38 protein-coding genes are annotated in these 50,291 nt (G+C 71.4%); 17 read left to right on the top strand and 21 right to left on the bottom strand.

Translation table 11 applies throughout. The features are described 5' to 3' along the window. The first annotated feature begins 781 nt into the window (after nt 1–781). Nucleotides 782–1,747 carry a co-chaperone YbbN gene (locus VFZ92_RS32345; protein ID WP_414720079.1) on the top strand — a complete coding sequence of 322 codons (966 nt, stop codon included), beginning with the start codon at nt 782–784 and terminating at the stop codon, nt 1,745–1,747. Nucleotides 1,748–1,792: 45 nt separating this feature from the next. On the opposite strand, the gene VFZ92_RS32340 is transcribed toward VFZ92_RS32345, so the two are convergent. Both VFZ92_RS32340 and VFZ92_RS32335 read right to left on the bottom strand, forming a co-directional pair. Further along, nucleotides 1,793–3,229 carry a neutral zinc metallopeptidase gene (locus VFZ92_RS32340; RefSeq protein ID WP_330879942.1) on the bottom strand — a complete coding sequence of 479 codons (1,437 nt, stop codon included), beginning with the start codon at nt 3,227–3,229 and terminating at the stop codon, nt 1,793–1,795. Between the two features lie 137 nt (nt 3,230–3,366). Then, nucleotides 3,367–4,755: a neutral zinc metallopeptidase gene (locus VFZ92_RS32335; RefSeq protein WP_330879940.1), complete on the bottom strand. Its 1,389-nt coding sequence runs from the start codon at nt 4,753–4,755 to the stop codon at nt 3,367–3,369. An 86-nt stretch (nt 4,756–4,841) separates the two neighbouring features. Between VFZ92_RS32335 and VFZ92_RS32330 the strand changes: the two genes are divergently transcribed. Next, nucleotides 4,842–5,351: an N-acetyltransferase gene (locus VFZ92_RS32330; RefSeq protein WP_330879938.1), complete on the top strand. Its 510-nt coding sequence runs from the start codon at nt 4,842–4,844 to the stop codon at nt 5,349–5,351. Here the strand turns inward: VFZ92_RS32330 and cas6e are convergent. After that, nucleotides 5,326–5,979 (bottom strand): type I-E CRISPR-associated protein Cas6/Cse3/CasE, encoded by a 654-nt coding sequence (gene cas6e / locus VFZ92_RS32325; protein ID WP_330879935.1) that lies wholly within the window; start codon nt 5,977–5,979, stop codon nt 5,326–5,328. The genes VFZ92_RS32330 and cas6e overlap by 26 nt on opposite strands. A 525-nt stretch (nt 5,980–6,504) precedes the next feature. On the opposite strand from cas6e, the gene VFZ92_RS32320 reads away from it, so the two are divergent. Continuing rightward, entirely contained in the window at nt 6,505–6,726 is a 222-nt protein-coding gene (locus VFZ92_RS32320) for a hypothetical protein (RefSeq protein ID WP_330879933.1), read from the top strand. 68 nt (nt 6,727–6,794) lie between these two features. Next, nucleotides 6,795–7,712 (top strand): SDR family oxidoreductase, encoded by a 918-nt coding sequence (locus tag VFZ92_RS32315; protein WP_330879931.1) that lies wholly within the window; start codon nt 6,795–6,797, stop codon nt 7,710–7,712. A gap of 211 nt (nt 7,713–7,923) precedes the next feature. Here the strand turns inward: VFZ92_RS32315 and glgB are convergent, their stop codons facing one another. From glgB to VFZ92_RS32295, 4 genes are all read right to left on the bottom strand, one after another. Beyond that, nucleotides 7,924–10,119 (bottom strand): 1,4-alpha-glucan branching protein GlgB, encoded by a 2,196-nt coding sequence (glgB, locus tag VFZ92_RS32310; protein ID WP_330879929.1) that lies wholly within the window; start codon nt 10,117–10,119, stop codon nt 7,924–7,926. A 7-nt stretch (nt 10,120–10,126) separates the two neighbouring features. Continuing rightward, complete coding sequence (locus VFZ92_RS32305; protein WP_330879927.1) at nt 10,127–11,458, bottom strand: maltokinase N-terminal cap-like domain-containing protein; 1,332 nt, start codon at nt 11,456–11,458, stop codon at nt 10,127–10,129. Between the two features lie 5 nt (nt 11,459–11,463). Further along, nucleotides 11,464–13,272 (bottom strand): maltose alpha-D-glucosyltransferase, encoded by a 1,809-nt coding sequence (treS, locus tag VFZ92_RS32300; RefSeq protein WP_330879925.1) that lies wholly within the window; start codon nt 13,270–13,272, stop codon nt 11,464–11,466. Between the two features lie 89 nt (nt 13,273–13,361). Beyond that, a complete protein-coding gene (locus tag VFZ92_RS32295; RefSeq protein ID WP_330879922.1) occupies nt 13,362–15,338 on the bottom strand; it encodes an alpha-1,4-glucan--maltose-1-phosphate maltosyltransferase in 1,977 nt (658 codons plus the stop codon). Between the two features lie 1,248 nt (nt 15,339–16,586). Here VFZ92_RS32295 and glgP point away from each other — a divergent pair. Further along, entirely contained in the window at nt 16,587–19,160 is a 2,574-nt protein-coding gene (glgP, locus tag VFZ92_RS32290; RefSeq protein WP_330879920.1) for an alpha-glucan family phosphorylase, read from the top strand. Between the two features lie 898 nt (nt 19,161–20,058). Here the strand turns inward: glgP and VFZ92_RS32285 are convergent. From VFZ92_RS32285 to glgX, 4 genes are all read right to left on the bottom strand, one after another. Continuing rightward, nucleotides 20,059–21,168, bottom strand: a complete 1,110-nt coding sequence (locus VFZ92_RS32285) for a hypothetical protein (RefSeq protein ID WP_330879918.1) — start codon at nt 21,166–21,168, stop codon at nt 20,059–20,061. A gap of 12 nt (nt 21,169–21,180) precedes the next feature. Beyond that, a complete protein-coding gene (locus VFZ92_RS32280) occupies nt 21,181–21,576 on the bottom strand; it encodes a rhodanese-like domain-containing protein (protein ID WP_330879916.1) in 396 nt (131 codons plus the stop codon). Beyond that, nucleotides 21,573–22,151: a cysteine dioxygenase family protein gene (locus tag VFZ92_RS32275; RefSeq protein ID WP_330879914.1), complete on the bottom strand. Its 579-nt coding sequence runs from the start codon at nt 22,149–22,151 to the stop codon at nt 21,573–21,575. Before VFZ92_RS32275 ends, VFZ92_RS32280 begins: the two co-directional genes overlap by 4 nt. A gap of 735 nt (nt 22,152–22,886) precedes the next feature. Further along, the gene (gene glgX / locus VFZ92_RS32270) at nt 22,887–24,995 is read right to left on the bottom strand and encodes a glycogen debranching protein GlgX (protein WP_330879912.1); all 2,109 of its coding nucleotides are present in this window, start codon (nt 24,993–24,995) and stop codon (nt 22,887–22,889) included. Nucleotides 24,996–25,237: 242 nt separating this feature from the next. Between glgX and VFZ92_RS32265 the strand changes: the two genes are divergently transcribed. From VFZ92_RS32265 to VFZ92_RS32245, 5 genes are read left to right on the top strand one after another with little or no spacing between them, the layout of a single operon-like run. After that, nucleotides 25,238–26,008 (top strand): ABC transporter ATP-binding protein, encoded by a 771-nt coding sequence (locus tag VFZ92_RS32265; RefSeq protein WP_330879946.1) that lies wholly within the window; start codon nt 25,238–25,240, stop codon nt 26,006–26,008. 3 nt (nt 26,009–26,011) lie between these two features. Then, nucleotides 26,012–26,812 carry an SAM-dependent methyltransferase gene (locus VFZ92_RS32260; RefSeq protein ID WP_330879910.1) on the top strand — a complete coding sequence of 267 codons (801 nt, stop codon included), beginning with the start codon at nt 26,012–26,014 and terminating at the stop codon, nt 26,810–26,812. Between the two features lie 60 nt (nt 26,813–26,872). Continuing rightward, entirely contained in the window at nt 26,873–27,652 is a 780-nt protein-coding gene (locus tag VFZ92_RS32255) for an enoyl-CoA hydratase/isomerase family protein (RefSeq protein ID WP_330879908.1), read from the top strand. A gap of 49 nt (nt 27,653–27,701) precedes the next feature. Then, a complete protein-coding gene (locus tag VFZ92_RS32250; RefSeq protein WP_330879906.1) occupies nt 27,702–28,610 on the top strand; it encodes a class I SAM-dependent methyltransferase in 909 nt (302 codons plus the stop codon). Continuing rightward, nucleotides 28,611–29,771 (top strand): THUMP-like domain-containing protein, encoded by a 1,161-nt coding sequence (locus VFZ92_RS32245; protein WP_330879904.1) that lies wholly within the window; start codon nt 28,611–28,613, stop codon nt 29,769–29,771. It abuts the gene before it with no gap. Here VFZ92_RS32245 and VFZ92_RS32240 read toward each other — a convergent pair. The 3 genes from VFZ92_RS32240 to aroB are packed head-to-tail and all read right to left on the bottom strand — an operon-like array spanning nt 29,768 to nt 33,872. Next, nucleotides 29,768–30,841 carry a sugar phosphate nucleotidyltransferase gene (locus VFZ92_RS32240; RefSeq protein WP_330879902.1) on the bottom strand — a complete coding sequence of 358 codons (1,074 nt, stop codon included), beginning with the start codon at nt 30,839–30,841 and terminating at the stop codon, nt 29,768–29,770. The genes VFZ92_RS32245 and VFZ92_RS32240 overlap by 4 nt on opposite strands. Next, on the bottom strand, nt 30,841–32,727 hold the full coding sequence (locus tag VFZ92_RS32235) for a TIM barrel protein (protein WP_330879900.1): 1,887 nt from the start codon (nt 32,725–32,727) through the stop codon (nt 30,841–30,843). Before VFZ92_RS32235 ends, VFZ92_RS32240 begins: the two co-directional genes overlap by 1 nt. Further along, nucleotides 32,724–33,872 carry a 3-dehydroquinate synthase gene (gene aroB / locus VFZ92_RS32230; protein ID WP_330879898.1) on the bottom strand — a complete coding sequence of 383 codons (1,149 nt, stop codon included), beginning with the start codon at nt 33,870–33,872 and terminating at the stop codon, nt 32,724–32,726. Before aroB ends, VFZ92_RS32235 begins: the two co-directional genes overlap by 4 nt. 156 nt (nt 33,873–34,028) lie before the next feature. On the opposite strand from aroB, the gene VFZ92_RS32225 reads away from it, so the two are divergent. The 5 genes from VFZ92_RS32225 to VFZ92_RS32205 are packed head-to-tail and all read left to right on the top strand — an operon-like array spanning nt 34,029 to nt 39,722. Further along, nucleotides 34,029–35,165 (top strand): MFS transporter, encoded by a 1,137-nt coding sequence (locus tag VFZ92_RS32225; RefSeq protein WP_330879896.1) that lies wholly within the window; start codon nt 34,029–34,031, stop codon nt 35,163–35,165. Further along, entirely contained in the window at nt 35,162–36,052 is an 891-nt protein-coding gene (locus tag VFZ92_RS32220) for an SDR family oxidoreductase (RefSeq protein ID WP_330879894.1), read from the top strand. The genes VFZ92_RS32225 and VFZ92_RS32220 overlap by 4 nt, the downstream gene beginning before the upstream one ends. A gap of 6 nt (nt 36,053–36,058) precedes the next feature. Beyond that, on the top strand, nt 36,059–37,483 hold the full coding sequence (locus VFZ92_RS32215) for a trehalose-6-phosphate synthase (protein ID WP_330879892.1): 1,425 nt from the start codon (nt 36,059–36,061) through the stop codon (nt 37,481–37,483). Then, the gene (locus VFZ92_RS32210) at nt 37,483–38,772 is read left to right on the top strand and encodes an aspartate aminotransferase family protein (RefSeq protein WP_330879890.1); all 1,290 of its coding nucleotides are present in this window, start codon (nt 37,483–37,485) and stop codon (nt 38,770–38,772) included. Before VFZ92_RS32215 ends, VFZ92_RS32210 begins: the two co-directional genes overlap by 1 nt. Beyond that, nucleotides 38,748–39,722 (top strand): alcohol dehydrogenase catalytic domain-containing protein, encoded by a 975-nt coding sequence (locus VFZ92_RS32205; RefSeq protein ID WP_330879888.1) that lies wholly within the window; start codon nt 38,748–38,750, stop codon nt 39,720–39,722. Before VFZ92_RS32210 ends, VFZ92_RS32205 begins: the two co-directional genes overlap by 25 nt. On the opposite strand, the gene VFZ92_RS32200 is transcribed toward VFZ92_RS32205, so the two are convergent. The 5 genes from VFZ92_RS32200 to VFZ92_RS32180 all read right to left on the bottom strand — a co-directional run bounded on the left by VFZ92_RS32200 (nt 39,719) and on the right by VFZ92_RS32180 (nt 46,678). Next, nucleotides 39,719–40,474, bottom strand: a complete 756-nt coding sequence (locus VFZ92_RS32200) for a RibD family protein (protein ID WP_330879886.1) — start codon at nt 40,472–40,474, stop codon at nt 39,719–39,721. The genes VFZ92_RS32205 and VFZ92_RS32200 overlap by 4 nt on opposite strands. A gap of 34 nt (nt 40,475–40,508) precedes the next feature. Further along, nucleotides 40,509–41,141: an HAD-IA family hydrolase gene (locus tag VFZ92_RS32195; protein ID WP_330879884.1), complete on the bottom strand. Its 633-nt coding sequence runs from the start codon at nt 41,139–41,141 to the stop codon at nt 40,509–40,511. Nucleotides 41,142–41,242: 101 nt separating this feature from the next. Next, complete coding sequence (locus VFZ92_RS32190; RefSeq protein WP_330879883.1) at nt 41,243–44,533, bottom strand: GH92 family glycosyl hydrolase; 3,291 nt, start codon at nt 44,531–44,533, stop codon at nt 41,243–41,245. Between the two features lie 58 nt (nt 44,534–44,591). Further along, the gene (locus VFZ92_RS32185; protein WP_330879882.1) at nt 44,592–45,572 is read right to left on the bottom strand and encodes a pyridoxal-phosphate dependent enzyme; all 981 of its coding nucleotides are present in this window, start codon (nt 45,570–45,572) and stop codon (nt 44,592–44,594) included. Further along, nucleotides 45,569–46,678 (bottom strand): M20/M25/M40 family metallo-hydrolase, encoded by a 1,110-nt coding sequence (locus VFZ92_RS32180; RefSeq protein ID WP_330879879.1) that lies wholly within the window; start codon nt 46,676–46,678, stop codon nt 45,569–45,571. The genes VFZ92_RS32185 and VFZ92_RS32180 overlap by 4 nt, the downstream gene beginning before the upstream one ends. Before the next feature lie 75 nt (nt 46,679–46,753). On the opposite strand from VFZ92_RS32180, the gene VFZ92_RS32175 reads away from it, so the two are divergent. Both VFZ92_RS32175 and VFZ92_RS32170 read left to right on the top strand, forming a co-directional pair. Continuing rightward, nucleotides 46,754–47,644 carry a LysR family transcriptional regulator gene (locus VFZ92_RS32175; protein WP_330879877.1) on the top strand — a complete coding sequence of 297 codons (891 nt, stop codon included), beginning with the start codon at nt 46,754–46,756 and terminating at the stop codon, nt 47,642–47,644. Next, nucleotides 47,641–48,384, top strand: coding sequence for an acyltransferase (locus VFZ92_RS32170; protein ID WP_330879875.1), 744 nt, complete (start codon nt 47,641–47,643; stop codon nt 48,382–48,384). The genes VFZ92_RS32175 and VFZ92_RS32170 overlap by 4 nt, the downstream gene beginning before the upstream one ends. Before the next feature lie 8 nt (nt 48,385–48,392). Here the strand turns inward: VFZ92_RS32170 and VFZ92_RS32165 are convergent, their stop codons facing one another. Both VFZ92_RS32165 and VFZ92_RS32160 read right to left on the bottom strand, forming a co-directional pair. After that, complete coding sequence (locus VFZ92_RS32165; protein WP_330879873.1) at nt 48,393–49,475, bottom strand: ABC transporter ATP-binding protein; 1,083 nt, start codon at nt 49,473–49,475, stop codon at nt 48,393–48,395. A gap of 6 nt (nt 49,476–49,481) precedes the next feature. Further along, nucleotides 49,482–50,291, bottom strand: an 810-nt coding sequence (locus tag VFZ92_RS32160) for an ABC transporter permease (RefSeq protein WP_330879871.1), incomplete at its 5' end; no start/stop codon positions are given.

The following is a 50,291-nucleotide window of genomic DNA, read 5'->3' as shown; positions in this document are numbered from 1 at the left end:
GCCAGGGGGACGGCGTGGTCGGCGTCGTCCACGACGACTACCGGGATGACGGGGGACAGCGTGAGCAGATCCGCGCTGGTGGTCACCGCGAAAACCTCCTGGTGGGGTGGGGCGTGGTTTGGTTGGCAGCGTAGTCGTGGGCGGTTTGCCCAGGATCTGCTGCGTGTTGCGTGAAGGCGGTGTGGCCGGTGACGTGGTTGGTGCGTGAAAGACGGTTTGGTCGCCAACGTCGTGGTGTGGCCGGTTTGACTTGGGGCCCCTGGATTTGACCCTTTGATTGGGCTGAAGGGCAGGTGGTGCCACCCTGCCCGATCTACCAGGGTAAGGGTCGAATCCCCCAAGTAAAACCGGCCACGCTTCGCATCCGGCCAGGTCGAGCAGGTGGTCATGCGAGTCCGCCTGCCGTGGTGGTTGTTCGAACTCCCGGCTCTCCTGCCGGCTGCCAGCTGTCACGTCCGCTCCTGCTGGCTCCCGGCAGTCACGTCTGCTCCCGCCGTCTTCCGCCGGCTCCCCGTCTCCCGTCAGTCTCGCCGTGCCTCGTCCTGCCTCGCCGTGCCTCGTCCGCCATCTCTCGTCTTCGAAAACTGTCGTACCCCCTCCCTACCCCGTATCTCGGGGGGTCTTCACGTTCAGGGGACCTCCGCTTCGGCGTCTTCTAGCAGAACTCTCGCCTTCGTGGGTGACACGTGGAGGTGAATGGGGGAAGCCGTGTGGCGCAATCCGTCGCGACTCGACCCGGTCCCTGCACCCGGCCGTGGGTACTCGTGCCAGGATGGACGGCGTGACAAGGCCAGACCCTCGTAAAACTGCAGCTCTGTCCGCCGCGCTCTCCGGGGCGGTGGATCTCGGCGCGCTCAAGGCGCGTGCTGACGCGGCTCGTCAGCGTCCCGCGGCTCAGCCCCCCGCTCCTGGTGCTCCCTCCGGCGGGCCCAGTCCGTGGGTTCTCGACGTCACCGAGGCGACGTTCCAGTCGGTGGTCGAGCGGTCCATGGAGATCCCGGTGGTGGTCGAACTGACCGCCACGTGGAGTCCGGAGGCGCAGCAGTTGTCGCCCGTCCTGGAAGCGGCGGCCCGCAACAGCGGCGGTGCGTGGATCCTCGCCAGGGTCGACCTGGACGCGAGTCCGCGCATCGGGCAGGCGTTCGGTGTGCAGTCGGTGCCGACGGTCGTCGCGGTGGCGGCCGGGCAGCCGATCGACGCGTTCGCGGGGCCACTGCCGCAGGCCGAGTTCGACCAGTGGATCGTCCGGTTGCTGGACGCGCTGCGCGACAAGCTGCCCGGCATCGCCGCCGCCGAGAACGGTGCGGGCGCGCAGGCCGCTCCGGTCGAGGAGCCGGAGGACCCGCGGTTCGTCGCGGCCGAGGAGGCGTTCGAGCAGGGCGACTTCGCCGCTGCCGAGTCGGCCTACGAGGCGATCCTGTCGGTCGAGCCCTCCAACGAGGAGGCCAAGGCCGCCCTCGTGCAGGTGCGGTTCACCGCGCGCGCCGAGGCGATCGACCAGGACGCGGTCAGCCGCGCCGACGCCGCTCCGGACGACCTGGACGCCCAGCTCGCCGCCGCCGACCTCCAGATCGTGAACCAGGACGTCGAGGGCGCGTTCAAGCGCCTGGTCGACACCGTGCGCCGCGTGTACGGCGACGACCGCAACAAGGTCCGCGAGCACCTGGTCGGCCTGTTCGAGCTGTTCCCGGTCGACGACCCGAGGGTCGCCGCCGCTCGCCGGAACCTGGCCAGCGCCCTGTTCTAGTGCCGGGCGGGGGGGGGAGCACGTGCTCCCCCCACCGCGTCCGGTTCAGGAGTACTTGCGCGTGCAGATGCCGTTGCCGCCGTCGAAGAACCCGTCGCGGAACGCCTCGACGCGTGCGAACCCGGACGGCACCACGGCCCCGTTCACGTCCGCGGCGATCAGGCTCTTGTCGGCCAGCAGCTCCGCGACGGCCTCGTCCAGGTCGCCCGCGGACAGCCGCAGCTTCGACGTGCTCTTGGTCGTGGTCCCGGCCCACGCCCCGGTCAGGCACGCCGTCCGCAGCCCGGCGGCGGGCCCGTCCAGCGGGTAGCCGGTGGCCTTCTGGATGGACAGCGTGAACCGGGACGCGATCTCGGCGAACGCGGCGAAGTCGCCGATCCCGCCCTTCTGCCCCTTCTTCGGCACCGCCCCGATCTTCGTCAGCTCCGCCAGGTCCAGCGACACCTGGTTCGTGCTCGGGCAGTAGGCGGCGGGTGAGGTGGTCTGCGCGTCGGGGCAGCTCGCCGCGCCCTCCTTGAACGCGGGCGGCGCCGCGCCGGTCTGCTTGTAGGCGTCGCGCAGGCTGCTCTCCAGCAGGTCCAGGTTCTTCCGCTCGGCGACCGCGATCTGCCCCTTCGACTGGTCGTCCGGGCTGAACGTCTGCTGGGTGATGCGCTCCTCGATCTCCGCCTCGTCGATCCTGGCGCACCGCGCGGGGTTGGACGAGAAGCCGAACTGGAACGCCGCCACCCGGTCGAACGCGCTGCCGTGCGCACCCTGCTTCTCAGCGCTCGTCCCGGCGGCGTCGCGGATGAAGAACATGGTGGCCAGCACCTGGTTGAGGCCGGGGCCGGTGGAGATCCGGAAGTGCTCGGACTTGCCCTCGGCGATCCAGCGGAAGAAGTTGCCCGCGTAGCAGTCGGCCTGCTGCTCCTTGATGATGGTCGCCGTGGCCTGGGTGATGCCGCTCTCGGCACCCAGCTTGTACTGCACGGCGTGGCCGGTCTCGTGGGCCAGCACGGTCACCACGGACATCGGGCCGAACGCGTCGTTGAGCATCGGCAGGAGTTCGCCGCGGTCCCAGGCGATGCTGTCGTCGAGCGAGCAGTAGAACGCGTTGGCGACGCCCGCGGTGCTGGTGCGGCAGATCTCGACGCCGTCGCCGGTCGAGTCGTAGGACACCAGGCGTTTGACCGGCTCGAACTTCTTGCCCCCGAAGTTCGCGGGCATCGCCTCGGCCCAGTACGCCTCGACGTCGGCGAGCGCGTTGAGGGCCAGCCGGTCCATCTCGCCGCCGTCGCCGTTCTCCACCGGCAGGGTCGCGTCCGGCACACCGGGTTTCGCGCCGCTCTCGCCGGTGGTGATGTCCAGACCGGCGATCTTCGTGATGTCCGGGCGTTCAGCCTTGGGTGTGCCGCCGACGGTGGTCGCGCAGCCGCCGACCAAGCCCGCCACCGACACCACCGCGACGAGCGCCGCACCTCGCCAAGCCCGCCGCGTCATCCCAGGGTCCCCATTCCGGTCCGCGTTTCGCCTGCTTCGCGCACCCTACTTGGTTCATTCGAGTGACAGCGTGAGGCGGCGAACCCACCGGGGCGACCGCGCGGGACGGCGACCCGCCCGGAGCGCCCCGGAGCCGATCAGCGGATGCCGCACGCCTTGTCGCCCTCGAACACACCGGTGCGGAACACCTCGACTCGCTTGAAGCCCGGTTCCAGCCCGGAGCGACCCTTCGCGTCACGGGTCGGGAAGTTCGCCGCCAGCAGCACCTGCACGGCCTCGTCCATGTCTCCGGGGGAGAGGCCGAAGCCCTGCTTGCGGGCCAGGACGACCCCGGTGTACGCGCCGGCCATGCACAGCGCGTTGCTGCCCGCGGTGGTCCCCTCGGTCTGCTTCCCGGCCTGCGCGAGTGCCGACAGCCCGTACCGGCTGGCCATCAGCAGACCCGTCGCGTAGTCACCGATCTGCTCGTGCAGCTTGAGGAGGTCGCCCTCCACGTCGATCTCGACCGACTTCTCGTCCTTGCAGAACGCCACCGGCCCCTGGTCGCCGGAGCAGTTCGGCTCCGTGCCGACCTTCGTCGACCTGGGCGGCACCCACGTCTTGCCGAGCGAGGTGATCACACCCTGGTAGTAGGCGCTCAGGTCCGGGGTGAGCTGGACGATCATCTCGTCGAACGGCAGGTTGCCGCCGCGGTCGCGGTCCTCGACGTTGGTGAACGTCGACTGCGTGAACACCCGGTTCTGCACGGTCATCGCACCGCAGAACTTCGAGTCCTTCTGGAACCCGTCCTGGAACGCCGACACGCGGTCGAACGCGTTGCCGTGCGCCTGCTGGTCGGTCGGCGACGTCCCGACCGGGTCGCGGAACGTGATCAGCGCGCCGAGCGCGGAGTCCAGCGCGTCCTGCCCGATGTCCAGCGACTTCGACTTGCCGTCGGCGACCCACTTCGTGAACGACCCGGCGAAGCAGTCCGCCATCGCCTCGGTGAGGATCGTCGGGAACCTGCCGGGGTTGGCGCGTTCGGACTCGGGCGTGATGCCCATCCGCTTCTGCACCGCGTGGCCCATCTCGTGCGCCAGCACGATCACCACGGCCGCGTCCCCGAACTTGTCCTGCAACACCGGGAGCAGCGCCGCGCGGTCGTAGGCGACCGCGTCCGCCGACGGGCAGTAGAACGCGTTGCCCTCGACGTCGGACGCCTTCTCCGTGCACGGCGGCGGCTTCGCCGACGCGTCCGCGGTGTCGACGGAGAAGATCCCGCCGCTCAACGGCTCCCACGGCTTGCCGAACGCGGCGGGGAACGCCTCTTCCCAGAACCGGTCGATGTCGGCCAGCGCCGTACCGGCGAGCTGGTCGATCTGCCCGCCGTCGCTGCCCCGGATAACGCCGGTCGACGTCGTGTCGCGCGCGACGACCCGTGCCGCCCTCGGCTGGCCGCTGACCGCGACCGTGCACCCGCTGCCGACCACCGCGACCGCCGTCACCAGCGTCGCGAGCCGAACCAGCCGTCCTGATCGGTGTCGCATCGCACCATTGTGCCCCGATCGGGGGGCGCTCGGCGTCGAACAGCCGATAGCGCGACGTCCACCACGTCCGCTTGTACGCTCCGCGCATGTCCTGGCTGCCCGCTGACTTCGTCCACCCGACCACCGTGCCCGTGACCGCGGACCGGCACCTGCGACCCATCAGGGCCACCGACGTCGACCTGGACCACCCGCTGGTCATGGGTGCGCGGGAGAAGCTCTGGGCCGTCTACGGCGAGGCGTGGGGCTGGCCGCCGGAGACCATGACCTACGAGCAGGACCGCGACGACCTGGCCCGCCACGAGCGCGAGGCCGAGGAGCACGAGTCCTTCAACTACGCGCTCTTCAACTCCGACGAGACCGAGCTGTTCGGCTGCGTCTACGTGGATCCGCCGCGGAAGGTGGGCGGTGACGCGGAAATCTCGTGGTGGACCGAGGACGACACCGACCTCGACTCGTTCGTCCCGGCGTGGATCGCGCGGGCGTGGCCGTTCACCGAGCCCCGCTACGTCGGCCGCGATCTGACGTGGACCGAGTGGATCGCGCTGCCGGACGCCGGGACCGACCGGTCGGTCACGACTCCGCGGGCGCCAGACTGATCAGTCCGCACCCGTAGGCCTTCGCGCGCCCGATCCCCGCGACGACGGCCTCGGTGAACGCGTCCGGGTCGGTGACGACCAGGTGCCCGTCGAACCGCACCGCCTCGACGGTGATCTTCGTGGCGGCGTTCTTGCGACCGACGAGCGTCGGGATCGGCGACGGCGCCACGTCCGGCTCGGCGCCCGCGTTCGGGATCACGAACCCGTGCTGCTCGCCCTTGCGCATCAACCACTCGACCTGCCGCTGGGGCTCGCGGTGCACCAGCCGCTTGCGCGACTTGGCCTCGCACCAGGTCGGGTTGGCGACGATCCGGAACGCCAACCGCCGCCCAGGGGTCACCGCGTCCAGCACCGGTCGCAACGGCCGCACCTCGGCGGGCGCCGTCAGGTGGCCCTCGGGCAGCACGCCCCAGTCCGGTTCCGTGCGACTTTGCACGTACTGGACATATCCGTCGTTCGTGCTGTCCAGCCGCCACAGCACGGCGTGCGCCTGCCGAGCCGGCGTCGCCTCGGTGATGTTCGGGAACGCCGACATGACCGTTCGGTGCATGTCGTGGATGTTGGCGTGGTCGCGGCGGAACTCGCGCGATCCGGTGTTGATGTCGAGCTTGGTCAGGAACACGGTCATCCCGATTCGGTGAGCGGGGCGAATGCGGTTCCGGCAATGGCGCCAGGGTCAAGACCGAGCTGTCTGCCTGCTGCTATGCCTCCGGCACTCGATCCCGACCATGGTGCGATCGTCGAGATCGGCAATGTAATCAGAACTCGTTGGACACGTCTGCACATCAACCGGAACATCGCCCTGAATGACGTTCGACTTCACCCGGTTGATGCAATATCCGCGACGGGGTATTGAATTGGTCTAAAGGTGTTACGGATCTATTCCGCAGTTTTGCGCACAGGCTCGCATACCCCACCACCCCGGATCTGTCGACCGCCGCTCGGCCGGTGGGCGAGAAGTAGACAAATCCTCGTCACGTGGTATTGGTCATCTGTGAACTCGCGAAGACTGAGCGAGCACGTCGACACCACGTGAACCACCGCCGCCCAGCGCGAGTTCCCAACCGGAACGGGCTCCGCCGTGATGCTGACCCTAGGTCAACTGGCCCAGATCGGGCGCCTCCAACACCTCTGCGAGGTGCGCGGGTGGAGGATGCAGCTCAAGCGCTCGCCGGAACCGCCGCACGACGTCGACGAACTCGTGTACTTCGCCGAGAACGGCCTGTGGCTGGACGTCCTGCGCGTCCGCTCGGACACCGACGCCCAGGCGGCGAGGCTGATCCGCCAGTCCGTTGTGGAGAACCGCCCCACCGCGGTGTGGGAAGCCGAAGGCACCCTGGCCGAAGTCCTGGACCGCTTGGCGGAACTGGGCTAGTACCTCCACAGTGGACGGGAGGGGTACCGGTGCCGGCGCGGCGGCGCGACTGACGGCAAGCTGTCCGGATGGACACACCATTGAGGGGAAGGGTGGCCCTGGTCGCGGGCGCCACCAGGGGTGCGGGCAGGGCGATCGCGGTGGAACTGGCCAGGGCCGGAGCGTTCGTCTACGCGACGGGCAGGAGCAGCCGTGCCACGGGCAGATCGGAGATGGACCGCCGGGAAACCATCGACGACACCGGCGACCTCATCAACGAGGTGGGCGAGGGCAAAGCCCTGCGCGTCGACCACGTGGAAGCGGACGAGGTCCGCGCACTGGTGGAGGGGATCGACCGCGAACAGGGCCGCCTGGACGTCCTGGTCAACGACATCTTCGGCGGCGACCCCTACGCGGACTTCGGCAAGACCCTGTGGGAACACCGGCTGGACGCGGGCCTGCACATGCTGCGACTGGGCATCGACACCCACGCCATCACCAGCCACCACGCCATCCCCCTGCTGATCCGCAGGCCAGGAGGCCTCGTCATCGAGATGACCGACGGCACGGCCGAGTACAACAGCGCCTACCGCCACCGAGAAGGCTTCTTCTACGACCTGGTCAAAACGGCCGTGGGCCGCATGGCACTGGCCCAGAGCGTGGAACTACCACCACACGGAGCGACGGCAACGGCGGTAACCCCCGGCTGGCTCCGCTCGGAAATGATGCTGGACGCCTTCGGCGTCACCGAGGAGAACTGGCGAGAAGCAACAAAGGCAGAACCACACTTCTGCATCTCGGAATCCCCGACCTACGTGGGCCGAGTGGTAGCAGCACTAGCAGCAGACCCCGACAGGGGAAGGTGGAACGGCAAGACGGTCTCCAGCGGCCAACTGGCCCCGATCTACAACGTCACCGACACGGACGGCACCCAACCAGACGCCTGGCGCTACGTGGTAGAGGTGCAAGACACCGGAAAACCGGCGAACGACACCGGCTACCGCTAACGAGGCGAAGGCCTGAAAGTCAACCAGCAACCAGCGGCGAGCCACGGCTTTACTGAAACCAAGGCCGATTTCACTCGGGATCTGCTCCTTGCACCGGTTGATCGGGCAGGCCACCGCCTCTGCGCTGGGACCGGCACACCCCGATCCACCACAACCGGTACTCACGAAGGAACGGCCGCCCCACCAGGAGCGGCCGTCCCCAAACCCACGATCAGACCTGCTCCCCCTCGGGGGCCAACCACAACACCCCAGCGGGCGGCAACTGCAACACGGCAGAAAACTCCCTCCCGTGCCAGGGGTGCTCCTCGGCGGTCACGGCCCCGAGATTCCCCACCCCGGACCCACCGTAAACAGCGGAATCCGTGTTCACCACCTCAAGCCACCGCCCAGCGGAAGGCAGTCCCACCCGATAATCGTGGTGCGGCTGCCCGGAGAAGTTGGCCACGCACACCAACTGCGACCCGTCCTCCCCGATGCGGACGAAGCTCAAGACGTTTCCAGCGGAGTCGTTCGCGTCGATCCACGAAAAACCCTCAGGCTTGTTGTCAGCGCTGTACAGGGCGGGCGACGCCCGATAAACCCGGTTCAGATCGCCCAACAACTTCCGCACCCCACCGTGCAGCGGCGAATCCAACAGGTGCCAGTCGAGCGACTTCGACTCGGACCACTCCTCGGGCTGCCCGAACTCCCCACCCATGAACAGCAGCTGCTTACCCGGATGCGCCCACATGAAGGCGAGCAGCGTCCTCAGCCCGGCGGCCTTGTTCCAGTCGTCCCCCGGCATCCGCTGCCACAGGGAGCCCTTCCCGTGCACCACCTCGTCGTGCGACAGCGGCAGCACGAAGTTCTCGCTCCACGCGTACACCAGCGAGAACGTGATCTCGTTGTGGTGGAACGACCGGTGGATGGGCTCGCGGCCCAGGTAGTGGAGCGTGTCGTGCATCCACCCCATGTTCCACTTGAACCCGAACCCCAACCCGCCGAGGTGGGTGGGCCGGGACACCCCCGGCCACGCCGTCGACTCCTCGGCGATCATCATGACGCCGGGGTGCCGCCGGTACACCGTCGCGTTCAGCTCCTGGAGGAACCGCACCGCGTCGAGGTTCTCCCGACCGCCGAACTGGTTGGGCAGCCACTGCCCTTCCTCGCGCGAGTAGTCCAGGTACAGCATCGACGCGACGGCGTCGACCCGCAGCCCGTCGAGGTGGAACTCCTCGATCCAGTACAGCGCGTTCGCGACCAGGAAGTTCCGCACCTCGTTGCGCCCGAAGTCGAAGACGAGCGTGCCCCAGTCGGGCTGCTCGCCGCGCCGGGGGTCGGCGTGCTCGTACAGCGAGGTGCCGTCGAACTTCGCGAGCGCCCAGCTGTCCTTCGGGAAGTGCGCGGGCACCCAGTCGACGATCACGCCGATGCCGCGCTGGTGCAGCACGTCGACGAAGTACCGGAAGTCGTCCGGCGACCCGAAGCGGGACGTGGGCGCGTAGTACGACGTGACCTGGTAGCCCCACGAGCCGCCGAACGGGTGCTCGGCGACGGGCAGCAGCTCGACGTGGGTGAAGCCGGTCTCCACGACGTAGTCGGCCAGCTCCACCGCGAGTTCGCGGTAGCTCAGACCGGGACGCCAGGAACCGAGGTGGACCTCGTAGGTGCTGACCGGCGCGTTGATCCACGTGGTGGCCTCGCGCCTGGTCTCCCACTCCAGGTCGTTCCACTCGTGGTTCGAGACCGTGACGACGGACGCGGTCTGCGGCGGCACCTCGGTGCCGAACGCCATCGGGTCGGCCTTCTCGTGCCACGCGCCGTCGGCGCCGAGGATGCGGAACTTGTACCTGGTGCCGACCGGGATGCCGGGGATGAACACCTCCCACACGCCCGACGAGCCCAGGGAGCGCATCGGGTTCGCGCGGCCGTCCCAGCCGTCGAAGTCGCCGATCACGCGCACGCCGCGGGCGGTCGGCGCCCAGACGGCGAACGACGTTCCCTCGACGCGCCCCAACGGGGTGTCGTAGCCGCGGTGGTGGGCGCCCAGCACGTCCCACAGCCGCTCGTGGCGGCCCTCGCCGATCAGGTGCAGGTCGAGTTCACCGACGGTCGGCAGCCACCGGTACGGGTCGTCGACCGTGACGGTGTCGCCGTCGTAGTCGATCTCCAACCGGTAGTCGCCGGGGTGCTCGGGGAGCCTGCCCGCGAACAGGCTGTCGACCACGCGCGGCAGGTCCCACCTGTTCTCGCCCGCGACGACGGCGACGGACTTGGCGCCCGGCCGCAGCGCGCGGGCCACGACGCCGCCGCCGACCTGGTGCACACCCAGCACCGAGTGCGGATCGTGGTGCGCCCCGGCCAGCAGCCGGTCCACGTCGCTCGGCGGCGGCGCGGCGTCGGGAAGATCGGCCGGTTTGGCGTTCACGATGCCGTCACGCTCCTTCTCCGGTGATCCGGGCGATCGACGACAGGGGAACCGTCAACCACTCCGGCCTGTTCGCGTACTCGTATGCGACCTCGTAGACGGCCTTGTCCAGCTCGAACGCCCTCAGCAGCTCCCCGTGCCGCCGGGGGTCGCCGACCGACTCGGCCGCCGCCTCCGCGTAACCCTCGCAGAAGGCCGCGCGGTTGCGCCGCGACCACTCCAGCGCGCGCTCGGTGAGCAGGGCGTCCTCGTCCTGCCCGACGAGCATCTGGTGCGCCGCGTAGTCGAAGGATCGCAGCATTCCGGCCACGTCGCGCAGCGGCGACTTGAGCGCGGCCCGCTCCTCGGCGGGTGCGGCGGGCTCGCCCTCGAAGTCGATCAGCAGCCAGCCGTGCACGGTGCGCAGGACCTGGCCCAGGTGCAGGTCGCCGTGGATGTTCTGCACGGCGATGGCGCCCCGGCCGTCCAGCGCCTTGTCGAACGCGTCCCGCAGCGCGGGCACGAACGGCTCCAGCGCCGGGACCATCGTGGCCACGGAGTCGAGCCGGGCCTTCATCGCCCGCACGGTCGCGGTGATGTCGTCGTCGTCCGCGTCCTGCTGCCCGAGCGCCCGCTCCAGGTCGGCGTGCACGGTCGCGACCGCCTGCCCGAGCCGGTTGGCCTCGGCGGCGAAGTCGCCGCCCGCCTGGTCGGCGTGCTGGGCCTCGGGGTCGGCCATCAGGTCGCGCACGCTCGTCGTCGCCATCGCCCAGCCGTCGACCGCGTCCGGCAGGAACTGCTGGAGCATGCCGATGGTGACCTGCTCGCCGTTCAGGTCGCCGGTGATCGAGCCGAGCGGCTGCGCGATGTGCTCGCAGCCGACCTTCCGCAGCGCCCGGTGCAGCACCAGGTCCGGGTTCGGCCCGTAGGAGAGCTTCCGGAACAGCTTGAGGATGTACTGGCTGCCGAAGATGATCGACGTGTTGCTCTGCTCCGAGGTGATGGGCCGCCCGCGCAGTCCGCCGGTCAGCTCGGCGTCCGGTTCGTGCGCGAAGCGCAGCCCGTCGACCTCGCGGCCCTCGACGATCAGGTCCAGGAGATGACCGGTCAGCTCGGCGTCGCCCGCCGCCTCGTACGACTCGTCGCGGTCGGTCACCAGCAGCTGGTAGGCCTCGACGCGGTCGGCCTGCTCGACCTCGACGACCACGTGCAGCAGCACCGGGTCGTCGAGCAGCACGGTCGTCCGGAGTGGACGGACCGAGTCCACCGGCCGGTCCTTGCCTGCGAACCAGCGCTGCGCGGGCAACCAGTCCGGCAGCTCCGTCAGCAGTTTCTCGACCAGGTCACGGGGTTCGGTCACGTCGCTCACCTCGATTCGCCGTCGTCGCCCACGGTGGCCAACTGGAACCAGTAGAACCCGTGGCCGGGGAGTGTGAGCAGGTACGGCAGCTCGCCGACCTGCGGGAAGTGGACCCCGCCGGTCAGCTCCACCGGGGTGGTGCCCCGGTGCTCGGACAGGTCAAGTTCGACCGGCTGCGGGAAGCGCGACAGGTTGTTGACGCACAGCACGATGTCCTCGTGCCCGTCCGGTCGCGTCCAGCGCCGCTTGTAGGCGAGGACGCTCGGGTTCGACCCACCGAGGTCGATGAAGGTGCCCTCGGCGAGCGCGTGGTGCTGCTTGCGCACCTCGATCATCCGCCGGGTCCAGTTCAGCAGCGACGGGGCGCTGTTGAGCTGGGACTCGACGTTGAGCGCCTGGTAGCCGTAGATCGGGTCCATGATCACCGGCAGGTAGATCCGGCCCGGATCGCAGCTGGAGAACCCGGCGTTGCGGTCCGGGGTCCACTGCATCGGCGTGCGGACCGCGTCGCGGTCGCCCAGCCAGATGTTGTCGCCCATGCCGATCTCGTCGCCGTAGTAGAGAACGGGCGAACCGGGCAGCGACAGCAGCATCGCGGTGAACAGCTCCTGCTGGTTGCGGTCGTTCTCCAGCAGCGGCGCCAGCCGTCGGCGGATGCCGATGTTGGCCTTCATCCGCGGGTCCTTGGCGTACTCGGTGTACATGTAGTCGCGCTCTTCGTCCGTGACCATCTCGAGCGTCAGCTCGTCGTGGTTGCGCAGGAAGATGCCCCACTGCGTGCCCGTCGGGATCTCCGGCGTCTGAGCCAGGATCTCCGAGATCGGGAAGCGCGACTCGCGCCGGACCGCCATGAAGATGCGCGGCATCAGCGGGAAGTGGAACGCCATGTGGCACTCGTCGCCGCCGACCTCCGGGTCGCCGAAGTACTCGACCACGTCCGACGGCCACTGGTTCGCCTCGGCCAGCAGGATGCGGCCGGGGTACTCGTCGTCGACGACCTTGCGGCAGCGCTTGAGGAAGTCGTGCGTGCGCGGCAGGTTCTCGCAGTTGGTGCCCTCCTCCTCGAAGAGGTAGGGCACCGCGTCGAGCCGGAAGCCGTCGATGCCGAGGTCGAGCCAGAACCGCAGCGTGTCCAGCATCGCTTCCTGGACGTCGTTGTTCTCGAAGTTCAGGTCGGGCTGGTGGGAGAAGAACCGGTGCCAGTAGAACTGCCCGCGCACCGGGTCGTAGGTCCAGTTCGACGTCTCGGTGTCGACGAAGATGATCCGCGCGTCGGCGTAGCGGGAGTCGTCGTCGCTCCACACGTAGTAGTCGCCGTACGGGCCGTCCGGGTCCATGCGCGACTGCTGGAACCACGGGTGGGCGTCGGAGGTGTGGTTGAGCACCAGGTCGGTGATGACCCGGATGCCGCGGCGGTGCGCCTCGTCGAGCAGGTACACGAAGTCCTCGATGTTGCCGAACTCCGGCAGCACAGCGCGGAAGTCGCTGATGTCGTAACCCCCGTCGCGCAACGGGGAGGCGTAGAAGGGCGGCAGCCAGAGGCAGTCGATGCCGAGCCACTCCAGGTAGTCCAGTCTGCTGGCCAGGCCGCGCAGGTCGCCGGTGCCGTCACCGTTCGAGTCGGTGAAGGCGCGCACCAGCACCTCGTAGAACACCGCGCCCTTGAACCAGTCCGGGTTCCTGGGCGCCTGTTTCGCGTGCTGGAAGTCCTCGGCCTGGGGCTCCACGAGCAGCCCGTCTGCGGTGATCGCCTCGCCGGTGTGCGGCACGCCCTCCAGCCCCAGGGCTGCGTCCGGTCGGGAATCTTCCTGCATGATCTCCACCTCGTCCCACCTCATAGCGGGTACGTCAACCATCCCCTGCGTACCTGGTGCACGCAGGGGTCCTCGGGTTCCTGATTGGTTCAGGAGAACCGGCGTTGCAGCCCCACGATGTGCGCGACCGCGCGCCACGGTTCCAGCCGGACGTAGTTCGCCTGGCCCCAGTCCCACGTCTCGCCGGTGACCTCGTCGTGCGCGATCAGGCGCTCGTGCCAGTCGAAGCCGAGCGAGGGCAGGTCGAGCCAGAGAGTGCCCGCCTGCGGGTCGTTCGGGTCCAAGCTCACCACAGTCACGACGGTGTCGCCGGTTGCCGGATCCTGTTTGGAGTAGGCGATGAGGGCTTCGTTGTCGATGTGGTGGAACCTCAGGGTGCGCATCTGCTGCAAGGCCGGGTGTGCCCGGCGGGCCGCGTTCAGCTTGCGCAGCCACGGTTCCAGCGAACGGCCCTCGGTCAGGGCGCCCGCGTAGTCGCGTGGCCGCAACTGGTACTTCTCGGAGTCGAGGTATTCCTCGCTACCGGGCTTCACGGCCTCGTGCTCGAACAGCTCGTAGCCCGAGTACACGCCCCACGTGGGCGCCATCGTGGCGGCCAGTGCCGCGCGGAGCGCGAACATGCCGGGACCGCCGTGCTGGAGCGATTCGTGGAGGATGTCCGGCGTGTTCACGAACAGGTTGGGCCGGGCCTCGTCCCAGTGCTCGACCTGCTCGACGCCGAACTCGGTCAGTTCCTGCTTGCTCGTCCGCCAGGTGAAGTAGGTGTAGGACTGGGTGAAGCCGAGCTTCGCCAGTCCGTAGAGCCGCGCGGGGCGGGTGAACGCCTCGGCGAGGAACAGCACTTCGGGGTGCTTGTCCTTCACGGCCCAGATCAGCCACGCCCAGAAGTCCGGTGGCTTGGTGTGCGGGTTGTCGACCCGGAAGACGCGCACCCCGTGGTCGACCCAGTGCAGCACCACGCGCAGGACCTCGTGGTAGATGCCCTTGGGGTCGTTGTCGAAGTTGACCGGGTAGATGTCCTGGTACTTCTTCGGCGGGTTCTCGGCGTACGCGATCGTGCCGTCCGGCCGGGTGGTGAACCACTCCGGCGACTTGAGCACCCACGGGTGGTCCGGGGCGCACTGGAGCGCCAGGTCGAGGGCGACCTCGATGTTCAGCTCGTTCGCGCGGGCCACGAACCGGTCGAAGTCCTCGATCGTGCCGAGCTGGGGGGCGATGGCGTCGTGCCCGCCCTCGTCGGCGCCGATCGCCCACGGCGAGCCGACGTCGTTCTCGTCGGCGACCAGGGTGTTGTTGGGGCCCTTGCGGTTCACCCGGCCGATCGGGTGGATCGGCGGCAGGTAGGCGACGTCGAAGCCCATCGCGGCGACCCGGTCCAGTTCCCTGGTCGCGGTCTCGAACGTGCCGTGCACCGCGTTCCCGTGCTCGTCCCAGCCGCCGGTCGAGCGCGGGAAGAACTCGTACCAGGAGCCGAACGCGGCCAGCTTCCGGTCGACCCACACCTTGTAGGTCCTGCCCTTGGTGACCAGTTCCCGCACCGGGAACTCGGTCATGATCCGGTGCACGTCGGACGCGAGCGCGGGCGCGACGCGTTCCGACAGCGGCCGGTTCTCGTCGCGCAGCGACGCCGCGGCGTTGGCCAGCAGCGGGCGGTCCTTGCGCCGGTCGGGCCGCCGCGACACCCGGTCCAGCAGCAGCGCGCCGCTCTCCAGGTCGTTCGCCAGCTCGCCCGCTCCCTGCCCCGCGCCGATCTTCGCCTCGACGGCGTGCCGCCACGTCGCCCACGGATCGCTCCAGGCGTCGACGCGGAACGTCCACGAGCCCTCGCAGTCCGGAACGATCACGGAGGCGAACCGGTCGAGCCCGACGCCGTGCGGCACCATCCTGGTCTGGCGCGCGATGCGGTCCTTCGGTCCGCGCCACGCGACGGTGGCCGCGACGGCGTCGTGCCCCTCGCGCCAGACCGTCGCTTCGACCGGAATGTGTTCCCCTGTCACGGCTTTCGCCGGATAACGGCCACCGCTGACCGCCGGGGAAACATCATCGATGCCGAGTCGTCCACTCATCGGCTACGCCCTCTCGCCGTGTTTCGCGCGGCAGAACCGCGGGCCCGTTCAGTCTGCCTTGCTCGATGTGGCAGGTCATCACCGGGGACTACTTCAACTGTCCGTACCCATTCCGGTGGGCTCGCACACCCCGGCGCGTCAACTCTGTGCCCGCGCGGGCGGTGTGTCCATGGCCGTTCGACCTGTCGTCGTGATCATCGGGGACGGGTTCGCCCGAATGCCGCGCGCCACGCCGAGCGTGGTCGTGATGAGACCTGATGTGGTTAACGCGCTGGTTACACGGGGGGTGGGGTTGGGTGGCCGGGGGGCGGCGGGCTCGGTAGAGGGGGTCGGGTTCTTCGGTGTGCCGAAGGGTGGGGTTCTTCCGCGGGCGGGCGGGGGGTGTCGGAGAACACGCTCGTGGGGTGCGGTGGTCCGGTTTGTGAAGGTTGCTCGGTTGTCCGGAATTGTCAGACCCCCGGCCTGGCCTGCGCATCGGGGGGTCCTCACTTTTCGGGGACCCTTGTTCGGCGTTCGGCGTTCGGCGTTCGGCGTTCGGCGTTCGGGGCGGGTGGCCGCACCCCGATTTCGTGATTGTCTCGATGGCCGCCTCCGTTTGTCAAGGCGGGAAAGATGCCTTGACAAACGGAGGCGGCCACGACGTGCTTGGAAAATCGGGGTCCGGCCGGGGGGAAAGGTGTGGAAAAGCGGGAAGGGATGGGTTGGGCACGGGGCCGGGTCGGGGCCGGGGGCCCGCTCGTCCCAGTTCACGCCGGGGTTGAGCTGGGATGGAGAATGGTGTGGTGGTCGCTGCTCGGCGGGGCGGTGTTGTGAACGTGGCCGATTTACTCGGGGGATGCGACCCTTATCCTCATTGATCGGGCAGGTTGTTGCCACCGGCCCTTGAGCCCGATCACAGGGTCGCATCGAGGGGTCCCCGAGTCACATCGGCCACCACCGCTGGGACTGGCGGTCGCCCTGGTTCCCCGGCTGTGAGTCGGAGCCACCCTGTTCCCCCGGCTGGGAGCCGAGCGCGCCGAACCGGCCGTGAGTCCTCCCGCTCAGTCGTGAGAACCCCTCGAATCCTTCCTCGGCCCGTCACCGCTGCTCCAAATGCGACGATCAAGAAGCGGAGGTGTCTAGCGCCTCGAAGCGCAGGTCAACGGCGGCGAGCACCTGTATCGATCCCGGTACCGATTCGGCAAACCCTTGCAGTCTGGGCGAGGAAGCTTGTCGTGTTCCGCCCGCCGGGAGATAAGGTCCGTCGCCATGCGAGCACTTCGCCGGTTCACCGTCCGAGCCAGCCTCCCGGAGCCGTTGTCCTTCCTGGGCACGCTCGCCACCAACCTGCGCTGGACCTGGCACCCGCCGACACAGGACCTCTTCGCGTCGGTCGACCCCCAGGTCTGGTCCGAGGTCGGTGGCGATCCGCTGCGCCTGTTGTCCGTGGTGTCGCCCGAGCGGCTCGACCGGCTCTCCCGGGACGAGCAGTTCCTGTCGCACGCCCGTGCGCTGGCCGACGACCTCGACCGCTACACGCGGGGACCCCGGTGGTTCCAGCGGAGGCAGGAGGAGGTGCAGGCGCGTCGCGAGCACGGGAACTTCGAGTTGTCGCCGCTCCCGTCGGCCATCGCCTACTTCTCGATGGAGTTCGGCGTCACCGAGGCGCTGCCGAACTACTCGGGCGGGCTCGGCGTGCTGGCGGGCGACCACCTGAAGGCGGCGTCCGACCTCGGGGTGCCGCTGATCGCGGTCGGGCTGCTCTACCGCTCCGGCTACTTCCGCCAGTCCCTCTCGCTCGACGGCTGGCAGATCGAGCACTACCCGGTGCTCGACCCGCGCGCGCTGCCGCTCGAACTGCTGACCGAGCCGTCCGGCGCGCCGATCCTGGTGCACGTGGCCATGCCGGGTGACCGGGTGCTGCGCGCCAAGATCTGGAAGGCGCAGGTCGGGCGGATCCCGCTGCTCCTGCTCGACTCCGACGTCGAGGAGAACGACGAGGACCTGCGCGGTGTCACGGACCGGCTCTACGGCGGCGACCAGGACCACCGCATCCGGCAGGAGATCCTCGCGGGCATCGGCGGGGTCAGGGCCGTGCGCACCTACTGCGAGCTGACCGGTCACGCGAAGCCCGAGGTGTTCCACACCAACGAGGGCCACGCGGGTTTCCTCGGGCTGGAGCGCATCCGCGAGCTGACCACGACCGAGGGCCTCGACTTCGACCAGGCGCTCGCCGCGGTGCGCGCGGGCACGGTGTTCACCACGCACACGCCCGTGCCGGCGGGCATCGACCGGTTCCCGGTCGACCTCGTGCAGCACTACTTCGGCTCCGAGACCCTGCTGCCGGGCGTGAGCACGCAGCGGGTCCTCGCGCTGGGCGCCGAGGACAACCCCGGCCTGTTCAACATGGCGCACATGGGTCTGAGGCTGGCTCAGCGCGCGAACGGCGTCTCCAAGCTGCACGGCGAGGTCAGCCGCGACATGTTCCGCGGCCTGTGGCCGGGCTTCGACACGACCGAGGTGCCGATCCGCTCGGTCACCAACGGCGTGCACGGCCCGACGTGGGCGGCGACCGAGATGTCCAAGCTGCTCGGCGAGACCGAGGAGTCGGGCATCGGGATGCGCGGCTTCGAGCCCGTCACCGACACCCGGCTCTGGGAGCTGCGGACGGAACTGCGCGGCAGGCTCGTCGACGAGGTCCGCCGCCGCGTCCGCGCGTCGTGGTTGCAGCGCGGCGCGTCGGAGCTGGAGCTGGGCTGGACCGACTCCGTGTTCGACCCGGACGTGCTGACCGTGGGCTTCGCCCGCCGCGTCCCGACCTACAAGCGGCTCACGCTGATGCTGCGCGACCCGGAGCGGCTGCGCGCGATGCTGCTGCACCCGGAGCGCCCGGTGCAGCTCGTCGTCGCGGGCAAGTCGCACCCGGCCGACGACGGCGGCAAGGCGCTGATCCAGCAGATCGTCCGCTACGCCGACGAGGCCGGCGTGCGGCACCGGATCGTGTTCCTGCCGGACTACGACATGTCGATGGCCCGCTACCTGTACTGGGGCTGCGACGTCTGGCTGAACAACCCGATGCGCCCGCTGGAGGCGTGCGGCACGTCCGGCATGAAGTCCGCGCTGAACGGCGGCCTCAACCTGTCCATCCGCGACGGTTGGTGGGACGAGCTGTACGACGGCAGCAACGGCTGGGCCATCCCGACCGCCGACGGCGTGCACGACCCGACCCGCCGCGACGACCTGGAGGCGACCGCTCTGTACGAGCTGCTCGGCAACCAGGTCGCGCCGCTGTTCTACGACCGCGGCGAGGACGGCACGCCGACGCAGTGGCTCGCGATGGTCCGGCACACGCTGGCGTCGCTCGGCCCGGCCGTGCAGGCGTCGCGGATGGTGCGCGAGTACGTGGAGACGCTCTACGCGCCCGCCGCCGCGTCGGCCGACTCGGTCGTGGGCGAGGGCTTCCGCGGCGCGAAGGAACTGGCGGACTACCGCCAGCGGCTGCGCGAGGCGTGGCCGCGCGTGCGGGTGCTCGACTCGGAGCTGAACGTCAACGGGCACCCGACGCCGGTGCTCGGCAGCCTGGTGACGGTCCGCGCGCTGGTCGAGCTGGCCGGTCTGGAGCCGTCCGAGGCGGACGTCCAGGTCGTGCTCGGCAAGGTCGGCGACGGCGACGAGCTGCACGACCTCGTGACCGCGCCGATGAACTACGCGGGCAACGGCAACTACGAGGTCGAGGTGCCGCTGCCGCACGCGGGCACCCTCGGCTACACCGTGCGGATCCTGCCGCGCCACGACCTGCTCGCCTCGCCCGCCGAGCTGGGCAAGGTCGTCCTCGCGGGCTGACCCGCTCCTCCGGGGTGTCCGGTCGTGGTGGTTCACGACGACCGGACACCCCGATGTGGTCGTTCCTCCGCCGCTGAGTCGTCGGCGAACCCAGGTCGACCCGCCCGCCGCCTGCCCGCGCCTCCCGGCGGTCTGCCGGGTTGTCCACCGCCGAGGTGGGCGTCGCGGTCGCGTGCGGGCCCCGTCGGCTCACTCCGCTCACTCTGCGCTGATCACGATCCGGTCACGCGAATCAGTACAAGCGGTGAACTGGGCCGGCTTCCCGCGTCGCTCCGGCCGGGCGCCTGGCGGAGTGAGGCCCGGCTGTCGCCATGGGTGACGGTGAAGGGGAGTGGTCACCCGGTCGTGCGGTCACGCTGGGGCGATAGGGACATCCGCACGTTCTCACGCCACTCTCCGCAGTGGACCAATCGACTCGCCGCGCGCTGGTCGCCCTCACCCGCCAGTCTGGTGAACTGCTGCTTGCTCCGGTTTCTCGTTCGTGTCCACGCTTTCGTGTCGTGACCACCCGGCACCGTGACCGCTCGATTGTGCGACACATTCTCCACTCGACCGATCCGTGAGTAATCTGCGAGAGGTCCGAGAGGCTGGACGGAAAAGCAACGGCAAGTAATCATCAATGCCCATCCGTTTCCGCGAAGCCCGCAAAAATCATTTCGCAGTGGCGAGGAGTGCCGTTCCATGATCAGAAGAGCCATCGGCGTCGGGAACATCGACCCCGTCCGGTCCCGGCGCCACCTCGTCGACTAGCGAGCGGTCCCGGCCGGAACCGGACCCGTCGGACGACGGGTGCGGGGCACCCGCTGTCGAACGGTTCGGTCGGGCGCGGTCGAACCGCAGGGCCGCGGGAGGTCCCGGCCGGCCGGGGTTCGCCGTCGTTCCCCGACGCCCTCGATGATCATCTGACGTTCAGCCGGGCCGCGGTGCCCACGACCCGCGGCAGCCACCCGGCCAGCGAGGTGGCCTCGGCCAACACCGTTCGGGCGGCGCCGTTGTCGCCGCCCGCCATCAGCGCCCGAGCCACGGTCGCCAGCGAATCGGCCCGTCCGAGAACCTCTTCGGCCCCGTCGGCGCTCTCCCGGCCCAGCCGCGCGGCCTCGGCCGCGTCGCCCCGCAGCAGGGCCAGTTGTGCCAACGTCCCCGCCAGCCGGTACCTGGGCAGGCCGAACCCGATGGCCGCGTCCACGGCACGAGCGGCGGCGGGCACCCCGACGGCGGGCGGCAGCAGTCCGGCCTCGGCCGCCGACGCGGTGGCGCTCGCCATCGACGCCATCAGCTGCGCGCGGTCCCGGTCCTCCAGGTCGTCCCGCCCCACGGCACCGCTGACCACCTGCAACGCCTCCACGTACCGCCCGGCCGCCGTGTGCACGAGCACCTGGGCCGACGTCGTCATCAGCAGGTCCGGGTGCGCCGCGACCACGGTGGACAGCGCGGCGGTTGCCTGGTCGAGGTCGCCCGCGCGCACCGCGTCGGCCACCTCGCTCACCATCGGCGACGCGTCCATCTCCGCCGCCTCCCGCCCCGACAGCCGAGGCAGCGAGAACACGTACCAGCCGGGCGACGTCGTGGCCGCGCTCCGCCGTGGCCACAGTTCGTGCGCGAGGCACGCCGTCGCCCCCACCGCGACCCCGAACGGGCCGATCAACCACGCGCCGACGACCACGCCGACCGCCACCAGTGCCGACGTCAGACCGGTCAGCCACAGCCGCCGCCGCACGGGGCTGCGCACCGACCGCGCCCCGACCCGGACCACGACGGGCAGGGCGCACAGCGCGATCCGCAACCGGGGCGTCGACCACGCGCGCAGCTCACGGCCCACGCCGAAGATCACGTACCGGACGCGCAGCCGCCAGAGCAGCACACCGAGCAACGTCCCGACCTGGAACGCGGCCAGTTCCAGCAGGAGTCCCCCGAGCGCGCCGAGCACCCCGACGACCCCGTCGCCCCGGACGAGAACGACGACGACCACCGCGACCGCGAGCAGCGGTCCGGACCTGAGCAGCTTCACAGCTCCGGGACGCTACGTGACCGCTTGCGTCCCGCCCTCGCGAACGGGCAGGCCCGCGGCCGCCCACGCGCGGAAACCACCGACGAGGTCGGTCGCCTTCGGCAGTCCGATCCGCTGGAGGTCGCGCGCGGCGAGACTGGACGAGTAGCCCTCGTTGCACAGGACGACCACCGTGGTGTCGGCCGTGAAACCGGGCAGCCGGAAGTCGCCCTCCGGGTCGAGCCGCCACTCCAGGACGATCCGCTCCACCGGGATGGAACCGGGGATCTCCCCGTCCGCCACCCGGTTGTGGAGGGGCCGGGTGTCGATGATCAGCGTGTCGCCGTCCTTGATCGCGTCCAGCTCCTGCGGCGTGACCCGGTCCAGGTGCGCTCGCGCCTCGGCCAGGTAGGTGTCGACGGCGCTCACGGGCCCTCCAGGTCTGCCAGTTCGCGCAGCCGTTCCAGCGGGAGCCGGAGCGCGGGGAGCGGGGGGATCACGGTCGGGATGTCGGCCAGGCTCGCGTACTCCCTGGTCGGGACCAACGGCGGCGAGTAGGCGTGCACGCTGGCCGCACCGACGGTCCCGTTGTTGCGCACCTCGTGCGCCCGCCCCGACCCGAACCCGATGGACGCACCCGTGGGCCGCCGAGCGCCACGGATCGGACCGGCCGGGTACCGGTAGTTCTCCTCCAGCTCACCCGTGAGGACGGTGAACGAACCGGAAGCGCCACCGTGGTCGTGCGGCTCGGTCCGCTGTCCGGGCAACCACGACAACAACCACAACTCGACGCCTTCGGTGAGCCCCAGCCGGGCCCACCAACGCTGAGCCGGGTCGAAGTCGAGGATGTCGAGCAGCGGGGACGTCAACTCGCCGGCGACGAACGAGGTCAGGTCGCGCAGTTCGCGCGGCGACCACAGCTCGCGCTCGGGGTGGATGATGTCGCGGAGAAGGCGGACGTCCAGGGCTGGGTGCAGGTCGGCATGGACGAAGGTGGCAGTCAACGTGTGCTCCTGAGGGCTACTGGTGTGAACGGGTAGCGGTCAAGACGCGACACGGACCTAGCGGAGGCCGCGTCGCGTCCCGCTACAGCCGCACGACGCCACCAGCAGGAGGTCGATCGTGCGGTCGCACCAGGTGATGAGGGAGCGCTCCACGCTGTGATGCTGTCACGGATGAGTGGAGGAAGGCTCGGGCGTCCCAGGGGTTGATAATGGCTCTGAGGCCGAGCTAACCACCCGGCGGGAGCAGGTCAGGAGAAGGAGAAGGGCGCGGGAAGGAAAAAGACGGGCGGGATGGAGAGGCCGGAGGAGTGGGCCGGCTGACTGGGCTGGCTGACTGGGGCGGGGAGTTCGGGCTTGCTTGAGTGAGTGAGTGAATTGGGTTGGGACGCAGGTCTCGGGACCACGACACCGCTGAACCTGCGCGAGATGAGCCACTCAGGTGTTGGACCGACCAACGCGCAAGGGGCTCAGCCACGCCTCTCGCGCAAGCCGAACCCACCCAACTCTCGGACCGATCAACGCGCAAGGGACTCAACCCCGGACCCACGAGGGCACCGGCGAAGCGGATCCACCCAACCCGCCCACCACGCCCCCTTGAGCGCCCTCCCCCGACCCCCCCGGCCGCCCGCTCCACCCCAACCCTCATCGTTGATCCCGGTTTGTCAAGGCATCTTTCCCGCCTTGACAAACCGGGATCAACGATCGAGACGATGACAGGAGCGGCGGACCACGCCCCTAGTTGGGCGCCCGAAGCAGCAGCAGCGAATGCCCGGCCACGGTCACCCTCGACCCAGCGGGCAACAAGCCGGGCGTCGCAGGCGACCCGTCGGCGGTGGTCGTGTCCAGCACGGGCTCGAAGTGCGCCCCGTACTCCGCGGGCGGCAGCACCACCTCGATCGAATCCGCCCCGGCGTGCAGCAGCAGCAGCCAGGAGTCGTCCGAGACCAGCTCCCCCTCCCGAGACCGGGACAGCGAGTTCGACCCGTCGATCCACATCCCCAGCGTGCGCCGACCCTCGTCGAACCAGTCCGTCTCCGCCATCTCCTCCCCGTCCGGCCGCAGCCACACCAGGTCGGGCTCGCCGGACGCCGTGGTGCGGCCCTCGAAGAACTCCGGCTGCCGCAGCGCCGGGCTGTCGGCGCGCAGGGTGATCACGCGGCGGGCGAAGGCGAGCATCGACGTGGCGTCGTCCGCGAGCTTCCAGTCGACCCACGAGGTGTCGTCGTCGATGCAGTAGGCGTTGTTGTTGCCGCCCTGGGTGCGCCACAGCTCGTCGCCCGCCACGATCATGGGGGTGCCGGTGGACAGCAGGAGCGTGGCGAACAGGTTGCGGGCCTGCTTGGCGCGGAGCACGAGGATGCCGGGCGCGTCGGTCTCGCCCTCGACGCCGCAGTTCCACGAGCGGTTGTCGTTGGTGCCGTCGCGGTTGTCCTCGCCGTTGGCCTCGTTGTGCTTGCCGTTGTACGAGACGAGGTCGCGGAGCGTGAAGCCGTCGTGCGCCGTGATGAAGTTGATCGACTGCCACGGGCGGCGCAGGTCGTCGGCGTACAGGTCGGAGGAGCCGGACAGGCGGTACGCGAGGTCGCGGACGCCGGTCGCGCCGCGCCAGAAGTCGCGGACGGTGTCCCGGTAGCGGCCGTTCCACTCGGCCCACTGGACGCCGAAGTCGCCCACCCGGTAGCCGTCGCCGGTGGCGTCCCACGGCTCCGCGATGAGCTTGCAGCGGGACAGGATCGGATCGGTGGTGATGGCCGTGAGCAGCGCGGAGTTGCGGTCGAAGTAGCCGCCGCCCGGCCTGCCCAGCGTGCTGGCGAGGTCGAAGCGGAAGCCGTCCACGCCCAGCTCCGTCGCCCAGTACCGGAGCGAGTCCGTGACCAGCCGCACCACCTGCGGCGACGCGGCCTCCAGGGTGTTGCCGCAGCCGGTGATGTCGAGCGTGCCGCCGCCCGCGACGTGCAGGTAGTAGCCGGGCGCGTCCAGGCCGCGGAACGACAGGGTCGGCCCGTCCGGCCCGCCCTCGCAGGTGTGGTTGAACACGACGTCGATCAGGACCTCGATGCCCGCCGCGTGCAGGGCGGCGACCATCGTGCGGAACTCCTCCACCTCGTGGCCCTGCTCGCTCGCGTAGGCCGGGTGGGGGGCGAAGTAGCCGAGCGGCGAGTAGCCCCAGTAGTTGTGCCTGCCCTCGCGCATCAGCGCGGGCTCGTCGATGAAGGCGTGGACGGGGAGGAGTTCGACCGTCGTCACGCCGAGGCGCACCAGGTGCTCGACCACGGCCGGGTGGGCCAGGCCGAGGTAGGTGCCGCGCAGGTGCTCCGGCACGTCCGGGTGCCTGCGGGTGAAGCCGCGGACGTGGAGCTCGTAGATGACGGCTTCCTCGAACGGCACCTCGGGCTTGATGCCGGTGTCCGGACCGCCGGGCGAGGTGACCACCGAGAGCGGCACGTGGCCGAGCGAGTCGACGACCGACGGCGGGCCCGTCATCGGGTCGCCCACGTAGCCGAGAGCGGCGTCCAGGTCGGTGAGCAGGCCCGAGACGCGCTTCGCGTACGGGTCGAGCAGCAGCTTGGCCGGATTGCCCCGCAGACCGCGGGACGGGTCGTACGGGCCGTGGACGCGGTAGCCGTAGCGCTGGCCGGGGGTCACGCCCGCCACCAGGCCGTGCCAGACGCCGAACGTCCGCTCGGTGAGCTCGATCCGGGTTTCCGTCCCGTCGTCGCTGATCAGGCACACCTCGACCGCCTCGGCGGACGGCGCGGACACGGCGAACCGGACGCCCCCCGCCTCGGGGTGGGCGCCCAGTGGGAACGGTCGGCCTGCGAGCACGGGTGAGTGGGCTGCCATACCTAGATCCTGACAGGCCGGACCGACAATCGGCGCGTGAGCGAGGCCTCCTCCGGGCGTGGTCGGCCGAGTTCATCCATGTCGGCTAACCGGCGGCGACCAGGCTCCACCCGTCGTCCAGACGCACCCCGCCGCACCCCCACCGGGGGGCGGTCGGAAACAATGGCCGTGTGACCGACCACGGGGCGAGGCAGGGCACTGTGCAGAGTTCGGAAGTCGACGTGACCGATCTGGTCGTCCACATGGCCGGTGTCGCCGTGCGGCGTGGCAAGACCACGCTGGTGGGCGACATCGACTGGAGTGTCGAGCTGGACGAGCGCTGGGTGGTGCTCGGGCCGAACGGCGCGGGCAAGACCACCCTGTTGCGCCTGGCCAGCGCGGAGCTGCACCCGAGCAAGGGCAAGCTGCACCTGCTGGGTGAGCGGATCGGCAAGACCGACGTGCGCGAGCTGAAGCCGCGCATCGGGCTGTGCTCCGCGGCGCTCAACGGGCGGGTCCCGGCGGACGAGAAGGTCGTCGACGTCGTGGTCAGCGCGGGCTACGCGGTGCTCGGCCGCTGGCGCGAGGAGTACGACGTCACGGACACGACCCGCGCCAAGGAGCTGCTGGGCACGCTCGGCATCGAGCACCTGTCCGACCGCACCTACGGCACGCTGTCGGAGGGCGAGCGGAAGCGGACCCTGATCGCCAGGGCGCTGATGACCGACCCCGAGATGCTGCTGCTGGACGAACCGGCGGCCGGGCTCGACCTGGGCGGTCGCGAGGACCTCGTGGCCCGGCTGTCCGAGCTGGCGATGGACCCGGACGCGCCCGCGATGGTGCTGGTCACCCATCACGTGGAGGAGATCCCGCCGGGCTTCACGCACGTGCTGCTGCTGCGCGAGGGCGGCGTCGTCGCGCAGGGGCTGCTCGACGACGTGCTGACCGAGGAGAACCTGTCGGCGACGTTCGCGCAGCCCCTGGAGCTCCAGCGGTCGGGTGACCGGTACTTCGCGCGCCGCAAGGCGGTGTGACCGGTGGTCGACCCCGAGGTGCGGGTGCCGCCGATCGTCGACCTGACCAAACCGAACGACGCGCGGGTCTACGACTACCTGCTCGGCGGCGCGCACAACTTCGCCGTCGACCGCGAGCTGGCCAAGCAGGCCGTGGCCGCGATGCCGATCATCCGGCAGGTGGCGCTGGCCAACCGCGCGTTCCTGCACCGGGTGGTGCGGGTGTGCGTGCACGCGGGCGTCCGGCAGTTCCTCGACCTCGGGTCGGGCATCCCCGGCGTCGGCAACGTGCACGAGGTCGCGCAGGCCATCGACCCCCGCTGCAAGGTCGCCTACGTCGACCTGGACCCGGTGGTGCACGCCCACGGCCAGCTGATCCTCGCGGACACGCCGAACACGGCGCTGATCAACGCCGACCTGCTGGACGCGCCCGCGGTGCTGGGTCACGGCGCGGTGCGCGGGCTGCTGGACTTCGACGAGCCGATCGCCGTGCTGGCGCTGCTGTCGCTGCACTTCGTGCCGGACGACCGCGACCCGGAGGGCGCGCTGGCCGCGTACCGGGACGCCGTCCCGGTCGGCAGCCTGCTCGCGCTGAGCCACCCGACGCCGGACCCGACGTTCGAGGGTCTGGACGAGGCGGTGGACCTGTTCGAGCAGGAGTACCTGGCGCCCGCGATCCGCGGCTACGACCGGTTCCTGCGGTTCTTCGACGGGTTCGAGCTGCTGGAGCCCGGCATCACGACGCTGACGCACTGGCGGCCCGACCGCGAGGGCGCCGAGGAGGTGCCCGTCCACGGCGGGCTCGGAGTCAAGTCGAGCCGGTGACTACCGGGCGGTAACCTGCCTGCTGTCCGGCAGTGCTGAAGACCTGGTCGAGGAGGACCTGTGGCTGAGTTCGTCACGCTGGAAGTCGACGGCGGCATCGGCACCATCCGGTTGGCCCGCCCGCCGATGAACGCGCTGAACAAGCAGGTCCAGGACGAGGTCCAGGCCGCCGCGCGGGAGGCGACCGAGCGCTCGGACGTGTACTCGGTGATCGTCCACGGCGGCGAGAAGGTGTTCGCCGCGGGCGCGGACGTCAAGGAGTTCGCGACGATGACGCACGCGGAGATCACCGCCCGCGCGTGGTCGCTGTCGTCGGCGCTGGGCTCGGTCGCGGACATCCCGAAGCCGACGGTCGCGGCCATCACCGGCTACGCGCTGGGCGGCGGCTTCGAGATCGCCCTCGGCTGCGACCGGCGGATCGCGGGCGACAACGCGAAGCTCGGCCAGCCCGAGATCCTGCTGGGCATCATCCCCGGCGGTGGCGGCACGCAGCGCCTCGCGCGGCTGATCGGTCCGAGCAGGACGAAGGACCTGATCTACACGGGCCGGTTCGTCACGGCCCAGGAGGCGCTCGCCATCGGCATGGTGGACGAGGTCGTCGCACCCGACGACGTGTACTCGGCGGCGCAGCGGTGGGCGGGCCAGTTCGTCAACGGCCCCGTCCTCGCCTACGCCGCGGCGAAGGCCGCCATCGACGGCGGCCTGGACACCGACCTGACCAGCGGTCTGAAGCTGGAGAGCCACCTGTTCGCCGCGCTGTTCGCCACCGAGGACCGCGCGGTCGGCATGAAGTCGTTCATCGAGAACGGTCCCGGAAAGGCCAACTTCAGTGGCAAGTGACCCCGCTTCCCCCGATCCGACACCACAGCCCCACGCGACCGTCGAGCAGATGGAGGCGGCGTGGAAGGACCCCAAGCTCGCCAACGTGCTCTACCACGACTGGGAAGCCGGTACGTACGACGAGAAGTGGTCCATCTCCTACGACGAGCGCTGCATCACCTACGCCACGGACCGCTTCCGCGCGGTCTCGGGCGGGGTCGGTCCGTACGAGACCGCCCTGGAGCTGGGCTGCGGCACGGGCTTCTTCCTGCTGAACCTGATGCAGGGCGGTGTGATCAAGAAGGGTTCGGTGACGGACCTGTCGCCGGGCATGGTCGAGGTCGCGCTCCGCAACGCCGAGAACCTGGGCCTGCCGGTCGACGGCCGCGTGGCCGACGCCGAGCGGATCCCGTACGACGACAACACGTTCGACCTCGTCATCGGGCACGCGGTGCTGCACCACATCCCGGACGTCGAGGCGGCGATGCGGGAGGTCCAGCGGGTCCTCAAGCCCGGTGGGCGCTTCGTGTTCGCGGGCGACCCGACGAACATCGGCAACTTCTACGCCCGCAAGCTGGGCCAGCTCACCTGGTGGCTCACCACGAACGTCACCAAGGTGCCCGTGCTCACCGACTGGCGCCGCCCGCAGGAGGAGCTGGACGAGTCCTCCCGCGCCGCGGCCCTCGAAGCGGTGGTGGACCTGCACACGTTCGACCCCGGTGACCTGGAGCGCACGGCTCGCGCGGCGGGCGCCCGCGAGGTCAGGGCGGTGACGGAGGAGCTGTCGGCCGCGCTGTTCGGCTGGCCCGTCCGCACCTTCGAGGCCGCCGTGCCGAAGGGCAAGCTGGGCTTCGGCTGGGCGATGTTCGCCTACCGGAGCTGGCAGCGGCTGTCGTGGCTGGACGAGAACGTGCTCGCCAAGGTGCTGCCGCGCGAGGTGTTCTACAACGTCTCGATCACCGGTCGCAAGCCCCTCTAGGTGGGCTACCGGTTCTCCCTCGCCGACGTGGCGCACCTGCGTTCCGACGCCGGGTGCGCCGCGGTGGCCGAGGTGGCGGAACTGCCGCTGACCGACCGGCTGGCCGCCGTGACGGCCGCGCGCCGGATCGCGGGCGACGGGTTCGCGGCGGTGCTGGAAACGGTGCTGCTGCGCCGGAAGGCCGAGGCCAAGATCGACGGCTCGGGCGGCTGGCTGTTCACCGACGACGCCCTCCAGCAGGCCACGGCCTCACCGGTCGGACGGCACCGGGCGGCGCGGTTCGCCGGTCGCGTCGTGCACGACGTGACGTGCTCGATCGGCGCGGACCTCGTGGAGCTGGCGCGCGTGGCCGACCGGTGCGTCGGCTCCGACCTGGACCCCGTGCGGCTGGCGATGGCGCGGAACAACTGCGGGCCGTCCCAGCCGCTGCTGCGGGCGGACGCCCTGACCCGCGTGTCACGGGCCTCCGCCGTCACGGCCGACCCGGCCCGCCGGGACTCGGCCGGGCGGCGGACGTGGAAGCCGTCGGACTTCCTGCCCCCGCTGGACGAACTCGCCGACACCTACGCGGGCGTGGACCTGGCCGTGAAGTGCGCGCCGGGCATCGACTTCGCCGTGGCCCCGTGGGCCGACGAGGTCGAGCTGGTGTCGCTGGACGGCGGGGTGCGCGAGGCGTGCCTGTGGACGCGCGGGCTCGCCACGCCGGGTGTGACCAGGCGGGCGACCGTGCTGCGCCAGGGCAGTCCGGAGTGGACGATCACCGACGCCGAGCCGGACGACTGCCCGGTGCGCGCACCCGGTGAGTGGATCGTCGACCCGGACGGCGCGGTCGTGCGGGCCGGACTGGTCCGGCACTACGCCGCGCGCCACGGGCTCGGCCAGCTCGACGAGCGGATCGCCTACCTGACCGGGGACGAGCCGCCGCCGGGCATCCGGGCGTTCCGCGTCGTCGAGCACGGGCACTACGCGGAGAAGTCGCTGCGCGCCGTGCTGCGCAAGCACGACGTCGGACGGCTGGAGATCCTGGTGCGCGGCCTCGACGTCGACCCGAACGCGCTCCGGCGCAGGCTGAAGCTGTCCGGCGCGGCCGAGGCCACGGTCGTGCTGACCAGGATCGGCAGCGGCCCCGTCGCGATCCTCTGCCGCGCCGAACGGACCTAGGGCTCCAGTTCCCCGATCCCGGACCGGGACGTCGTCAGGTGCTCGTCCGCCTCCACGACGGTGTCGCGCACCTCGACGCCCGCGGCGACAACGGCGCCCGGCAGCACGACCGACCGGTGCACCACCGCTCCCGGCTCGACCACGCAGCCGGGGAACAGCACGCTGCCCCGCACGTCGGCCCCCGCGGGCAGGTCGCCCGCCACGAGGTTGCCGCCGATCCGCCGGGGCGCCGGACCACCGAGGGTGTTGGGTGCCCGCAGCGCCTCCGGGTGGTCGATCAGCCCGAGCTGGCCCGAGTGGTAGCGCTCGACCGTGCCGATGTCGGCCCAGTAGCCGGTGACCGGGTGGGCGAGCACCTTGCGGCCGGTGGCGATCATGGCGGGCAGCACGTCGCGGCTGATGTCGTGCTGCCACCCGTCCACGCCCAGCGCCGCCAGCTCGTCCAGCACCTTCACCAGAGCGTCGACGCGGAACAGGCAGAACGCGGTGAAGACCAGGTCCGACGTGGGGTTCGGCGGCTTCTCCACCAGCCGCCGCACGGTCAGGTCGTCGTTCACCTCGACCATGCCGAACAGCGTGACGTACCGGCGTTCGATGGCCTGCACGCCGATCGTCACGTCGGCGCCGCTCTCGCGGTGCGCGGCCAGCATCGGCCCGTAGTCGTAGGAGTAGACGTGGTCCGCGTGCTGCACCAGCAGGTCGCGGGCGCCCGGCGCGAACAGGTGCTCCGCGTTGGAGATCAGCGCGTCGGCCGTGCCCAGCTCCGGCGCGCGCTCCGGCAGCGGACCGGTGAACGACGGGTCGCGCACGAGGTCGTCGTGCGGTCCGAAGTGGACCTTCAGCGCCGTGCCGTCCCAGCTCCGCAGCAGGTGGTCGATGAGGTCGCGCTCGCGGTGCAGCGACATCAGCACCAGCTCGGGGATGCCGGACCGCAGCGCGTTGTCCACGCTGAAGTCGACCAGCCTGCACGAGGCCGCGTAGGGGACGAGGGGTTTGCACGTCCTCGCGGTGAGCGTCCCCATGCGCTCGCCGAGCCCGCCGGCCAGCAGCGCGGCCCTGACGTCGTCCATCACCACGTCCTCCCCTGCGGTTCGCGTTCCGGGAGCAGCGGGCGCAGCAGCCGCACCGAGTTGGCGACGCTCTGCTGCCTGGGCAGCAGCGCGTCCTCGTGCTCGACGTACAGCACGCCGCGGAAGCCCTCGTCGAGCAGCGCGGCGACCACGCCCGGCCACGGCAGGTCACCGGAACCCAGCGAGCGGAACCGGATCGCCGGACCTGGCCCGTAGCGGGACCAGCCCGCGCCGGTCGGCCGGTCGGTCCCGGTCCAGCGCTGGAGGTCCTTGGCGTGCGCGGCCCCGAGCCGGGTACCCCAGCCGCGCACGACCGACACCGGGTCGTAGCCGACCGCCGCGAGGTTCGCGACGTCCAGGCACAGGTCCACGTCGGCCGCGTCCAGCAGGGCCCGCGTGCTCTCCGGGTCGTAGGCCACCTGCTTCGGGTGCGGTTCCACGAGCACCCGCACCCCGTGCTCCCGCGCCAGCTCCAGCACCGGCTCGGCCGCCTCGACCCACGCCCGCACGTTGTCGGCCCAGGAGACGTCGCTGTGCCACCAGGACAGCCACCGCGACAGGTCGGGGACGCCGAACATCAGCCGCGCCTGGCGCGCGCCGAGGTCGGCGGCGATCCGGATCGCGTGCTCCGCGTGCCGCAGCGCGTGCGCCCGCTTCTCGTCCGGCGGCCCGGTCAGCACCGGATCGGTGTGCGGGCCGTGCGGCCCCAGCAGGAGCTGGGTGTCGCGGCTGTTGCTGACGCACGTCACGGCCAGGCCCGCCACGGCCTCGCGCAGCTCGGACCGGTACTCCGCGTCGGCCGCCCAGCGGTCGGCGTCCACCAGCCCCGACGTGGTGTCGGTGGGCAGGTCGACCGCGTCCACGCCGCTCGTGCGAGCCGCGTCCAGCGCGTCGGACAGGCTCCCGCCGCCCCACGCGGCCAGGCACAGCCCGAGCGCGACGGGCCCGGTGGTCGTGGCGGGCACCGCCACCGCGGAGCGCGGGGGAGCGGCCAGCTCCAGCGTCCACGCGCAGTCGTCCAGCGCCCAGTCCGGCACGCCGGCCGTCAGCGCGGCCTCGATCGTCGCGTTCGGATCGGTCACGGCGACGACCTCGCCCAGCACCTCGCCGCGGAACTCCGTCAGGAACTCCGGGCAGCCGAGGAACACACCGCCCCCGGCCGCCACGGTCCACTCGCCCTCGAGGCCCGCCGCCGCGGCGGCGGCACGAACCCCGAGACCGAGTTCGCCGATCGCGGCGGTGACCAGGTCGCCCGCCACGGCGTCGTCGTCCAGCCACGCCCGGCACACCACGGGTGCCAGCGCGGCCACGGCCGCCTTCGGGAACGCCCGCCGCGCGAGGTCCCGCGCGGTCGCCACCCCGAAGTGCTTCGTCAGCACCGTGTCCGGTCCCCGGCCGTCGAGCGCGCGCACGGCGGCGCGCAGCCCGGACAGGCCGAGGTCGTACGCGCTGCCCTCGTCGCTGCCGAGGTACTCGCAGCTCCCGACCCGCACGGCGGGGGAGCGGCCGTCGCTCGCCAGGAAGCCGGAACCGGTGCCGCACACGACCGCGACACCCCGCCCGGACAGCGGCGGGGCCACCAGCCACGGCAGGGCGTCGTTGGACACGACGAGCCGCCCGCGCAGGCCCGCCCGTTCGGCGGTCCGGCGCAGGCGTTCCAGCTCCGACCCCGGATCACGGGGGTCCACCGTGGCCGTGGCGATCCAGCCCTCACCGGCCCGGCCGCCCAGCGAGGCGGCCAGGTCGGTGAACACGGTCCGCAGCACGGCGTCCGCCGCCTCGGTGCCGCTCGCCGCCGGGTTGACCGACCCGTACCGGCGCCTGCCGCCGGGGCCGGTCGTCGCGGTCCCGGTCCCGCCGGCGTCAATGGTCCACAGCGGGCTCACAGCCGCTCCCTCGTCAGCGCCTCCCGCACCTCGGCGGAGGTGACGTCCTCCACGATGGCCGTCGTGCCCAGCTCCACCGGTAGCACGAACCGCAGGCTGCCGTCCCGGATCTGGCGGATCTTCGCCAGCGCCCCGAGGACGTCGTCGACGTCGACCTCGACCCCGAGGTCCGCCAGCGAGACGGGCAGTCCGAGCTTCCTGATCAGCGCCACCACCCGGTCGGCCGTCGCCGGGTCGACCACCCCGCGCGACCTGGCCACGTCGACCGCGACCGCCATGCCGAACGCGACGGCCTCGCCGTGCAGCACCGGGCCGTAGTCCGTCACGGTCTCCACGGCGTGGCCGACGGTGTGGCCGAAGTTCAGGGGTCTGCGCAGGTCCACCTCGTACGGGTCCCGGCCCACCAGTTCGGTCTTGATGGCGCTGGCGGCGTGCACCAGCACGTCCACCGCGGGCGAGCGGCACTCGACCAGGTCGTCCACGTTCCGCTCGATGTGCTCGAACAGCGCGGGCGAGGCGATCACGGCCTTCTTCACCACCTCGGCGAGCCCGGCCCTCGCCTGCCTGCGGTCCAGGGTCCCCAGGTACTCCAGGCAGGAGATGACCGCCCGCGGCTGGTAGAACGCGCCGACCAGGTTCTTGGCCTGGCTGTGGTCGACGGCGACCTTGCCGCCGATGCCCGCGTCCACCTGGCCCAGCAGCGTGGTCGGCATGTTCACGTACGGCACGCCGCGCATGTAGGCGCTCGCCACCCAGCCGACGGTGTCCGCGATGACGCCACCACCCAGTGCGACCACGACGTCGCGTCGGGCGAAACCTATCTGCGCCAACCAGTCCATCAGCTCGAACGCCGTGGTGGCCGTCTTGCTCTTCTCGCCGCTGGGGATGGACGTCGTGCCCAGGAGCTGGTCGTTCGCCCGCAGCGCCTCGACCACCCGGCCCGCGTGCAGCTCGGCCACGACGTGGTCGGTGATCACGACGGCCCGCCGACCGTCCAGTTCGGCCAGCAGTGTGGCGATCGCACTGTCCACGTCGGGCACCACGTCGATCCGGTAGGCGTCTTCGCGGGTCACCTCGACCCGCACGACGGAAGGCCCGCCGGGCAAGGGGATTCGATCGGTGACCAAGTAGTCGCGACTGTCCATCTGTCTCCTTTCGGGGATCACCCGATAGGCGTCGGTTGGCAGCTCGTCCATCTCGGAGTTACGTTGGGTTCACAAACACTGAACCCAACGTAACCCAATCAGTGAGGGGAGACAGTGTTGGCAAGTCCGCCGCCACCCCGTCCGAACACCAGTGGATTGATCTTCGCGGCCACGAGCTGGGGACTGTTCTGGGGAGGCTGGGCCGGGCTCCTGCCCGAGGTCAAGGACCAGATCGACGCCACCGACTCGGAGTTCGGACTCGCCCTCTTCGGCATCCCGTTCGGCGCTCTGCCCGCCATGGTCATCACCGGAAAACTCGTGTCTCGATTGCGCGAAAGGGCACTGCCGCTTGTACTTTTGGCCTTCGCCGTGGCGTGCGCGCTGCCGGGGTGGACGTACTCGCCGGTGACGTTCGCGGCCTCCCTCGTCTTGATTGGTGCGACGTCCGGGGCCATCGAGGTCGCCCTCAACGCGACCACCGCCGCGCACGAGGCGCGGGACGGCGTCAGGCTCTTCAACAAGGTCCACGCCGCCACCCCGCTCGCGATGGTGGTCGCCGCGCCCTCGGTCGGGCTCGCCCGGCAACTGGGGGCGTCGTCGCGGGAAGTCCTGCTGGTCATCGCCGTGCTGGTCCTGGTGAGCGCCTACCTCGCGGTCGACCGGTCCGGCTGGCGTTCGCAGTCCACTTCGGACTCCACGGTCCGCGCGCGGACCCTGACGCCCCTTTTGGTCTCCTTCGGCCTCGTCGCGGCGATCGTCCTCTTCATGGAGAACGCCGTGGAGCAGTGGGGTGCGATCCACCTGGAGCAGAACCTCGGCGCGGGTCCGCTGCTCGGCAGCGCCGCCCCCGCCGCGTACATGATCGGCCTGGCCGGTGGTCGGATGCTCGCCCAGTGGCAGGGAGAACGCTTCTCCGGCCTCACGGTGGTGGTGTTCGGCAGCGTCCTGGGCGCGTTCGGCCTGGTGCTGGCGGTGGTCACCGAACCGGCCGGTCTGCCCGCCGCGTTCGCGCTCGCCGGGTTCGCGCTGGCGGGGGTCGGGCTGGCACCCGCGGTGCCGACGCTGCTGGGCATGGCGGGCAAGTCCACCGACGACGCGGGCAGGCCCGCCGCGATCACCACCGTCACCACGATCTCCTACCTGGGCTTCCTCGGCAGCCCGCCGCTCGTCGGCCTGCTGGCCGCGAGCTGGGGGCTGTCCACCGCGTTCGCCGTGATCGCGGCGGGCGGCGTGGTGGTCGCCGTCGCCACCGCGCTGCTGCGCGTCCCGAAGCCCGAAGGAGTCGCCGGGTGAGGGCGCTGGTCGTCGGCAGCGGGTTCCTCGGCGCGGCGGTCGGGGCTCGGCTGCGCGCCCTCGACGTGGACCCCGTGGTGGCGTCCCGGCACCGGCCCGCCACGGCCACCTCGCGGGGCCTGCCGTGGCGGGAGCTGGACGTGCGCGACCCCGACGCCTGCCGCGAGGTCGTCGCCGACACGGACGCGCTGGTCGTCGTGCACGGCCCGTCGGACATCACCTGGTGCGAGCGGAACCCGGCCGAGACGGAGGCCGCGCACGCCGGTGGGGCGGCGAACGTCGCCGCCGCCTCCGACGGCCGTCCGGTGCTGCTGATCTCGACCGACAACGTCTTCGACGGCACCCGCCCCAGCAGCGCCGAGACCGACGAGGTCTCGCCCGCGAACGCCTACGGCAGGGCGAAGCTGGCGGCCGAGCGGACGCTGCTCGACACCGGGTCCGCGCTGGCGCTGCGGGTGAGCCTGGTCTACGGCTGGGAACCCGACGGCATCCGGCCGAACTTCTTCACCACCTGCGTCCGGTCGCTGCGCGACGGCAGCGGCGTCGACGTGCCGGACGACCACTGGAACACCCCGGTGCTGGTCGACGACGTGGCCGCGTGGACGGCGGCGCTGCTGCTCGCGGGCCGCACCGGGCTGCTGCACCTGGGCGGGCCCGAGCGGCTGACCCGGTACGCGTGGGCGCGGCGGATCGCGCTCGCGATCGGCGCGGACCCGGCGCTGGTGCGCTCCCAGCCCAGGGCCGAGGGGCACTACGCCAGCCGCCCGGTCAACGCCTGCCTGCACAGCACGAGGGCGCACGAACTCCCCGAACTGGCCGCTCTCGCTCCGCTGGGGGTGGACGCCGGAGCGGTCGTCCTGACCGAGAACGACGTCGTGGAGGACTGAGGACCGATGAGCAAGCACCTGTTCCTGGCCAGCAAGCGCGCGGTCGTCACGTACGCGCCCGACCCCGAGACCGGACTGCTCAAGGCGTGGCTGGCTCCCGGCGGCACCGGCAACGTCGTCGCCGAGCAGGCGGGCTACCTCGACGTGTCGTGGATCGTCAGCGCCGACACCGACGACGACCACCTCGCCTCCGAGCAGAACCCGGACGGGATCGTCACCGAACTCCCGTCCGGCCGCGAGATCACCGTGCACCCGCTGCGGCACGACCGCGAGACGTTCCGGGTCGTGCAGGACTTCCTCACCGCCGAACTCCTGTGGGCGGGCAACAACTACGGCTGGGACAAGTGGACGACGCCGACGTTCGGCGAGGAGACCCGGCAGGCGTGGCGGGCGTTCGACGAGTTCACCGAGGACTACGCCCGCGAGCTGCTGGCCCGCTCCGCCGACGTGGCCGACCCCGTCTACCTGGTGCACGACTACCAGCTCGTCCGCGTGCCCGCGCGGATCAGGGCGCGGCGGCCGGACGCGCCCATCCTGCACTTCGTGCACATCCCGTGGCCGTCGGCGGACTACTGGCGCATCCTGCCCAAGCCGATGCGCACGGGCATCATCGAGGGGATGCTCGCCTCCGACGTGATCGGCTTCTTCGCCGACCGCTGGTCGCGCAACTTCCTGGCGTGCGTGGAGGACCTGTTCCCGGACGCCGTGGTCGACCACGCCGCGAGCACCGTCACGTGGCGCGGCCGGACCTGCCGGGTGCGCACGCAGGTGCTCGGCTACAGCCCGGAGACGTTGCACCGCAGGAACTCCACCATGCCGGAGGGCATCGAGGAGTGGGCCGGTGACCACCGGCTGGTCGTCCACTCCGGACGCACGGACCCGATCAAGAACGGCTGGCGCGCGGTGCGGGCGTTCGTCGAGGCGGTCAAGGCGAACCCGGAACTCGCGGGCACGCGGATGCTGGTGCGGATGAACCCCAACCGCCTCTACGTCGAGGCGAACTCCGACTACGTGCGCCGGGTGGAGGAGGAGGTGGCCGCCGCCAACGCCGCACTGGGCGAGGACACCGTGCGCACCCACTGCGACAACGAGGTCAACCACAGCTTCGGCTGCTTCGAGCGGGCCGACCTGCTCGTCTTCAACTCCACCGTGGACGGCCAGAACCTGAGCGTGTTCGAGGCCCCGCTGGTCAACCGGCGGGACGCCGACGTGATCATGTCGGAGATGCTGGGCGCGGCCGAGGTGCTCTCGGAGGTGTGCCGCTCGGTCAACCCGTTCGACGTGTCCGAGCAGGCCGAGGCCATCGCGGCGGCCCTGCTGGCGTCGCCGGAGGAGCGGGCCGCGTCGGCGTCGAGGCGCCGCGAGGCCGCCGAACCGTGGACGCTGGAGCGCTGGGTCGACACCCAGCTCGGCAGCCTGGGCCTGCGCTGATGCACCCGGTCACCGGGGTCAACCCGAAGGACGACGCCTACTACGAGCTGGGCGACGTGCGGCTGGTGCGCGGCGAGGGCGTCCGCATGTGGGACTCCGAGGGGCGCGAGTACCTGGACTGCGTGTCGGGCACGTTCAACCTGGTGCTGGGGCACAACCACCCCGCCGTGATCGCGGCGATCAAGGGCCAGGCCGACGACCTGGTGTTCGCCAGCTCGTCGTTCCAGACCGACCCGACGAACCGGGTGATGCGGCAGCTGGTCGAGCTGACCCCGCCCAACCTCACGAAGGTCAACCTGCGCAGCTCCGGCGGGTCGACGGCGAACGAGGGCGCGATCAAGATCGCCCAGTGGCACACCGGGAAGCGGGACGTCATCGTCCCGTTCCGCGGGCACGTCGGGCAGACCGTCGCCGCCGCAGGGTGGAACGGCTCGGCGCGCATCCGGGCCCCGTTCCAGCAGCACATGCCGGGCGCGCTGCACGTGCCCGACCCGTACTGCCACCGCTGCTTCTACGCCCAGCGACCGGACAGCTGCGGGAAGCTGTGCGTCGACCGCATCGACGACTTCATCACCTACGCGTCGACCGGCAGCGTGGCCGCGATGATCATCGAGCCGATCAGCGGCGTCGGCGGCAACGTCGTCCCGCCACCGGGCTACCTCCAGCGGCTCAAGGAGTTCTGCGTCGAGCGGGACATCGTGCTGATCTTCGACGAGAACCAGACGGGCCTCGGCCGCACCGGCTCGCTGTTCGCCGCCGACCACTTCGGCGTGGCACCGAACATGATCACGGTCTCGAAGGGCCTCACCGGCAGCGGCCTGCCGCTCGCGGCGATCATCACCGAGGAGGACCTCGTCGGGATGCCGCGCAACCTGCACGGCTTCACCTACGGCAGCCACACGCTGTCCGCGGCCGCCGCCGTGGTGACGCTGGACATCGTGAAGCAGCCCGAGTTCCTGGCCAACGTCCGCGCCACCGGGCAGGTGCTCCTCGACCGGCTCACGGAGTTGAGGGAGCGCTTCGACCTCCTGGACGACGTCCGCGGCGTCGGGCTCATGCTCGGCGTCGAACTGGCCGAACCGGACGGGTCGAAGTCGCCCCGGCTGGCGACGGCGCTCAGCGCCGCCCTCGGCGACCTCGGGGTGATCACGCGGGTGTCCGAGCACGGCCTCGGCAACGTGATCGAGCTGCGGCCACCGCTGGTCCTCACCGTCGACGACGCCCACCTGATCGCCGACCGGTTCGCCGAAGCCCTGGAGACCGTGTGGACCAGCTCGCCGTCGCGCTGACCGCCGAAGGCCCCCGCCTGGTCCACGAACCGCCCGCGCGCGACGGGACGCCCGGCGTCCTGGTGCGCACCGAGCTGATGGGCGTGTGCCGCTCGGACCTCAAGGAGATCACCGGCGTGCGCGGCGGGCCGAGCCAGTTCGGCCACGAACTCGTCGGCGTGGTCGAGGACGGCGTCCTGCCCGTCGGCACGCGGGTCTGCCTCGACCCCAACGTCCCCGTCCGCAGGGGCAGCGGCTTCGCCCGCGCGCTCTGGGTGTCGGGCACCGAGGAGGACCTGGTCCGCGCGCTGCCCCGCGTGCCGGACGGGGTCGGCGCGCGGACGCTGGTGTTCGCCGAGCCCGCCGCGTGCGCCGCGCACTGCGTGGCGATGGCCGAACGGCACGCGGGTGCCCCGCCGCGCACGGTCACCGTGCTCGGCGCGGGCGTGGCGGGCGTGCTGATCGCCGGGCTGATGGACCTCGCGGGCGCGCGCGTGGCGCTGCGCAACCGGGGCCGCGACCGGCTGGACTTCCTGGCCGAACGGGGCGTGCTGCCCTCGGCGGTCGGTCGTGACGTCGAGCCGGACAGCCAGGACGTCGTGGTGGTCGCGACCAGCTTCGTGTTCCCGGACCTGCTGCGCGACGCGCTGGGCCTCGTGCGGCCCGGTGGGGTCGTGATGCTCTACGGCGGCACGAAGGCCGGTGACCGCCTGCCCGACCTCGACTGCGACCTCGACGCGGTGCGGCGCCGGGAGTCCGCGTGGCTCGCGGGCTGGCACGGCAAACCGGTCGTCGTCGGCGGCAGCTACGGCACCGGCCCCGCCGACTTCCCCCGTGCCGTGGCGGCGCTGGCGGGCGGCCTCGTCGTGGAGCCGCTGGTGACCGGTGAGGTGGCGCTGGCCGACCTGCCCGCGGAACTGGACCGGCTCGCCACCGACCGCGTGCTGGGCAAGGTGCTCGTGCGGCCCTAGGACCGGTCGACCTCGTGGTGGGTCCGGATGGTGCCGTGCTCGCCGACCTCGGCGGTCACCAGCCGCAGCCGCACCGGGGTCGCGCCGGGGGCGAGCGGTGGTCCGTCCACGACCGACGGCGTGCCGAGACCGCCCACCAGGGCGGGGACGGTGACGACGTGCAGCTCGTCGACGAGGTCCGCCCGCAGCAGCGCGCCGTTGAGGCCGCCGCCCGCCTCGGAGACGACGCACTCGACACCCAGCCGGTCGCGGAACGCGGTCAGCGCGGCGGCCAGGTCGACCCGGTCGTCACCCGCGACGAGGTACGGGATCGCCTCCCGGCGCAGGTGCGCGAGGTAGGGCAGCGGCGTGCTCCGGCAGGTGACGACCAGCAGGCTCGTCTCCGCGTCCCCCTTGTGGGTCCACGGAACCCGGCCCCGGCCGTCGACCACGGCGAACCACCGCGGCGTGCGGTGCGGGAGGAAGTCCGTCCGCAGCTCCTCGGCGGGCACCGACGTCGCGGGCAGCTCGCACGGGCCGTCGTCGTCGGCCACGAAGGTGCCGCTGCCCTCCAGCACGAGCGTCGGGCGGTGGCGGTCGACGGCCTCCGCCCGCCGGGCCAGCAGGTCGGCGGTGTCCGGCGGCCAGACGGCCCGCCACCGCCGGTTCGCGTCGTCGTCGAGCAGCCGCTCCGCGCGGCTGGGGGCGACCCGTCCGTCGGCGGTCGTGACGACCGAGACGACGACGCGGGGGCGGGTGCTGGTGCTGGGCATGGCGCGGACGGTAGCGCCGAACGGGTCCGCCCCGTCAGCGCTGGGCCAGCTCCAGCACCGCCACCAGACCGCGGTCGCGGGTCGCCGACCGCTCGCTGGGCAGCAGGTAGACCGGCATCCCGGCCCGCACGGCCGCGCCGTCCTTGACCGGGTCGTCGCCGACGTAGAGCACCGACCCCGGCTCCAGCCCGAGCTTGTCGCACGCCAGCGCGAACAGCGCGGGGTCGGGCTTCTCCACGCCGTGCTCGCACGACAGCACCACGGTGTCCAGCACGTCCAGCACGCCCGCGTCGGCCAGCGCGGGCCTGATGTCCCAGCCGATGTTGCTCACCACGCCGACGCGCACGCCGCGCTCGTGCAGCGCCGTGACCACCCGCGCGGTGTCGGGGTACGGCGTCCACGCCGCCGGGTCGGTGAGCGCCCGGTAGATCGCGCCGACGACCTCGGTGCTGTACGGACCCGCCTCGGCGATCAGGGTCGTCCACACGGCCCGGTGGCGCTCGCGGGACACGTCGCAGCCGCGGCGGGCCTCGATCCCCTCCGGGGAGTCCACGACGGACAGCACCCGCGTGATCGTGTCGTCGCCGATGGTCGCGCGAGCCGGGTCGAGCACGGACTTGTCGTCGAACAGGGTGCCGGAGAAGTCGAACAGGACTCCGCTGAACACGATGACGGCCTCCACTCGGTTTACCGGTGGGCTGCCCGGAACGCCACCCGTCGCAAACCGGTGGTCGGGGCGGAGTTTCCCGCCCCGACCACCGGTCCCGCCTACGCGGAGGCGATGGCGAACACGTGCAGGCCTCCGTTCGTGGGCAGTTCCACGCTCTTGAGCACCTTGCCCTCGGGCGCCGTGTACGTCCTCGTGGCGAAGATGTGGGTCACCACCTGCTCGCTGCCGCCGCCGATCTGGTTGCGGTACGGCGTCTTGGCCACGACGACGTTGCCGTAGGACGGGTTCTGCGAGCCGCCGCCGAGGGTCCAGTCGCTGAACCCGAGGTCGATCGGCGCGGTCGTGCCGTCGGTGAAGGTCACCGTGCCCGCCGCCGTGCGCGCGCCGCCCGCCGCCGCTCCGAGGAACGCGAGCCTCGTGCCGCCCACGTCGATGTCCTGCCCGGCGGCGACCACGTTGTCCGCGCGGTCCTCCGGCGAGTTCGGCCAGGTGAACGCGAGTCCGTCCACCGTGCCCGCACCGCCGGGGGTGAGCCCGGCCGCGGCGAGCGCCTGCCGCGAGTAGCTGTACCCGCCGCCGTCGAAGTCGGCCTCCTCCGAGCCCTTGTCGTCGGACACGCCGATGTTGTCCACCGCGGCCAGCATGCTGCCCGGCTCGGCCACCTTCACCGTCAGCGGCAGCACCACGGGCTCGGCGCCGGCGACGGTCACCGTGGCCGTGGCGGAGTAGAAGCCCTGCGGGGTGCCCGCCGCGGTGGAGACGGTGAACTTCGCGCCGGTGTCGTCGATCGGCACCGCGCCGCTCGACGGCGTGAAGACCAGCGCGCTGTCACCGGTGATCGCGTAGCCGACGGCGGGGTCCCCGTCGTAGAGCCGCTTCGCCAGCACGGCCGCCTCGATCGACCCGCCGGGCGCGAGCGTCGGGCTGGTCGGCGACACGGTCAGGTGGAACGGCTGGCTGTGGTCGATCGGCTGCTCGCCGTCGCGGAACGACGGTGGCGCGTCGGCCGGGTTCGAGCCCCACGCGGTGTTCGCGGTCGTGCCGAGCACGTAGTCGAGCCTGCCGCCGTTCCGCACGAACGACTCCGGCAGCCACGGCTTCGTGGACGCCCTGCCGTTCACCTTGAGCGACCGCACGTACGGCGCGTCGGCAGCGGCCCGCGGGGCCGTGATGGTGATGTCCCTGCCGCCGTCCCGGTCGACCTCGATCCTCGGGAACAGCGGGCTGCCGAGCACGAGTTCGGCGCGCGAGGGCACCAGCGGGTACATGCCCATCGCCGCGAACACGTACCACGACGACATCGCGCCGAGGTCGTCGTTGCCGGGGATGCCGCCGGTCTTGTCGCCCCACAGGGTGTTCACCGCCTGGCGGATCGTCTGCTGCGCCTTGTGCGGCTGACCGGTGTAGGAGTAGAGCCACGGCGAGCCGATCGACGGCTCGTTGTCGAGCGCCGCCTTGTCCGGGCCCGCGTTGCTCAACGCCCAGCTGCCGTCCGCCTGGTGGAAGAAGGTGTCCAGCCGCTGGTTGAACCGGTCCCGGCCGCCCATCGACTCGACCAGCCCGGCCACGTTGTGCGGCACCATCCACGTGTACTGGGCGCTGGTGCCCTCGACGAACCCGTTCTCCGTGCCGGGCGCGAAGTCGCGCACCCACGTGCCGTCGGCGTTGCGGTTGCGGACGTACCCGCCGGTGCCGTGCGCGACCGGGTCGAAGTTGTTCTGCCACCACTGGGAGCGCTCGGCGAACACCGCCGCGGTCGCCGGGTCGCCCACGTCCTTCGCGAGTTCGGACAGGGCGAAGTCGGCCGTGGACATCTCCAGCGTCTCGGCCGCGCCGCCCCAGGCGTTCGACACCGACGGCATGTAGTGCTTGTCCAGGTACTTGTCCAGCGACGGGCGCTGGCCGACCGACATGACCGCCCAGCCGTCGCGGCTCAGGTCCAGCGCCGTCGGCACGGTCGCGGCCTTGACCAGCGACGTCAGCGTCGACCGCACGTCGAAGTCGGTGCCGCCGAAGGCGTGGATGCCCGCGAGCGCGGGGGCGGACGGGTCGCCGTTCATCACGTGCGTGCCGCCGGAGGCGTGCGTCCACCGGTCCCAGACGCCGCCGTTCTGGTCGGCCTGGTTGAGCAGCGACCGCGCGATGTCCGAGCCGACGTCCGGCTCCAGCAGCGTGAGGAGCTGGAGCTGCGAGCGGTAGACGTCCCAGCCGGAGAAGGTGCCGTACTGGACCTCCTGCCCGCCGGACACCCGGTGCTTCTCGCCGTCCACGCCCCGGTACTCGCCGTTGACGTCGCTGAAGACGTTCGGGTGCAGCAGGGAGTGGTAGAGCGCGGTGTAGAACGTGGTCCGCTGATCGGCCGTGCCGCCGCCGACCCGGATGCGCCTGAGCTGCTCGTTCCACGCCTCCACCGCGCCGTCGCGGGTCTTCTCGTACGTCTGCCGCGGCGGGTTCTCCGCCTTCAGGTTCGCTTTGGCGTTGTCCAGGCTCACGTAGGAGATGCCGACCTTGACGTTCGTGGTCGGGCTCTTCGCCGTGTCGAACCCGATGTAGGCGCCGGACCCCTTGCCCACCAGCGGCCACCCGGCCGTGCCGTAGGTCGTCGCGCCGGTCGACGTGGTCGAGCCGGGCGTGACGACGTCGTCCTGCCACGTGCCGACCGACGTGAACGGCTGGTCGAACTGGGCGACGAAGTGCAGCGTGTAGTAGCTGCGCCTACCGACCTGGTTGATGTAGCCGCAGAAGTTGCCGCTGGTCACGGAGCCGGTGACGGTGCGCGTCGCCGCGTCGACGGTCACGTCCGACGCGGTGCTGCCGACCTCGGAGTTGGCCGTGCGGATCAGCACCGTGCCGGGCTCGTCGGCCGGGAACGTGAACCGCCCCGACCCGGTGCGCTGCGTCGCGGTCAGCTCCGCCTTCGCGCCCGAGTCGAGGCCGACGGTGTAGTGGCCCGCCTTGGCGACCTCGTTCTCGTGCTTGAACGTGCTGGAGTACACCGCGTCCGTGCCGTCGGAGGCGGGGGAGGTCGTCACCGCGCCGACGTGCGGGAAGAAGGGGATGTCGCCGGAGCCGCCCGCGCACCCGGTGCCGGACATGTGCGTCAGGCTGAACCCGCGCACCCTGTTCACGTCGTGGTGGTAGCCGCCCGGCGCCGCGGCGCGGGTGGCGTTGCCCCTGGACAGCTCCGGGCTCCACGCCAGCATGCCGAACGGCGCCACCGCACCGGGGAAGGTGTTGCCGAGGTTCGTCGTACCGATCAGGGGGTTGACGAGGGACGCGGGGTCTTCGGCCAGGGCCGCGGGGTCGCCGAGCGCGGCGGGAGCCGAGCAGACGCCCAGCACGAGCGTGGCCACGGCCACGGCGGTGGTCAGGACACCTCTTCGCTGCATGGACGCGGACCATACCCACGGTCACCGGTCAGCTCCAGACGGTGAGGGATTCTTGTCGTCAAGCGGACAAGGCCCTGGCGTAGGCGTCCGGGTCCGACGCTCCCTCCGTCGCCACGCAGAGCACCGAACGGCCCGGCGCGCCGCCCGCCCGCCACGCCGCCAGCGTCGCCGCCCCGCAGTCGCCGATGGTCAGCCCCGCGACCGCCAGGTCGCGCATCGCCCGCGCCGCTTGGACGTCCGTCACCGTGATCGTCCCGGTCAGACCGTGCAGCAGCGTCGGCCACGCCACCGCCGACGGCGTCGCGCAGTCCATGCCCGCCATGGTCGTGCCGGGCGTGTCCACGGCGGCCATCCGGCCCACGACGATCGACGCGGTCACGCACGCCGCGGTGGCCGGTTCGACCGCGACGACGGCCGTTCCCGGTCGCTCGTGGACGGCCCACCGCACCGCGGCCGCCGCCAGCGACCCGACCCCCGTCGGCACCAGCAGCACGTCCGCCGGCACGTCGATCTCCCGGAACAGGGTCGAGTAGCCGTCGATGACCCACTCGGGCGGGCCGGTGGCGGGCTCCAGCGCCGTGTCCGCGAGCAGCGCGGCGCCCGGCTCGGCCGCGTGCCGCTCCGCCAGCGCGACGGCGGCGTTGTAGTCGCCGTCCACCCGCACCACGTCCGCGCCCTCGGCGGCGATCAGGTCGGCCCGGCTCGCGCTCGTGACGACGGGCAGGTAGACCCGGCAGCCGAGCCCGCGCTGCGCCGCCACGCGGGCGACCGCGCGCCCGTGGTTGCCCGCGCTGGCCGTGACCAGCACGCGGGTGTCCGGGTGGGCGCGCACCGTGCGCTCGACCGCCCAGGACGCGCCGAGGATCTTGAACGCGGGCAGGCCGAACCGGTTCGACTCGTCCTTCAGCCGCACCCCGTCGACCGTGCGGATCGGCGAGGGCCGGTAGCCCGGCATCCCGCGGTGGAACGCCTGCACCTCCGGACCGGCGGGCGGCGGCACCGCGTCGGGGCGGAAGTGCGGGTTGGGCGTGAACGTCATCGGCAGAAGCCCTTCGCGGTGGCGAGGAGCGCGCGGGCGCACTCGACCGTCCCCCCGAGACCGACCCACTCGACCCCGGCGTGCGCGCCGTCGCCGGGAGGTCCGAAGAGGACGGTGGGGATGCCTGCCGCCGCGAGGAACGCCGAGTCGGCCCAGTAGGACGCGCCCGCCAGCTCCGCGGGCCTGCCCAGCGCCGCGCCGACCGCGGCCACCACCTCACCGACGAACCCGTGCTCCTCGTCGATCTCGAACGGCTCGCGCGACAGCGTGGTGCGGCTGGTCGCCGTCACGTCGCACGACGCCAGCAGGTCGGCGACGTCGCGTTCCACGTCGGCCACCGACTCGCCGGGCAGGGTGCGGCGCTCGATCGTCAGGACGCACAGGTCGGGCACGGTGGACTCCTCCCGGCCGCCGGTGATCAGCGACGCGTGCAGTGTGCCCGGTCCGAGCCTCGGGTGCTCGCGGGAGCGGAGCCGCTCGTTGAGCCGGTCCAGCGCCACCAGCACGGGACCGGTCCTGAGGATCGCGTCCTCGCCCAGGTGCGGGCGCGACCCGTGGGCGGCCTTGCCGACGACCCGGATCTCGGTCCAGACGAAGCCCTTGTGGGCGGTGACGACGGTCAGTTCGGTCGGCTCGCACACGATCGCGCCGTCGGCGGTGAGCCGGTCGAGCACCTGCTGGACGCCGAGGCTGGAGTGCTCCTCGTCGGACACCGCGGCCACCACCACCTCGCCGCCGATCCCGGCGCGGTCGGCTTCCCGGCACGCGATCAGCGCGGCGGCCAGCCCGGCCTTCATGTCGTAGGCGCCGCGGCCGTACAACCGGTCGCCGTCGACCCGCGCGCCCAACGGCTCGGCGTGCCCGACCGTGTCGAGGTGCCCGCACAGCAGCAGCGTCCTCCCCGTCCCGGTCCGGTTGGACCGCACGACCACGCTCGGCCGTCCCGGCGTCTCCTCGACGACCTCCACCCGCAGCCCGGCCCGCCGCGCCCAGTCCGCGACGAACCCCGCGATCTCACCCTCGCCCGCCGCGCCGGGGACCAGCGACGGGTTCACCGAGTCGATCTCCACCAGCCGGGCCACCAGGTCCACCACGTCTTGTTCCACACGTCCGATCCTGTTGGGCTTTCCGGTTAAGCACAAGCAATGGCTACTTCGCCACGGGTAAGCGATGCTTATCTGGTGGACCCCCGCCTGCTTGCCACCCTGGAAGCGGTCGTGCGCACCGGCTCGTTCGCCGCGGCGGCGGCCGAACTCGGCTACAGCGCCCCCGCGGTGTCCCAGCAGATCGCCGACCTGGAACGCCGAATAGGCCTCCGCGTGCTGGAACGCCGCCCCGTCCGCCCCACCCAGGCGGGCCAGGTCCTGCTGGAAGCCGAACTCCGCCTGCGCGCCGTGCTGGCCACCGCCGCCGTGGAGCTGGACGCCGTCCGCGACGGCAGCACCGGCCAGATCCGCCTGGGCGCGTTCGCCTCAGCCGCCGCCCACGTCGTCCCCGGCGCGCTGGCCCGCCTCGCGGGCGTGCCCATCGCCCTCTGCCAGGTCGAGACCGACGCCGCCTACACGGCCCTGGCACGCGGCGACCTGGACCTGGCCCTCACGTTCGACTACGCCCAGGACCCGACGCCGCTGCCCGCGGGCTTGCGCCGCAGGCTGGTCGTCCGCGAACCGGTGCTGGCCGTGCTGGCCGCCGACCACCCGCTGGCGTCCCGCCCGACCGTCGACCTGGCCGACCTGGCGGGCGACACCTGGGTGGCCGCCCCGCAGGCGTGCCTGCGCCTGGACGTCGTCCGCGAGTTGGCCGCAGTCCGCCCGGAGCTGCGCTTCGAGGGCGACGACTTCCACACCGTCATCGGCTTGGTGGAGGCAGGCCTGTGCGTCGCCCTGCTGCCCCGCCTGTCCCTGCGGCACTCGGCGGCGGCCGTGGTGGCCCGCCCCTTGACGGGCACCCCGCTGACCCGCGACGTGTACGCGACCAGGCTGGACACCAGGCGCACACCGCAGGTCGTCCTCACCCTGGAACGCCTGCTCCACGAGGAGGCAGCCCGCATCGACTACGGTCCTCTGCTGTGACCAGCATGTGGGGCTCGCCCGTAGCCGCGAAGTGGAGCCGTTCCCGCCGTGACCCGGCCCAGGTCCGGTTCCTGACGTTGGCGTCGCTGCGGTGGGTGCTCCGCCACCGCGCCTACACGCCCTGGTACCTGGTCCGGTACTGGCGCCTGCTGAAGTTCCGGGTCGCCAACCCGCACATCGTGCTGCGCGGCATGGTGTTCCTCGGCAAGAAGGTCGACATCCACTGCCGCCCCGGCTACGGGCGGCTGGAGATCGGCCGCTGGGTGCACATCGGCGACGGCAACGCGATCCGCTGCCACGAGGGCTCGCTGCGCATCGGCGACAAGGCCGTCTTCGGCAAGGACAACACCGTCAACTGCTACCTGGACGTCGAGATCGGCGCCGCCACCCTGGTCGCCGACTGGGTCTACATCTGCGACTTCGACCACGTGACGGCCGACATCACCCTGCCGATCAAGGACCAGGGGATCGTGAAGTCGCCGGTGCGCATCGGCCCGGACACCTGGCTGGGCACGAAGGTCACGATCACCCGCGGCAGCGTCATCGGCCGCGGGTGCGTCGTCGGCGCGCACGCCGTGGTGCGCGGTGAGGTGGCGGACTACAAGATCGCGGTGGGCATCCCGGCACGGGTGGTGCGGGACCGGCGCGAGGACTACGAGGCGGACGCGGTCCGCCGCGCGGCCGTGCGGGACATGGCCCGCAAGGCGGCCGAGGCGCTGGAGAAGGCCAAGAAGGCCTAGAGCCGCCCCTACCCGCGCGGCAGCAGGTAGGCCCGTGACGGGTCGACGTCCAGGCCCACCTTCGTCCCCTCCACCAGGAGCTGGTCCACGTCCGGGTCGGCCACCGAGACGAGCACGGTCCCGTGGTCCGTCTCCACCTCGTAGTCCACACCCGCCCCCAGGTACACCGCGCTGCGCACGATCCCGGTCCCGTTCTCGAACGTGGGCGTGACCGACACCGACTCCGGGCGGATCATCAGCACCGCCCCGCTCCCGGCCCCCCGGTGCGCGGCCACCACCAGTTCCCGCCCGAACACCTCCACGCGGGCCCGCTCGTCCCGCACCACGGCGTCGGGGACGGGGAGGAACGTCGCGCGCCCGATGAAGTTGCCCACGAACACCGACGCGGGCCGCGTGTAGACCTCGGCGGGCGCGGCGACCTGCTCGACGCGGCCCGCGTTCATCACCACGACCCGGTCGGACAGGCTCATCGCCTCGGCCTGGTCGTGCGTGACGTACAGGCTGGTGATGCCCATCCGCCGTTGCAGCAGCCGGATCTCCCGCCGCATCTGCTCCCGGAACTTCGCGTCCAGGTTGGACAGCGGCTCGTCGAACAGCAGCACGGACGGCCGCACCACCATCGCCCTGGCGAGCGCGACCCGCTGCTGCTGGCCGCCGGAGAGCTGGTGCGGGAACCGCTCGCCGAGCCCGGTGAGGTTCATGCTCGTCAACGCGATCTCGACGGCCTCCTCCAGCCGTTCGCGGCGGGTGCGGGCGATGCGCAGCCCGTAGGCGACGTTCTCGAACACCGACAGGTGCGGGAACAGGGCGTAGCTCTGGAACACCATCGCCATCGGCCGCTTGTTCGGCGGCAGCGGGAGCACGTCGGCGCCGTCCACCGACACACCGCCCGAGGTGGGGGTCTCGAACCCCGCGACCATCCGCAGGGTCGTGGTCTTCCCGCAGCCGGACGGGCCGAGCAGGGTCAGGAACTCGCCCGCCCGGACGTCCAGGCTGACCCCGTCCACGGCGGGGCGGGCGGTGGGATCGGTGTTCTCGTAGCGCTTCACGAGGTCGGTGAGCACGACGTGGCCCGCGTGGTGGTCGGCCATGGCCGTCTACTCCTTCACGGCGCCCACGAGCACGGGCGCGTCGGGGATCGGGGTGGCGCGTGCCGGTCGCCGGTCGCGCAGGGCCAGGCGCACCAGGCCGATCAGCGCGAGCACGATGGCCATCAGCACGCAGCAGTAGGCGAACGCGTTGCCGAACCGGCCCGCGTCGACCTCGGCGAGGATCTGCGAGGCCATGATCTTGGTGTCGGGGGTCGTGAGGAACACGATCGGCGACAGGGTCGTCATGGAGCGGGCGATGGCGAACGTCAGGCCCGCCAGCAGCGCGGGCCGGATCAGCGGCAGCGTGACCCGGCGGAACGTGGTCGAGTCGTCGGCCCCGAGGCTCGCCGACGCCTCGTCGATCGACGGGTGGATCTGGTGCAGGGAGCCCACCCCCGCCCGGACGGCCGCGGGCAGGCTGCGGACGACCAGCACGACCACGATCCCGGCCGCACCCCCGAGAACGGCCGCCCCGCCGACCAGCGACGGGATCACCACCACCCCGCCGAGCAGGTTCTCCGAGCGGAACGCCAGCACGAAGCCGATCCCGAGCACGGTGCCGGGCACAGCGACGCCGAGCATCGCGACGAAGTCGAGCACGGGCCCGAACCGCGGCAGCTTCCGGACGACCAGGTAGGCGATCAGCACCCCGAGGAGCCCGGCCAGGGGAGCGGCGACCACCGCCATCGCGGTCGTGTCGACCATGGCCTCCGAGCCGATGCCGAAGAGCACGAAGTCGAAGTGCGCCAGCGTGAACGCGTTGTTCACGCCCGGCACGGCGGTGAACGCCCCGAACAGGATGGTGGCGTAGACGAG

The organism is Umezawaea sp. (assembly GCF_036375055.1).
Taxonomy (GTDB): domain Bacteria; phylum Actinomycetota; class Actinomycetes; order Mycobacteriales; family Pseudonocardiaceae; genus Umezawaea.
Note: the sequence above shows the minus strand (reverse complement) of the source record. Positions and strands in the feature narration are given on the sequence as shown.

Coding starts and splice junctions, on each gene's coding strand:
- VFZ92_RS32340 (WP_330879942.1), bottom strand. CDS start 3,229: ATGACGCGGCGGGCTTGGCGAGGTGCGGCGCTCGTCGCGGTGGTGTCG.
- VFZ92_RS32335 (WP_330879940.1), bottom strand. CDS start 4,755: ATGCGACACCGATCAGGACGGCTGGTTCGGCTCGCGACGCTGGTGACG.
- VFZ92_RS32330 (WP_330879938.1), top strand. CDS start 4,842: ATGTCCTGGCTGCCCGCTGACTTCGTCCACCCGACCACCGTGCCCGTG.
- cas6e (WP_330879935.1), bottom strand. CDS start 5,979: ATGACCGTGTTCCTGACCAAGCTCGACATCAACACCGGATCGCGCGAG.
- VFZ92_RS32320 (WP_330879933.1), top strand. CDS start 6,505: ATGCAGCTCAAGCGCTCGCCGGAACCGCCGCACGACGTCGACGAACTC.
- VFZ92_RS32315 (WP_330879931.1), top strand. CDS start 6,795: ATGGACACACCATTGAGGGGAAGGGTGGCCCTGGTCGCGGGCGCCACC.
- treS (WP_330879925.1), bottom strand. CDS start 13,272: ATGCAGGAAGATTCCCGACCGGACGCAGCCCTGGGGCTGGAGGGCGTG.
- VFZ92_RS32295 (WP_330879922.1), bottom strand. CDS start 15,338: ATGAGTGGACGACTCGGCATCGATGATGTTTCCCCGGCGGTCAGCGGT.
- glgP (WP_330879920.1), top strand. CDS start 16,587: ATGCGAGCACTTCGCCGGTTCACCGTCCGAGCCAGCCTCCCGGAGCCG.
- glgX (WP_330879912.1), bottom strand. CDS start 24,995: ATGGCAGCCCACTCACCCGTGCTCGCAGGCCGACCGTTCCCACTGGGC.
- VFZ92_RS32265 (WP_330879946.1), top strand. CDS start 25,238: ATGGCCGGTGTCGCCGTGCGGCGTGGCAAGACCACGCTGGTGGGCGAC.
- VFZ92_RS32250 (WP_330879906.1), top strand. CDS start 27,702: ATGGAGGCGGCGTGGAAGGACCCCAAGCTCGCCAACGTGCTCTACCAC.
- VFZ92_RS32240 (WP_330879902.1), bottom strand. CDS start 30,841: ATGGACGACGTCAGGGCCGCGCTGCTGGCCGGCGGGCTCGGCGAGCGC.
- aroB (WP_330879898.1), bottom strand. CDS start 33,872: ATGGACAGTCGCGACTACTTGGTCACCGATCGAATCCCCTTGCCCGGC.
- VFZ92_RS32215 (WP_330879892.1), top strand. CDS start 36,059: ATGAGCAAGCACCTGTTCCTGGCCAGCAAGCGCGCGGTCGTCACGTAC.
- VFZ92_RS32210 (WP_330879890.1), top strand. CDS start 37,483: ATGCACCCGGTCACCGGGGTCAACCCGAAGGACGACGCCTACTACGAG.
- VFZ92_RS32200 (WP_330879886.1), bottom strand. CDS start 40,474: ATGCCCAGCACCAGCACCCGCCCCCGCGTCGTCGTCTCGGTCGTCACG.
- VFZ92_RS32190 (WP_330879883.1), bottom strand. CDS start 44,533: ATGCAGCGAAGAGGTGTCCTGACCACCGCCGTGGCCGTGGCCACGCTC.
- VFZ92_RS32185 (WP_330879882.1), bottom strand. CDS start 45,572: ATGACGTTCACGCCCAACCCGCACTTCCGCCCCGACGCGGTGCCGCCG.
- VFZ92_RS32165 (WP_330879873.1), bottom strand. CDS start 49,475: ATGGCCGACCACCACGCGGGCCACGTCGTGCTCACCGACCTCGTGAAG.